Annotated in this window: 53 protein-coding genes and 1 other annotated feature; of the genes, 47 read left to right on the top strand and 6 right to left on the bottom strand. The window is 38.9% G+C overall.

The window, feature by feature from the left end:
• The 4 genes from ACO5V7_RS07065 to gltX form a co-directional block, all read left to right on the top strand.
• Positions 1-185, top strand: a 185-nt coding sequence (locus ACO5V7_RS07065; RefSeq protein WP_485485607.1) for a hypothetical protein, incomplete at its 5' end; no start/stop codon positions are given.
• A gap of 301 nt (positions 186-486) precedes the next feature.
• On the top strand, positions 487-2,313 hold the full coding sequence (locus ACO5V7_RS07060; RefSeq protein WP_485485606.1) for a DUF2207 domain-containing protein: 1,827 nt from the start codon (positions 487-489) through the stop codon (positions 2,311-2,313).
• Between the two features lie 13 nt (positions 2,314-2,326).
• Positions 2,327-3,031 (top strand): O-methyltransferase, encoded by a 705-nt coding sequence (locus ACO5V7_RS07055; RefSeq protein WP_485485613.1) that lies wholly within the window; start codon positions 2,327-2,329, stop codon positions 3,029-3,031.
• A 65-nt stretch (positions 3,032-3,096) separates the two neighbouring features.
• A complete protein-coding gene (gene gltX, locus ACO5V7_RS07050; protein ID WP_485485605.1) occupies positions 3,097-4,572 on the top strand; it encodes a glutamate--tRNA ligase in 1,476 nt (491 codons plus the stop codon).
• Positions 4,573-4,971: 399 nt separating this feature from the next.
• Here the strand turns inward: gltX and citG are convergent, their stop codons facing one another.
• The 3 genes from citG to ACO5V7_RS07035 all read right to left on the bottom strand — a co-directional run bounded on the left by citG (position 4,972) and on the right by ACO5V7_RS07035 (position 7,994).
• A complete protein-coding gene (gene citG / locus ACO5V7_RS07045) occupies positions 4,972-5,802 on the bottom strand; it encodes a triphosphoribosyl-dephospho-CoA synthase CitG (RefSeq protein WP_485485604.1) in 831 nt (276 codons plus the stop codon).
• A complete protein-coding gene (locus tag ACO5V7_RS07040) occupies positions 5,795-6,490 on the bottom strand; it encodes a GntR family transcriptional regulator (protein WP_485485603.1) in 696 nt (231 codons plus the stop codon). Before ACO5V7_RS07040 ends, citG begins: the two co-directional genes overlap by 8 nt.
• 121 nt (positions 6,491-6,611) lie before the next feature.
• Complete coding sequence (locus ACO5V7_RS07035; RefSeq protein ID WP_485485612.1) at positions 6,612-7,994, bottom strand: CitMHS family transporter; 1,383 nt, start codon at positions 7,992-7,994, stop codon at positions 6,612-6,614.
• A 330-nt stretch (positions 7,995-8,324) separates the two neighbouring features.
• On the opposite strand from ACO5V7_RS07035, the gene ACO5V7_RS07030 reads away from it, so the two are divergent.
• From ACO5V7_RS07030 to ACO5V7_RS06905, 26 genes are all read left to right on the top strand, one after another.
• Positions 8,325-8,648 carry a hypothetical protein gene (locus ACO5V7_RS07030; protein WP_485485602.1) on the top strand — a complete coding sequence of 108 codons (324 nt, stop codon included), beginning with the start codon at positions 8,325-8,327 and terminating at the stop codon, positions 8,646-8,648.
• Positions 8,649-8,673: 25 nt separating this feature from the next.
• Positions 8,674-9,066 (top strand): acetyl-CoA carboxylase biotin carboxyl carrier protein subunit, encoded by a 393-nt coding sequence (locus tag ACO5V7_RS07025; protein WP_485485601.1) that lies wholly within the window; start codon positions 8,674-8,676, stop codon positions 9,064-9,066.
• Between the two features lie 51 nt (positions 9,067-9,117).
• Positions 9,118-10,215, top strand: coding sequence for a sodium ion-translocating decarboxylase subunit beta (locus ACO5V7_RS07020; RefSeq protein ID WP_485485611.1), 1,098 nt, complete (start codon positions 9,118-9,120; stop codon positions 10,213-10,215).
• Positions 10,216-10,242: 27 nt separating this feature from the next.
• Positions 10,243-10,374, top strand: coding sequence for an OadG-related small transporter subunit (locus ACO5V7_RS07015; RefSeq protein ID WP_485485600.1), 132 nt, complete (start codon positions 10,243-10,245; stop codon positions 10,372-10,374).
• A gap of 12 nt (positions 10,375-10,386) precedes the next feature.
• Positions 10,387-11,397: a [citrate (pro-3S)-lyase] ligase gene (gene citC / locus ACO5V7_RS07010; protein WP_485485599.1), complete on the top strand. Its 1,011-nt coding sequence runs from the start codon at positions 10,387-10,389 to the stop codon at positions 11,395-11,397.
• A gap of 27 nt (positions 11,398-11,424) precedes the next feature.
• Entirely contained in the window at positions 11,425-11,733 is a 309-nt protein-coding gene (gene citD, locus ACO5V7_RS07005; RefSeq protein ID WP_070439556.1) for a citrate lyase acyl carrier protein, read from the top strand.
• Complete coding sequence (citE, locus tag ACO5V7_RS07000) at positions 11,721-12,608, top strand: citrate (pro-3S)-lyase subunit beta (protein WP_485485598.1); 888 nt, start codon at positions 11,721-11,723, stop codon at positions 12,606-12,608. The genes citD and citE overlap by 13 nt, the downstream gene beginning before the upstream one ends.
• 1 nt (position 12,609) lies before the next feature.
• On the top strand, positions 12,610-14,142 hold the full coding sequence (gene citF / locus ACO5V7_RS06995) for a citrate lyase subunit alpha (RefSeq protein ID WP_485485597.1): 1,533 nt from the start codon (positions 12,610-12,612) through the stop codon (positions 14,140-14,142).
• Positions 14,135-14,686, top strand: coding sequence for a citrate lyase holo-[acyl-carrier protein] synthase (gene citX / locus ACO5V7_RS06990; protein ID WP_485485596.1), 552 nt, complete (start codon positions 14,135-14,137; stop codon positions 14,684-14,686). The genes citF and citX overlap by 8 nt, the downstream gene beginning before the upstream one ends.
• 14 nt (positions 14,687-14,700) lie before the next feature.
• Positions 14,701-16,095: an oxaloacetate decarboxylase subunit alpha gene (locus ACO5V7_RS06985; protein WP_005607848.1), complete on the top strand. Its 1,395-nt coding sequence runs from the start codon at positions 14,701-14,703 to the stop codon at positions 16,093-16,095.
• A 109-nt stretch (positions 16,096-16,204) separates the two neighbouring features.
• Complete coding sequence (gene epsC / locus ACO5V7_RS06980; protein ID WP_485485595.1) at positions 16,205-16,765, top strand: serine O-acetyltransferase EpsC; 561 nt, start codon at positions 16,205-16,207, stop codon at positions 16,763-16,765.
• Positions 16,762-18,171 carry a cysteine--tRNA ligase gene (gene cysS / locus ACO5V7_RS06975; RefSeq protein WP_485485594.1) on the top strand — a complete coding sequence of 470 codons (1,410 nt, stop codon included), beginning with the start codon at positions 16,762-16,764 and terminating at the stop codon, positions 18,169-18,171. The genes epsC and cysS overlap by 4 nt, the downstream gene beginning before the upstream one ends.
• On the top strand, positions 18,168-18,569 hold the full coding sequence (locus ACO5V7_RS06970; protein WP_298730205.1) for a Mini-ribonuclease 3: 402 nt from the start codon (positions 18,168-18,170) through the stop codon (positions 18,567-18,569). Before cysS ends, ACO5V7_RS06970 begins: the two co-directional genes overlap by 4 nt.
• Position 18,570: 1 nt before the next feature.
• Positions 18,571-19,434: a 23S rRNA (guanosine(2251)-2'-O)-methyltransferase RlmB gene (rlmB, locus tag ACO5V7_RS06965; RefSeq protein ID WP_485485593.1), complete on the top strand. Its 864-nt coding sequence runs from the start codon at positions 18,571-18,573 to the stop codon at positions 19,432-19,434.
• Between the two features lie 17 nt (positions 19,435-19,451).
• Complete coding sequence (locus ACO5V7_RS06960; RefSeq protein WP_485485592.1) at positions 19,452-19,988, top strand: NYN domain-containing protein; 537 nt, start codon at positions 19,452-19,454, stop codon at positions 19,986-19,988.
• A gap of 124 nt (positions 19,989-20,112) precedes the next feature.
• A complete protein-coding gene (locus ACO5V7_RS06955) occupies positions 20,113-20,820 on the top strand; it encodes a winged helix-turn-helix domain-containing protein (protein WP_485485610.1) in 708 nt (235 codons plus the stop codon).
• 3 nt (positions 20,821-20,823) lie between these two features.
• On the top strand, positions 20,824-22,233 hold the full coding sequence (locus tag ACO5V7_RS06950; protein WP_485485591.1) for an ATP-binding protein: 1,410 nt from the start codon (positions 20,824-20,826) through the stop codon (positions 22,231-22,233).
• A 27-nt stretch (positions 22,234-22,260) separates the two neighbouring features.
• Positions 22,261-22,872 carry a VanZ family protein gene (locus ACO5V7_RS06945; RefSeq protein ID WP_485485590.1) on the top strand — a complete coding sequence of 204 codons (612 nt, stop codon included), beginning with the start codon at positions 22,261-22,263 and terminating at the stop codon, positions 22,870-22,872.
• A complete protein-coding gene (locus ACO5V7_RS06940) occupies positions 22,872-24,065 on the top strand; it encodes a class I SAM-dependent rRNA methyltransferase (RefSeq protein ID WP_485485589.1) in 1,194 nt (397 codons plus the stop codon). The genes ACO5V7_RS06945 and ACO5V7_RS06940 overlap by 1 nt, the downstream gene beginning before the upstream one ends.
• A gap of 567 nt (positions 24,066-24,632) precedes the next feature.
• Positions 24,633-25,058, top strand: coding sequence for a 50S ribosomal protein L11 (gene rplK / locus ACO5V7_RS06935; protein ID WP_005607816.1), 426 nt, complete (start codon positions 24,633-24,635; stop codon positions 25,056-25,058).
• A 101-nt stretch (positions 25,059-25,159) separates the two neighbouring features.
• On the top strand, positions 25,160-25,849 hold the full coding sequence (rplA, locus tag ACO5V7_RS06930; protein ID WP_485485588.1) for a 50S ribosomal protein L1: 690 nt from the start codon (positions 25,160-25,162) through the stop codon (positions 25,847-25,849).
• A gap of 85 nt (positions 25,850-25,934) precedes the next feature.
• Positions 25,935-26,055, top strand: a sequence feature (ribosomal protein L10 leader region).
• Between the two features lie 28 nt (positions 26,056-26,083).
• Positions 26,084-26,587, top strand: coding sequence for a 50S ribosomal protein L10 (gene rplJ / locus ACO5V7_RS06925; protein ID WP_263090466.1), 504 nt, complete (start codon positions 26,084-26,086; stop codon positions 26,585-26,587).
• A gap of 74 nt (positions 26,588-26,661) precedes the next feature.
• Positions 26,662-27,030 carry a 50S ribosomal protein L7/L12 gene (gene rplL, locus ACO5V7_RS06920; RefSeq protein WP_298650215.1) on the top strand — a complete coding sequence of 123 codons (369 nt, stop codon included), beginning with the start codon at positions 26,662-26,664 and terminating at the stop codon, positions 27,028-27,030.
• A gap of 91 nt (positions 27,031-27,121) precedes the next feature.
• Complete coding sequence (locus ACO5V7_RS06915) at positions 27,122-27,898, top strand: alpha/beta hydrolase (protein WP_485485587.1); 777 nt, start codon at positions 27,122-27,124, stop codon at positions 27,896-27,898.
• Between the two features lie 105 nt (positions 27,899-28,003).
• Positions 28,004-29,551, top strand: a complete 1,548-nt coding sequence (locus ACO5V7_RS06910) for an ATP-binding cassette domain-containing protein (RefSeq protein ID WP_485485586.1) — start codon at positions 28,004-28,006, stop codon at positions 29,549-29,551.
• Positions 29,552-29,562: 11 nt separating this feature from the next.
• A complete protein-coding gene (locus ACO5V7_RS06905; RefSeq protein WP_485485609.1) occupies positions 29,563-29,805 on the top strand; it encodes a type IIL restriction-modification enzyme MmeI in 243 nt (80 codons plus the stop codon).
• 222 nt (positions 29,806-30,027) lie between these two features.
• Here the strand turns inward: ACO5V7_RS06905 and ACO5V7_RS06900 are convergent, their stop codons facing one another.
• A complete protein-coding gene (locus tag ACO5V7_RS06900) occupies positions 30,028-30,231 on the bottom strand; it encodes a hypothetical protein (protein WP_485485585.1) in 204 nt (67 codons plus the stop codon).
• A gap of 281 nt (positions 30,232-30,512) precedes the next feature.
• On the opposite strand from ACO5V7_RS06900, the gene murQ (ACO5V7_RS06895) reads away from it, so the two are divergent.
• The 9 genes from murQ (ACO5V7_RS06895) to anmK all read left to right on the top strand — a co-directional run bounded on the left by murQ (ACO5V7_RS06895) (position 30,513) and on the right by anmK (position 38,500).
• Positions 30,513-31,427, top strand: coding sequence for an N-acetylmuramic acid 6-phosphate etherase (murQ, locus tag ACO5V7_RS06895; RefSeq protein ID WP_485485584.1), 915 nt, complete (start codon positions 30,513-30,515; stop codon positions 31,425-31,427).
• Positions 31,427-31,753: a PTS lactose/cellobiose transporter subunit IIA gene (locus ACO5V7_RS06890; protein WP_485485583.1), complete on the top strand. Its 327-nt coding sequence runs from the start codon at positions 31,427-31,429 to the stop codon at positions 31,751-31,753. Before murQ (ACO5V7_RS06895) ends, ACO5V7_RS06890 begins: the two co-directional genes overlap by 1 nt.
• Before the next feature lie 10 nt (positions 31,754-31,763).
• A complete protein-coding gene (locus ACO5V7_RS06885) occupies positions 31,764-32,126 on the top strand; it encodes a hypothetical protein (protein WP_298650221.1) in 363 nt (120 codons plus the stop codon).
• 19 nt (positions 32,127-32,145) lie between these two features.
• Positions 32,146-32,454: a PTS sugar transporter subunit IIB gene (locus ACO5V7_RS06880; RefSeq protein WP_298650223.1), complete on the top strand. Its 309-nt coding sequence runs from the start codon at positions 32,146-32,148 to the stop codon at positions 32,452-32,454.
• Positions 32,455-32,473: 19 nt separating this feature from the next.
• Positions 32,474-33,811, top strand: coding sequence for a PTS sugar transporter subunit IIC (locus ACO5V7_RS06875; RefSeq protein ID WP_485485582.1), 1,338 nt, complete (start codon positions 32,474-32,476; stop codon positions 33,809-33,811).
• Between the two features lie 66 nt (positions 33,812-33,877).
• Entirely contained in the window at positions 33,878-34,969 is a 1,092-nt protein-coding gene (locus ACO5V7_RS06870) for a DUF871 domain-containing protein (protein ID WP_485485581.1), read from the top strand.
• Between the two features lie 5 nt (positions 34,970-34,974).
• Positions 34,975-36,435: a glycoside hydrolase family 1 protein gene (locus tag ACO5V7_RS06865; protein WP_485485580.1), complete on the top strand. Its 1,461-nt coding sequence runs from the start codon at positions 34,975-34,977 to the stop codon at positions 36,433-36,435.
• A gap of 86 nt (positions 36,436-36,521) precedes the next feature.
• Complete coding sequence (locus ACO5V7_RS06860) at positions 36,522-37,358, top strand: MurR/RpiR family transcriptional regulator (protein WP_485485579.1); 837 nt, start codon at positions 36,522-36,524, stop codon at positions 37,356-37,358.
• Positions 37,358-38,500, top strand: coding sequence for an anhydro-N-acetylmuramic acid kinase AnmK (gene anmK, locus ACO5V7_RS06855; RefSeq protein WP_485485578.1), 1,143 nt, complete (start codon positions 37,358-37,360; stop codon positions 38,498-38,500). The genes ACO5V7_RS06860 and anmK overlap by 1 nt, the downstream gene beginning before the upstream one ends.
• A 57-nt stretch (positions 38,501-38,557) precedes the next feature.
• Here the strand turns inward: anmK and ACO5V7_RS06850 are convergent, their stop codons facing one another.
• Both ACO5V7_RS06850 and ACO5V7_RS06845 read right to left on the bottom strand, forming a co-directional pair.
• A complete protein-coding gene (locus ACO5V7_RS06850) occupies positions 38,558-39,409 on the bottom strand; it encodes an N-acetylglucosamine kinase (protein WP_485485577.1) in 852 nt (283 codons plus the stop codon).
• Between the two features lie 57 nt (positions 39,410-39,466).
• Positions 39,467-40,270, bottom strand: a complete 804-nt coding sequence (locus ACO5V7_RS06845; protein ID WP_485485576.1) for a MurR/RpiR family transcriptional regulator — start codon at positions 40,268-40,270, stop codon at positions 39,467-39,469.
• A gap of 138 nt (positions 40,271-40,408) precedes the next feature.
• Between ACO5V7_RS06845 and murQ (ACO5V7_RS06840) the strand changes: the two genes are divergently transcribed.
• From murQ (ACO5V7_RS06840) to ACO5V7_RS06805, 8 genes are all read left to right on the top strand, one after another.
• A complete protein-coding gene (gene murQ, locus ACO5V7_RS06840; RefSeq protein WP_485485575.1) occupies positions 40,409-41,314 on the top strand; it encodes an N-acetylmuramic acid 6-phosphate etherase in 906 nt (301 codons plus the stop codon).
• 4 nt (positions 41,315-41,318) lie between these two features.
• On the top strand, positions 41,319-42,746 hold the full coding sequence (locus ACO5V7_RS06835; RefSeq protein ID WP_485485574.1) for a PTS transporter subunit EIIC: 1,428 nt from the start codon (positions 41,319-41,321) through the stop codon (positions 42,744-42,746).
• A complete protein-coding gene (locus ACO5V7_RS06830; RefSeq protein WP_485485573.1) occupies positions 42,733-43,764 on the top strand; it encodes a MupG family TIM beta-alpha barrel fold protein in 1,032 nt (343 codons plus the stop codon). The genes ACO5V7_RS06835 and ACO5V7_RS06830 overlap by 14 nt, the downstream gene beginning before the upstream one ends.
• Positions 43,765-43,893: 129 nt before the next feature.
• Entirely contained in the window at positions 43,894-44,814 is a 921-nt protein-coding gene (locus ACO5V7_RS06825) for a peptidase U32 family protein (RefSeq protein WP_485485572.1), read from the top strand.
• A gap of 11 nt (positions 44,815-44,825) precedes the next feature.
• On the top strand, positions 44,826-46,067 hold the full coding sequence (locus ACO5V7_RS06820) for a peptidase U32 family protein (protein WP_485485571.1): 1,242 nt from the start codon (positions 44,826-44,828) through the stop codon (positions 46,065-46,067).
• 31 nt (positions 46,068-46,098) lie between these two features.
• Positions 46,099-46,428 (top strand): zinc ribbon domain-containing protein YjdM, encoded by a 330-nt coding sequence (locus ACO5V7_RS06815; protein ID WP_485485570.1) that lies wholly within the window; start codon positions 46,099-46,101, stop codon positions 46,426-46,428.
• Between the two features lie 764 nt (positions 46,429-47,192).
• Positions 47,193-47,756: a TMEM175 family protein gene (locus ACO5V7_RS06810; protein WP_485485608.1), complete on the top strand. Its 564-nt coding sequence runs from the start codon at positions 47,193-47,195 to the stop codon at positions 47,754-47,756.
• Between the two features lie 159 nt (positions 47,757-47,915).
• A partial coding sequence (locus ACO5V7_RS06805; RefSeq protein WP_485485569.1) for an FAD:protein FMN transferase occupies positions 47,916-48,546 on the top strand: 631 nt, incomplete at its 3' end.

The following is a 48,546-nucleotide window of genomic DNA, read 5'->3' as shown; positions in this document are numbered from 1 at the left end:
TCTATTCAAGTCAAACAGGAACGATTTATTATCCTATTGCGGACTTTAATAGTGCCTTCTCAAGCTCATACAACAGTTCTAGCTCTTATGTGAATGGAGGTAGCAACTCTGGCGGGTTCGGCGGAGGATTCTCTGGAGGCTCTAGCGGTGGTAGTGGTGGCGGATCCGGCGGTGGCGGATTCTAACAAAGGAGAAATTATGTTAAACGAAATGATGCACAGACCCGTTGTCAAACCAGAACTGGTCGAGTACATGCGCACAAGTCAACGCTTCATTCCAAGTTTTATCAATCTTGTAATGAGTTATGAATGGTACTGACTTATTGGGGAAGCAGCTTTAGCAACTAAATTCTACTTGAAGAAAAAATTAAATATTGTTGGTTCAGTAATGTAATAGAGTACAGGCGAGTATGAGAAGATAGCGAAGTTCCTTCGTGGACAATCCCCCAACGTTTTGACACTTTTTTGACATGATAGAGGTGAGAACATGAATCGAAAAATACGTTACATCATTACGTTTTTATTAGGATTAGTAGCCTTTTTTGGACTGAGTTCGAGTGTTGATGCTCGTAGCTTAAAGATAGACAAGTACGATATCACTGTGAATATTTTAGAAAACGGAGACGTTCAGTTTAAAGAAAAAATTACGTTCAATGCAGCCGGGTCTTATAATGGGGTATTCTATAATCTGGAATATAAAGGATTCTTACATCCAACAGATGTTGCGGCTTTTATAGAAAGTGCACAGGGTGACATCGAAATTCCTCGAAACACTTCTGGTCAAAATGGTAGTTATCAGCTTAGTAATGATGGAAATAAAATGAAATTTAAAGTTTTTATGCCATTTTCAAATACGACTCGAACCGTTACTTTTCAATATACGATTCCTAAATTGATTACCAATTATGAGGATACGGCTGAGCTCAACCGTAAAGTAGTCGGAAAAGAATGGGAAATAAACCAAGAAAATATTACCGTGACTGTCAATCTTCCAGGGAACGCTTCAAGAGAGACCTTGCGTGCATGGGGACATGGAGCTGGTAAGAATGGAGAAGTCAAAATCGCTGAGGACTATAAATCAGTTACTTTTAAAGCACCGTCTAATGAAAGTGGCGATTTTGTTGAAGTACATGTGCTTTTCCCGCAAACCTTGACTCCATTCAATACCAATATTGTTTCTGAAAAAGCTTTTGATCGTATTGTTGCAGAGGAAGAGGAATTAATTCTTAGAGATGAGCGTCTGAAAAGTAGGGGAGCCATGGGTATTTATGTGACATGGGGACTAATGGTTTTGAATTTGATTTTTGCTTGGATTAAAGGTTTCTTTGCCAATCGTAAGAGACTCAGTCAAGTGCCACATATCCCTGATCACCATTATGAACTTCCTGAAGATATTAGCCCCGCTATTATGAATCAAGCCGTTTATCAAGAATGTTCAATGCTTGATTTAAGTGCAACGATTATGGATTTAATCCGTAAAAAAGTATTGACAATAACAGATACGAAACCTTATATTTTAAAACTAGTTAGGGAAGTATCTGGATTACTCCCTCATGAAAAGATTGCGATTGAATTTTTATTCGAAGATGTTGGTGAAGGGCGCCATTATATTTATTTAATGGAAGATATTCAACGTTTTGCAAAGAAAGAACCGGAAAAGTACCTAAAATCGACTGCTGCTTGGATGGCTTCTGTTGAAACTTCTTCTAGGAAATACCGAGTGGATTGTTTTAAAAAAGGAGAAGCAGAGGCAAGGAATATATTTTCCGGTTGTGCGATTTTCTTGCTGGTTTTTGTAGGCATTATGATTGGAATCTTCACCGACAATGGTTCCTTATCGATGTATACACTTCTGATGTCACTCTTGTTCATTCCTCTTACATGGATTGGGTCAGGAGTTACGGCTCCAAGGCGTTCACTAGAAGGAGAGTATCGATATAGAAAATGGCAAGCTTTCAAACAGATGTTGTGGGATATTTCTCCGATGTCTCGTGTAGAAGATCTACCTAGTATTCAAATATGGGACCACTTCCTTGTTTATGCGATTTCATTAGGGGTAGCAGAAAATCTGATTAAAATATTAAAAAAAATTATACCAAACCAACTAACCCAAAGCGTGTTTTATTCTGAACATATGGGAACTTTGTATAATCCAGTGACTAAATTGGATGAAGTCTTGTCTACTTCGTTTCATTTAGCGGGAACAAGAGTACCGTCTTCAAGTTCTTCTAGTAATTCAGGCGGGTTCGGCGGAGGTTTCTCTGGTGGATCGAGCGGAGGTAGTGGTGGAGGATCCGGCGGTGGCGGATTCTAACAAAGGAGAATTTATGTTAAATGAAATGATGCACAGACCTGTTGTCAAACCGGAACTGGTCGAGTACATGCGCACAAGTCAACGCCGTTTTCCGGGGGGCTTAGGCGAATTAGAAAATATGGCTAATGAATTAGGAATTCCCATTATTCCTCATGAAACAGCTGTTTTCCTAGATTTTATAGTGGGACTAACCCAACCGAAAAATGTTTTAGAAATTGGGACAGCCGTTGGATTCTCAGCGAGTCTAATGGCTACAGCTTCACCACAGGCAAAAGTAACGACCATTGACCGCTATGAGTTAATGTATAGCCGTGCCAAAGCAAACTTTGAAAAATTAGGCTTATCCGACCGAATCACCCAATTGGAAGGCGATGCAGCCGATATCTTACCAACGCTAGAACAAGCAAAATATGACTTCCTCTTTATGGATAGTGCTAAAGCAAAATATATTGAGTTCTTCCCATATTGCATGGACGTGCTAGAAGTTGGCGGCGTGCTGGTCGTGGATGATATTTTCCAAGGAGGAACGATTTTAGAAGATGTGATGGATCGCCCAAGACGTGTGCGTAAAATTCATCGTCGCCTCAACATGTTCCTTGATTTAGTACAAAGTGACCCAACCTTAAGATCAACATTACTTCCTTTAGGGGATGGGATTATTATGATTCAAAAAATGGAAGAAAAAGATTTTAAATATATTTTAGAAGACTTGTTATAAATCATGGAAATATGGCTTGAAAAGTTTTACAATAAGTAAGAATGACAAAGAAAGGAAGTTTTACAATGACAGATAAAGTGCGTGTACGTTATGCACCAAGTCCAACAGGGCACTTACATATCGGGAATGCTCGTACAGCCCTATTTAACTATTTATTCGCGAGACATTATGGTGGAGAGTTCATCATCCGTATCGAGGATACTGACCGCAAGAGAAATCTTGAGCACGGAGAAGAAAGCCAGTTAGAAAACTTAACTTGGCTTGGAATGGATTGGGATGAAGGTCCAGATAAACCAGGGAAATACGGTCCTTACCGTCAATCAGAACGTGAACATATTTATAATCCACTTATCGAGCAATTAATTGCTGAGGATAAAGCGTATAAATGCTATATGACAGAGGAAGAATTGGAAGCAGAACGTGAATCGCAACGTGCTCATGGTGAAATGCCGCACTACAGCGGGCAACATGCTCACTTAACACAAGAGCAACGTGACGCTTTTGAAGCAGAAGGACGCACTCCTGTTGTTCGTTTCCGTGTTCCAAAGACTGGCACCTATGCTTTTGATGATATCGTTAAAGGCGAAATCTCATTCGAGTCTACAAGCGTCGGTGGCGACTTCGTTATCTTAAAACGTGACGGAATGCCAACGTATAACTTCGCAGTAGCAGTGGATGACCACTTCATGGAAATCACTCACGTTTTACGTGGAGATGACCATATTGCCAACACTCCAAAACAATTAATGATTTACGAAGCGTTTGGTTGGGAACCACCACGTTTTGGACATATGACATTAATTATTAATACTGAAACAGGTAAGAAATTATCAAAACGTGATGAATCAATCCTACAATTCATCGAACAATATAAAGACTTAGGGTACTTGCCAGAAGCGATGTTCAACTTTATCGCGCTTCTAGGATGGTCTCCTCAAGGCGAACACGAAATCTTCAGCCGTGAAGAATTCATCGAAATCTTCGACGAAAAACGTCTTGGTAAATCACCAGCAGCTTTCGATCCGAAGAAATTAGAATGGATTAACAACACATACGTGAAGAAAACTCCATTAGAAGAAGTGGCTGAAATGGCGATTGCGCAATTAAAAAAAGCGGGAATCGTAGCAGAAGAAGTTTCTCCTGAAGAACATACATGGTTAGTGAAATTAGTGGCGTTGTACCACGACCAAATGAGCTACATGAATGAAATCGTTGCTTTATCAACATTATTCTTCAGAAAAGATTTCGAAGTGGAAAATGACGAAGCAAAAGAAGTGCTTCAAGGTGAAACTGTTCCAACGGTATTGAATGCTTTTATGTCGAAACTAGAAGCGATGGAAACATTCGATGAGCCAAGTATTTTAGCAGCCATTAAAGAGGTTCAAAAAGAAACTGGCGTAAAGGGTAAAAACTTGTTTATGCCAATTCGTGTGGCAACAAGCGGACAAACACACGGGCCGGAGATTGGTAAGACGATTGAGTTGCTTGGAAGAGAACGCAGCATTGCACACATCCAAGCCGCACTTGCTCTTATTAAATAAAAGCTAACAGAAAGGGTTAATGCAAACTGCGTTAACTCTTTTTTGTTTATAGATAGAGAAGGAGGACCTAACGGTCCGATATACTCGAGATTCCCTCAGATGTCTTCATAATAGCTATAAAGGGGTAACGGTTCGAGCCTATGGTCTTTCTCCCTCGCATTTAATACGATTTCCCATTACTGCTATTATAGAATCTGAGATTTTTCCGAATATCAGTCCTGAGTGCAAAGGGGTTAAATAAAAAGGTTAATCCTTCTTGAATAAGAGAGTGCAACAGGTGTGTGCATGCCACGTTCTCTGGCGCGGGGAAGGAGAAACATAAGGTGTGTGCTCGTAAAAGACACAAACATGGAAGCGCTGGAAGGGAAGAAAAAGGGCAAAGAAAAAACGGATGAGGGTTCATCCGTTTTTTTGTATTTTGTGACAAAAGAAGGTGAGCGAGAGTAGGTCTGCACTGCCTCCTGGGCTGAGGTTACGCTCGATAAGGACGTTGTCGTAGTCTTCTAATTTGGAGACAAGCTCTTCTTCTGAGAGCGTTTGGGCTTCGTCAAAGAGGAGTTTGGCTTCTTGTTGGATCTTCTTATACGCATCGATTCCGCCTCGGTGAATGAGATTTCCGTCTTCTACGAATGTCATGAGGTAGAGGAGCAGGAGTAAGTCACGGTGACGAGGAGTATGCGTGTTTAGTGTGTTGTAATAGTCGAGGGCTTTGGAAAGGCTAGGGTAGCCACTTGCAGCTTCGCCTCGAATGCCTGTGATGCCATGTTCGACGTAAAGTTTTTCTCCATATGAAAGATGTTCTTTCTGGTCGAGGTCGGCAAAATCCACTTCAATCAGGTGACGTGTCATTAGATGACAGTAGTGCAGGGCTTCTGGAATGTTGCCTTTTGTATGAGCGGTGGCACCTAAAACCAGGGCAAAGGAGAAATTAGCTCCTTTATGGGTGTTGATATGGTTTGTGGCAGCCATCATGGCGTCTTCTGCCTGTTTTCCAAGGGCGCGGAGCTCGTTAAATAAGTCGAGTGGGGTGCCGTTATGGTTCTCTCCTGCTTTGGCGTAGGCGAGTAAATAAGGACGTAGCGCGTCGATGCTTTTGTAGAAGGTGTCCTTTGTCATATCTTGATGCGCGCCAGTAGAAATTGGGTCTACGAGGCCTGGTTTTGGCGCAAGATTCACTTCTTGTAGAAGGGCATCTGTTGCCACTTTTGCTAAAAACTCAGGATTAATCAATGTGTAATTTCTCCATTTGTTTCAATATAAATTTCAATGAACGGTCTAAGTGTTCATGAGTAATGAGCGTGATTTGTTCCACATCATTATTGAGCATTCCACGATAAATCAGCTTATGTTCATCAAGTGCTTTGGTTCGACGTTCAGAAGAACGAATCGATAGATCTCTAAAATAAATGACATACGTACGAAGCTCATTTACGATTTCTTTTAGACGAGTCATTTGACATTTTTCATAAATGAAATCATTGAAGGTAGTGAAGTTAGCAAGCACTTCATCTACTTTGTCTTCAGCATTCAGTTTGTCGCATTCTTCTAAAATGGCTTGTAGCTCTTTGAAGTCTTCTTTCGTCATGAGTTTCATGGCGTTAATGGTTGCTAAGGTATCGAGGGACTTTCTAATTTCAAAAATCTCATGGGCGTCCTTGATGGAAATCCCTTTTACGATAACGCCAATTTTAGGAATGTGTTCTACTAACATCTCTTTGGTTAATTCATTTAAGGCGTAGCGAATGGGAGTTCGGCTGATATTTAATTCTGTAGAGAATTCCTTTTCGTTAATTCTTGTGCCGGCAGGAATCTCCCCCAAAATAATCGTTTTACGAAACGCTTCATAAAGCGATATTTTTAGAGGTTTGTTTTGAGAGATGTCTAAATTCTTTTTAACTGCTTGAATGACTGCTGACATAATGGCCTCCTTGAATTTGTTCTATGTATCAGAAATAGTATAAACGAAAATAGTGAAAAATGCACAAAAAAGACTTGTTAGGCTGGGCCTGAACAAGTCTTTTTCACAAATTCGTTTTGAATTATTGAGCTAAGTATAATGGCATGTGACCCATTAATACGATTGTTACAACGAAGATTACGAAGACAACAGCAGCATATTTAGCTGATTCTTTTTGCCATTCACCCATGTCTAATCCTGTTAGACGTAATAGTAAGTAGATGAACGCTACTAATGGGCTTAATAAGTGGAATGCTTGACCCATTAATGAAGCTAATGCCATTTGCATATCAGTGAATCCGTATTGACGTCCAACTTCAGCGAATGGAATTAATACTCCATAGTAGAATCCGTCGTTTGTTAAGAAGAATGTACCAGGTACTGAGATAATTGCGATAATTAATGACCAGAAGCCTGCTAATTGTTCAGGGATAATTTTAACGATGCTGTTTGTTAAAGCAGTCGCCATTCCAGTTCCTTGGAATAATCCCATGAATACTCCGGCAGCAAATACAAGTAATACTACTTGTACAGCGTCCCCAGCGTTGTCCCCAATACGTTTTGCTTGAGCTTTTAAGTCTGGATAGTTGATCATTAAGGCTAAACCTGTACCAACTAAGAATAATACAACTGGTTTCACTTCGATTGCATCGATGAATGAACCTGCAACTAACCAACCGATTAACACGATTGTCATGATAGCGTTGATTAAGAAGTTTTGTGGACGACGTTTTTCTAATACTTCAGGATCAGAAATTGTAGTTAATTCGTTTAATTCTTCTTCAGATAATTCTTGGACACCTAAACGAGCACGTTCTTTTTTACCCATTGAGCGAGCAACGAAGAAGATTACGTAAAGAATTGAAAGAACCATCCCCGGTGCTAAGTAACCTAGAATATCTGCTTCTACACCAAGAACTGACATCGCACGAGCAGTAGGTCCGCCCCATGGTAATAAGTTCATGATTGTGTTTTGTAAGATTACAAGAACCCCTAAGTTCATTAATTTCATGTCTAATTTTTTGTAAATTGGCACGAAAGCTGAGCAGCAGATTAATGTAGTTGTAGTTCCGTCACCGTTTAATGATACGGCAGCAGCTACGATAGAAGTAGCCATCAATACTTTCATTGGATCGCCTTTAGCGAAGCGAATCATTTTGTTAGTAATTGGATCGAATAATCCAGCGTCTAACATTGTAGAGAAGTAAAGGATCGCGAATAGAAGCATAACCCCTGTTTCAGCAGTTCCTTTCATCGCTGTTAATTTATCTTTTGAGTTATTTCCGAATAACCCTTGGCGAATTAATGTACCGATGTTTACGTCTTGGACTTGACCTGTAGCAACTAAAATAATTGCGAAAATTAATGGAATTAATACTAAAGCTGTGAATGGTGACATTTTTTTCTTCATGATAATGTACATGAAAATAGCCATCATTACATAAGCTGCAACTGTGATAACCATCATATCTTCCTTTCTTTTTTGAAAAAATTTTTATAATAGCAGGAGAATCATTCAGTCGCTAAAACCTGAAGGGCTCTCCACGAAGTCATTTCAAGAATGAATTCGTTTACTTATAGCGATATCTTAAACAATATTTAATAAAAAAGATAGTGTTTTCATATCGAAAAACATTAAAAAAACAGTTTGATGTGACAAAATGAACATAATGCTTATATCCTATTTATAATAAAACACCAAAAGAACAGGGGAAGTCCCGTTTTATGTTTCGGGAATGATAGTGTTTTCTGTATAATAATTCTATGCAGATTATGTTGGGAAGGGAGTGAAGGAATGGGAATTCTCCAACGATTATTTGGCAAAAAGAGTTCTGAAGCAACGGAACACGCATCAACGCAGCCTGCATCCCCTCAATTGGAATGGGAAAAATTAGAAGCTTTTGTACCGGTAGAAGCAGAAGAAGCTAAGTACGTCTCAATCATTGCGGCAGCGATTGCGGCCTCAGATTACCCAGAAAGCCAATTTGTGGTTAAACGCGTCCTTAAACGCAACCCAGAAACCAAGATTATCTCGGTTATCGCTTCGGCAATTGCTGCAGGCGAATCAAATGACAGTCAGTGGACTGTTAAAGAAATCTACCAAAAACGCAAATCATAATTTATTTTAGGAGGAATGTTACGAAATGTTACGTAAATTCAAAATCAAAGTAGACGGTCAAGAGTACCAAGTAGAAATGGAAGAAATCGGCGCAGTTGCACCTGCAGCTCCTGTCGCACCAGTTGCTTCCCCAGCAGCTCCAGCAGCACCTGCAGTAGAAGCAGCACCTGCTCCAGCAGCTCCTGTAGCATCAACACCAGCAGGCGCAGACGCAATGCCATCTCCAATGCCTGGAAATATCTTACGTGTACTTGTAAACGTAGGGGATACAGTTAGCGAAAACCAACCATTAATGATTTTAGAAGCGATGAAAATGGAAAATGAAATCGTTGCTGCTAAAGCAGGGGTTGTAGCAGGAATTCACGTTAAAGAAGGTCAAGTGGTAAACCCAGGAGACGCTTTAATTACAATTAACTAATTATATTGAAATTCAAGGAGTGAAACAGTGGAAACATTAGTTCAAAATGTAATGTCTATTACTGGCGGCCAAATCTTCATGATGCTTGTCGGTGCCCTATTAATGTACTTAGGGATTAAAAAAGAGTACGAACCAACATTATTAGTACCAATGGGATTAGGTACAATTTTAGTAAACTTCCCAGGGACTGGGGTTCTTGACCAAGTCGTTGGCGGACAACAACAACACGGGGTTCTACAAATCTTATTCGAGATTGGTATCGAAACTGAATTATTCCCATTATTAATCTTCATCGGTATCGGTGCGATGATCGATTTCGGTCCATTGTTACAAAACCCATTCATGTTATTATTCGGTGCGGCAGCTCAATTCGGTATTTTCTTCGTAGTAGTTATGGCAGTATTATTTGGATTCGATATTCGTGAAGCTGCTTCAATCGGTATTATCGGTGCGGCTGACGGTCCTACATCCATCTTCGTTGCAAACCAATTAGCACCACAATTACTTGGAGCGATTACGGTTGCGGCCTACTCATACATGGCGCTTGTTCCAATTATCCAACCAATCGCAATTAAGATGGTTACAACTAAAGCTGAACGTCGTATTCGTATGACATACCATGCTTCAGGTGTATCTAAATTAACGAAGATATTATTCCCAATCATTATCACAATTGTGGCAGGTTTCATTGCTCCAATTTCATTACCACTTGTTGGTTTCTTAATGTTCGGTAACTTATTACGCGAATGTGGCGTTTTAGATAACTTATCTCAAGCCGCTCAAAACGAATTAGTAAACATTGTTTCTATTTTATTAGGGATTACCATCTCAGTTAAAATGCAAGCTGATTTATTCTTAAATGTTCAAACATTAATGATCATCTTATTCGGTTTAGTAGCCTTCATCATGGACTCAATCGGTGGTGTTGTGTTTGCTAAAATCTTGAACTTATTCCGTAGAGAAAAAATCAACCCAATGATCGGAGCTGCAGGTATTTCTGCATTCCCAATGTCAAGTCGTGTTATCCAAAAAATGGCGACAGACGAAGATCCTCAAAACTTCATCTTAATGTACGCTGTTGGAGCTAACGTTTCTGGACAAATCGCTTCTGTTATTGCTGGTGGATTATTATTATCATTCTTCATGTAATAATATAGAAGGAAAAGGAGGAAAACGATGACTTTCAACGCAGAACATTTAACACAAGCTTTTGAATTAATGGCTTTAGGGATGGGTGGAGTTTTCCTAGTATTAGGAATTCTATATGCCGTATCTGCTGTTCTATTAAAAGCATTCCCGCCAAAATAAGGAGGCCGTTCCATGGAAAATTTCATTCTCAAACGATTATGGCTTGATCGTGATCAAAAAGCTCGTCAAGATTGGGAATGGGTAATGGATCAAGCGAACCTTGGCAAGACGGAACAAGTCGATTACACAATTGCAATCTATCATCATTCTGGTGACATTGCAGCGACAGGTTCCCTAGACCGCAACATTTTGAAATGTTTAGTGGTTTGTAAAAAGTATCAATCAGAAAATCTGTTGACGCATCTCGTGATGGCGCTCTTAGATGAATTAAGAGAACGTTCTTATACCAATAGTTTTGTCTACACGAAACCAAAGAACATTGTCTTCTTTAAATCTCTGGGTTATCGGGTAGTTGCCGAAACAGAAAACCTTGCCTTTTTAGAACAAGGCATCCCATCTTTTAGTGATTACTTAAAATTACTCAAAGAACATTTCGTAGAAGGAAGTAGCAATAGTGCCATCGTCATGAATGCAAATCCTTTTACACTGGGACATCAATACTTGGTAGAAACGGCTGCAAGTCAGTCTAGCCACCTCTACGTGTTCGTTGTTTCCGAGGATCGTTCGTTCTTTAATACGAATGACCGCATGGAAATGGTGAAACAAGGCGTGAGTCACCTGCCGAATGTAACGGTGCTCCCGACGAGAGACTACATGGTCTCAAGCGCTACTTTCCCATCGTACTTCTTGAAAGAGAAGGCGGATTTGGAAGTGGCAAAAGTTCAAGCAACATTGGATGCAACACTCTTCTTAGAAAACATTGTTCCAACGTTACAATTGACCAAACGTTTTGTTGGTCAAGAACCACTCTCCCCAGTCACCTCCGTTTATAATGACGCACTAAGCGCTGCTTTTGGCAAGGACTTAGAATTAATCATTATAGATAGACTTTCTGTCCGGGAGGAAGTGGTGAGTGCGACGCGGGTACGCGCTGCCATTCAAGACAAAAACGTAGACGAGTTGAAACAGCTCGTTCCAGCAACTACGTATCATTATTTAGAAGAAAAACATTTCATTGGATAAAATCCAAAAGAAAAGGTGGAAACTATAATGGAAATTAAAAAAAGTGCAGTAGTCGGCACTTTGGAATCAAGTGACATTATGATTACTTTAAATCCAAGTACCGCTGGTCGAATCGACATTCAATTAGAAAGTAGTGTCGAAAAACAATTCGGAAATCAAATCCGTCGTGTTATCGAAGAAACTTTAAAACAATTAGGCGTTACTTCAGCAGAAGTGATTGCGGTTGATAAAGGAGCTCTAGATTGCACAATCCAAGCTCGTACAGTGACAGTGGTTCACCGTGCATCAGAAGTTGAAAACTACGACTGGAAGGAGATTGACTCATGGAACGCTTAAGAAGAACAATGATGTTCGTACCTGGTTCAAACGCAGCAATGTTGCGTGATGCTCCACTTTACGGCGCAGACTCAATTATGTTTGACTTAGAAGATGCTGTATCTTTAAAAGAAAAAGACTCAGCTCGTGTATTAGTACACTTCGCATTAAAAACTTTTGACTACAGCAATGTAGAAACAGTTGTACGTATCAATGGTTTAGATACAACAGGTGCTTTAGATATTGAAGCAGTTGTTCTTGCTGGAGTAAACGTGGTTCGTTTACCAAAAACTGAAACAGCGCAAGATATCGTAGACGTGGATGAAATCATCACTCGCGTTGAACGTGAAAACAACATCCCAGTAGGTCGCACTAAAATGATGGCTGCGATTGAATCTGCTGAAGGTGTGTTAAACGCTCGCGAAATCGCTAAAGCAAGTGACCGTTTAATCGGGATCGCTTTAGGGGCTGAAGACTACGTAACAAACATGAAAACTCGTCGTTATCCTGATGGACAAGAGTTATTCTTCGCTCGTAGCATGATTTTACATGCGGCTCGTGCTGCAGGAATCGCTGCTATTGATACTGTTTACTCTAACGTAGACAACATGGAAGGATTCCGTGAAGAAGTAGAACGCATCAAACAATTAGGTTTCGATGGGAAATCTGTTATTAATCCTCGTCAAATTCCTGTGGTTAATAAAGTTTATGCACCAACAGAAAAAGAAATTCAAAACGCTAAAGAAGTTATTTGGGGAATTCGTGAAGCTGAAGCAAAAGGTTCAGGTGTTATCTCAGTTAACGGTAAAATGGTCGATAAACCAATCGTGGAACGTGCCGAGCGCGTAATCGCATTGGCGAAAGCGGCTGGATTGATTAGCGAGGAGGAAATTTAAGATGGTATTAAATAAAGCTGGACGTGACATTCCACAAGAATATGCAGATCAATATGGGGTATACGAAGGTGAGTTAGCTCGCATTAAACCTTATGAAGCAGCTAGCCGTAAAATCAAACCTGTTGAACCTCGTCAAGAAAAATTATTAGGTAGCATTCGTGAAGCTATTGAAAAAACTGGCTTAAAAGATGGCATGACAATTTCATTCCACCACCACTTCCGTGAAGGAGACTATGTGATTAACATGGTTATGGATGAAATTGCGAAAATGGGGATTAAAAACCTATCTATCGCGCCTTCTTCAATCGCGAACGTACACGAACCATTAATTGAACACATCAAAAATGGTGTCATTACAAATATCACTTCATCTGGGTTACGTGATAAATTAGGGGCTGCAATCTCTAGCGGTATCATGGAAAACCCAGTTGTGATTCGTTCACACGGTGGACGTGCTCGTGCGATTACTGCAGGAGACATCCACATCGACGTTGCCTTCCTTGGAGCTCCAAGTTCTGACGAGTACGGTAACATCAATGGTACAAAAGGAAAAGCAACTTGCGGTTCTTTAGGATATGCAATGATCGACGCTAAATACGCTGACCAAGTAGTTGCGATTACAGATAGCCTTGTACCTTATCCAAACACTCCAATCAGCATTCCACAAACAGACGTGGACTACGTGGTTGTTGTAGATGAAATCGGAGATCCTAAAGGAATTGCCAAAGGGGCAACTCGTTTCACGAAAAACCCTAAAGAATTATTAATCGCAGAATACGCTTCTAAAGTAATCACTGGTTCTCCATATTACAAAGAAGGGTTCTCATTCCAAACGGGTACAGGTGGAGCTTCTCTTGCTGCAACTCGTTTCATCCGTGAAGCAATGATTAAAGACGGCATCAAAGCAAGCTTTGTACTTGGTGGGATTACAAACTCAATGTGCGAATTGTTAGAAGAAGGTTTAGTTGAGAAAGTCATCGACGTTCAAGACTTTGACCACCCATCAGCAATCTCACTAGCAAATAACGCAGACCACTATGAAATCGACGCAAGCATGTACGCAAACCCATTATCTAAAGGTTCTGTTATCAACCGTCTAGACGTTGCAATTCTTTCTGCTTTAGAAGTAGATACAGACTTCAACGTAAACGTAATGACAGGTTCTGACGGTGTTATCCGTGGAGCTTCAGGTGGTCACTGTGATACAGCCTTTGCTTCAAAAATGTCAATGGTAATCAGCCCATTAGTACGTGGACGCATCCCTACATTCGTAGAATCAGTAAATACTGTGATTACTCCTGGTACAAGTGTGGACGTGGTGGTTACTGAAATCGGTATTGCCATCAACCCTAACCGTCAAGACTTAATTGAACACTTCAAAGGGTTAGACGTACCTCAATACACAATCAAAGAATTACAAGAAAAAGCATACAGCATCGTTGGAAACCCAGAACCAATTCAATATGGTGACAAAGTGGTTGCGGTTATCGAATACCGTGATGGAAGCATCATCGACGTTGTTCGCAATGTTTAATTCTTTGTTTGACGGAGCACCGGTAGACATCATGCAAATGCTTGATGCCAGAGAAAGACGTGCTCATATCCAACAACAATTATTAGAACAATTGAACCCGTGTGTACTCGTGTCTATTACACTTAATATTCCAGGTCCTGTTAAAAATTCAGAGGCGATTACAACCGTCTTCGCCTCTGTGATTTCTGAATTGGACGCCGCATTAGCGTCTTTTGAGAGATTTCATCAAGAAGATTTCTCACTTTCAACAGGACTGGAATATTACCGTGTATTCAGTGGCGACGCTCTTGAAGTAAAGCGTGTCGTTGCTCAGTTTGAAGAAGGACACCCACTCGGACGATTGCTGGATATCGATGTCGTGGAAATGGCCGGAGATACACCAACTCCAATTTCCAGGACAGCGCTTGGAATGCCTCCAAGACGTTGTTTCATCTGCAATGAGGAAGCAAAAGTGTGCGCTCGTTCTAGACAGCACACGGTTCAAGAGATGCAAGAGCATATCGCTCGTATGATTGCAGAATACACATCGACCCAAAGACCTTAAGAAAGGAAGATATTATGAGCAAAATTATCCGTTTAACTGAAACGGTTTTGCGTGACGGACAACAAAGTCAAATCGCGACTCGTATGTCAACTGAAGATATGTTACCGATCTTGGAAACATTAGACCAAGCTGGCTTCCATGCGTTAGAAGTATGGGGAGGAGCAACTTTTGACTCTTGTATTCGTTTCTTGAATGAAGACCCATGGGAACGTCTACGTCAAATTCGCGCAGCAGTGAAAGATACAAAGTTGCAAATGTTATTACGTGGACAAAACCTATTAGGATACCGTAACTATGCTGATGATGTAGTTCGTTTATTCGTAGAAAAATCTGTACAAAACGGAATCGACATTATTCGTGTATTCGATGCTTTAAACGATGTTCGTAACATGAAGACATCCATCGAAGCAACAAAATTAGCAGGCGGACACTGCCAAACAGCAATCTCTTACACAACAAGTCCAGTTCACACGGTGGACTACTATGTTGATTTAGTAGGACGCATGGCAGAATTCGGTGCAGATTCAATCTGTATTAAAGACATGGCTGGGGTATTAACACCTCAAACAGGTTACGAATTAGTAAGCCGTATTAAAGAAAAAACTGATCTTCCTTTAGAAGTTCACACGCACGCTACAAGTGGTATTTCTGAAATGACTTACTTAAAAGTAGCTGAAGCGGGCGCAGATATTATCGATACTTGCTTATCATCATTCTCTGGTGGTACAAGTCAACCTGCAACTGAATCAATGGTCTTATCTTTAGAAGAATTAGGATTTAATACTGGCGTGGACATGAAGAAAGTAGAAGAAGCAACCGCTCACTTCAACGGCATTCGTGATAAATTCCGTGCAGAAGGCATTTTAAACCCTAAAGTAAAAGATACAGAACCAAAAACATTAATTTACCAAGTACCTGGTGGAATGTTATCAAACCTTTTAAGTCAATTAACAGAACAAGGCTTAGCGGACAAATACGACGAAGTATTAGCTGAAGTGCCTAAAGTTCGTGCAGACTTAGGATACCCACCACTTGTAACACCATTATCACAAATGGTTGGGACACAAGCGGTAATGAACGTGATTTCAGGCGAACGTTTCAAACTCGTTCCAAAAGAAATCAAAGACTACGTTTTAGGATTATATGGACAAGCTCCAGCAGAAATTAATCCTGAAGTGAAAGAAAAAATTATCGGCGATGCAGAAGTTGTGACCGTTCGTCCAGCTGACTTAATCGAAGATCAATTACCAGAAATTCGCGAAGAGATTAAAGAATACGCTAAATCTGACGAAGATGTGTTAATGTACGCACTCTTCCCACAACAAGCAAAAGACTTCTTAGGTCGCCGCGAAGATCCATTCTACGATGTACCATTACAAACAGTAGATGTGACTTTAGACTTACAATAATTTCTAGGAAAGCTGAAAAGCTAGGCCCTGTAGCCCTGCTTTTCAGCTTTTTGTGTGCTTTAAACTGTGCTATAATTGAGAAGAAAGTCAATGTAAAGGAAGTGAAGGAATGGGACGTTTTAAAGAAGACATGACAACGTATAAAAAGAATGATCCAGCTGCAAGAAGTAGCTTAGAAATCGTATTGACGTACCCAGGATATCACGCAACGGTCTTGCACCGTGTGGCACATTGGTTACATAAAAAGGTAAAAATGAAACTCCTTGCACGAATGGTTAGCGGCTTTAGTAGGTTCCTCACAGGAATTGAGATTCATCCAGGGGCTACGATTGGAAGACGGTTCTTTATCGACCATGGCATGGGCATCGTGATTGGAGAAACGTCCATTATCGGAGACGATGTGAAGATGTTCCATGCGGTAACTTTAGGTGGAACTGGGAAAGACACTGGTAAACGCCATCCGACGATTGAAAACGGCGTGCTTTTATCAGCTCATTCACAAGTCATTGGGCCTGTAACAGTTGGAGAATATGCGAAGATTGGAGCCGCAGCGGTGGTTCTAGAGGATATTCCACCACATACGACTGCAGTTGGATTGCCTGCACGAGTGGTTCGTGTACATACAATAGAAGAGATTGAAAGAGATACTACTATCGGAGGAAAATTATGATTCAAATCTACAATACTTTAACAAGACAAAAAGAAGCATTCAAACCGATTGAAGAAGGTAAAGTGAGCATGTATGTGTGCGGTCCAACGGTTTATAACTATATTCATATCGGGAATGCTCGTAGTACAGTTTCCTTTGATACGATTCGTCGTTACTTTGAATACCGTGGTTATGACGTGAATTTCGTTTCGAACTTTACAGATGTCGACGATAAAATCATTCGAGTGGCAAACGAAACAGGAATGACGGCTGAAGAAGTCTCAAAAAAATATATCGAAGCGTTCTTTGAAGATACAAACGCCCTAAATGTGAAGAAGGCGACTTTGAATCCAACGGTTATGAATACCATGGATGATATTATTGCCTTTGTAGCAGATTTAATCGATAAAGGGATGGCCTACGAATCAGAAGGCGACGTGTATTTCATCACTGAAAAATTCGAAGGCTACGGCAAGCTCAGCGACCAACGTATCGAAGACTTACAAATGGGGGCAAGTAATCGCACGGCTTCTGAAGATGATGCGAAGAAACGCAATCCATTAGACTTTGCGTTATGGAAGAGCGCGAAACCGAATGAAATTAGCTGGAACTCTCCATGGGGCAAGGGTCGTCCAGGATGGCATATCGAATGTTCTGTTATGGCGACAAAACACTTAGGGGATACCATCGATATTCATGGGGGTGGACAAGACTTAGCGTTCCCTCACCACGAAAACGAAATCGCGCAAAGTGAATCCAAAACAGGTAAGAAATTTGCGAACTACTGGATGCATAATGCGTTTGTGACGATGGGCGAAGAGAAGATGAGTAAATCTCTTGGAAACTTTGTGCTTGTTCACGACTTAATCCAACAACTCGACCCACAAGTGCTTCGTTTCTTCTTAGCGAGTGCGCACTACCGTCGTCCATTGAAATTTAGTGAAGCGGCTCTTCAAGAAGCAGCCGTGAACCTTGAAAAGGTACAAACGACCTTCAAAAATGCACGCTATCGCCTAGAAACAGCGGTAGATGCATTGCCAGAAGACGCAGAACGTCTAGCGAAATTCGAAGCGATTGAAGCAGATTTCCAAAAAGAAATGGATGATGACTTCAATGCAGCAAATGGGATGACTGTGTTGTATCAGTGGTTAAAAGAGTGGAATGTGTATTTAGAACAAGAAGTGGTTTCTAAAGCAGTACTGGAAGCACTTCTTGAAAAAGCAACGGTTTTATTTGGAATTTTTGGAATCGTGGAAAAACAAGAGGCACTGCTCGATGATGCTATTCAAGCGTTAATCGATGAACGTCTTGAAGCGCGTAAAGCAAAAAACTTTGCTCGCAGTGACGAGATTCGTGATTTACTAAAAGAACAAGGGATTGTATTAGAAGACACTCCACAAGGAACAAGATGGAGAAGAGAAGCATGACAGAAAAAAACTGGAAGCTGCTAAACGGTTTGGCACTCGCCTATATGGGGGACGGGATTTATGAAGTGTATGTCAGAAATCACGTGATGCAAAAAGGGTTAACAAAGCCAAATCAATTACATGCGACCGCAACAAAATTTGTTTCGGCAAAGGCACAAGCACGCTTGATGCAACAAATGTTGGAACAAGAAAACTTCTTAACGGAAGAAGAATTAGAAATATACAAACGAGGACGCAATAGTAAGAGTCATACGGTGGCTAAAAATGCCGATGTTGGAACTTATCGTATTGCGACTGGTTTTGAAGCATTAATGGGGTACTTATACTTATCTGGCCAACAAGCGAGATTGGAAGAACTCATCAACTGGTGCTTACAACAAGTGGAAGGTGAACAGTAACATGGCACGAAATGAATATGCACCAAAGAAAAAATCAAGAAACGGAAATCGTTCAGACCGCCTACAATCTAAGCGAGATGAAAGGAGACAATACCTTACTCGTGAACACGTAGAACGTACAGAAGTACAAGAAGTGGTGGACTTTGTGTTTGGACGCCATGCAGTGGTAGAAGCCTTGCAAACGCCGGACCGTGTCAACCGCGTCTTTATCCAAGAAGGAACTTCTGGTCGAGATGCCACAAAAGTCATTGAACTGGCACGTGAAAAAGGCATTCAAGTTCAAACCGTTCCAAAAACAAAGATTGAAGACCTTGTCGGAAATGCCGTTCACCAAGGACTCGTGGCTTCGATTGCGGCGTATGAATATGCTGACTTAGAAGACGTCTTTAAGAAGGCCGAAGAAAAAGGCGAAGATCCATTTATCGTCATTTTAGACGGAGTGGAAGATCCACATAACTTAGGAAGTATTTTACGAACAGCTGACGCAACAGGCGTTCACGGGATTATTATTCCAAAACGCCGTTCCGCTTCACTGACAGCGACCGTTGCCAAAGCTTCAACGGGTGCCATTGAGCATGTGCCGGTTGTTCGCGTGACGAATTTAACGCAAACGATTGAACAATTGAAGGCGCGTGGCATTTGGGTGTTTGGGACCGATATGAATGGAACGGACTACCGCAAATGGAATACAAGTGGTCCTCTTGCGATTGTGATGGGGAACGAAGGGAAAGGCGTCTCACGTATCGTGAAGGAAAGCGTGGACGAAATGGTGACGATTCCGATGGTGGGACATGTCCAAAGTCTGAACGCGAGTGTGGCGAGTGCCTTAATGATGTACGAAGTCTTCCGTAACCGTTCGTTATAGGAAATGGGGGCTGCACATTGAAAAAGCAACTCTATATTATCGATGGATACAATATGATTGGTGCTTGGCCGGAATTGGTGGCATTGAAGAAGCAAGACGACTTAGAGAGCGCGAGGGATTTACTCATTCAACGGTGCTCGAATTTTCAGAAATTTGAAAATATTGAAGTCTGGATTGTTTTCGATGCCCAATTTGTACCAGGGATCACCCAGTCGTTTGACCAAGCGCAAGTGAAAGTGATTTTTACTTCTGAAGGAGAAACCGCCGATAGCTATATTGAACGCACGGTTTCTGAAATGAACACGCGACTAATTCAAGTCTCCGTTGCGACTAGCGACTTGGCAGAGCAGTGGCTCATCTTTCAAAAAGGAGCGCTTCGAAAGTCCGCGCGTGATTTCTATAAGGAATTAGAGAGCAGTCGAGATAAGCAGATGGAACTCACTCGTCATTTCCATCAAAAAGGAAATGGCAGAAGAAATCCGTGGAGTGATGCACAGTTATCCTTATTAAATCACTTGCGATTCAGTTTGGGGTCCCAAAAAAAGAAGGAATAGTTCGTGGACAAAGGCTTCTTCATATTTTTTTCACATTTAGTCGTCTATGATTTCATATTAATAGTGTATAATTTGTGAAGAAACTTTTAATGAATAAGATTTACGTGAAAAGGGAGTATAAATGATGCATGTTTTAATGATTGAAGATACAGAAGCAGTTTGCGAAATGATGGGCATGTTTTTTGAAAATGAAGGATGGAAGGCAAGTTTCTATCATGATGGAAAAGAAGGCTTCGATGCTTTTATGGAAAACCAATCCAAATGGGGCATTGTGATTTTGGATGTAAACTTACCAAGCATGGATGGCATGCAAATTTGCCGTCAAATTCGTCACGTAAATCAGGCTGTTCCAATCGTGATGCTTACGGCGCGCGATTCAGAAAGTGACCAAGTCATCGGTCTTGAAATCGGAGCGGACGATTATGTGGCAAAACCATTTAGTGCCGTGACTATTATGGCGCGTATTAAAGCTCTTTTACGTCGTACACAAAGAGCATCAGCATCCGGTAGTGGGGTAATTTCAATGTTCGATGTAGAAACCGACCATGTCAAAATCAATACGAAAACTCATGAAGCGTTTATCGATGGGAAACAAATCGAAAACTTAACACCAAAAGAGTTTGACTTATTAATGGTGATGGCGAAACATCAACGCCAAGTATTCACCCGTGAACACCTATTAACAAAAATCTGGGAAGAGCCATTCTACGGAGATGAACGTACAGTAGATGCTCATATTAAGAAACTCCGCCAAAAGATTGAAGCTGTAGGACCACACGTGATTCATACAGTTTGGGGCGTAGGGTATAAATTTGATGATAGTGAGTTGTAATCAATGAAGTACTTTTATCAGCAACTATTGGGGTTCTTATCCGTTGTATTGATAACCATTGTTGCTTGTGGGATTCTTTTTTATAATGTAATGAGCAATAATATCTACACCCAAAGGTCGCAGCAATTGCAATCTTATGCCAAAGGGATTATTGATTCTGAGATGAGCTATACGGATATTCAAAAAATAGGAACGACTTTAAAAGAAGAAAATGTAACTATTGCGATTTTTGACGAAAAAAACAACATGACTTTTCCGTCGAAACATCCTGCTAGTGAAAATTCGTTAACGGAAGAGGAGTTAACTCACCTAAAAAATGGCTCTGCCATTAACTTAAAAGAGGTTCAAATGGATTTCACAGGAGATTCTGTAGAAAATTTATTGACCGTTTATTATCCGATTATTAAAGGAAAGCAATATAAAGGATATGTCGCATTAGCGAGTCCTCTCAGTCGTATCCAAACAGAGGTAAGAGAGCTCAGAAATTCGATGTTTATCGCGTTTAGTGCCGCAGGAATTATAGGGATATTGATGAGCTTTATTTTTGCAAACTATCAAAACAGACGCATTAATAAACTACGTCAAGCCACTAATAAAATTGCTGAAGGGGACTTTGATGTCCAACTGAAAGTCGATAGTCAAGATGAGTTTGACGAATTGATGCTAGACTTTAATAACATGGCGCGTTCCTTACGTGAAATGGAACAAGAAGTCGAGCGACAAGAAAATGTTCGTAGGCAATTTATGATGGACGTAGCTCATGAAATGAGAACACCCCTAACAACGATGAACGGCTTATTAGATGGCTTGAAATACAATATGGTTCCAGAATCTAGAAGAGGACGTTCGCTCGAACTCATTTCAAGTGAAACGCAACGATTGATTCGACTGGTTAATGAAAATCTGGACTATGAGAAAATTCGTTCGAACCAAATTGTACTGGTGCAACATCGTTTTGCAGGCCTTGGAGCTATCCGAGCGGTTGTGGAACAAATGCAAGCACTGACTAAAGTGAAAAATAATGAAATCTCTTATGAATGTGATTCTGAGTTCAGTGTATATGCGGATTATGACCGCTTTGTACAAATTTTGGTGAATATTACGAAAAATGCGAACCAATTTACCGATGATGGACAAATCGTGGTGAAAGCTTGGAACGATGGTAAAAAAGCTATTGTTGAAATTTCAGATACGGGAATTGGGATTGATAAGAGAGAAATTAATGAAATCTGGGAACGATTCTATAAAGCTGATGTCTCCAGAAAGAGCACGAAATATGGAGAAAGCGGACTAGGGCTGGCCATTGTCAAATCGCTAGTGGATAGTCACCGTGGTAAAATCTCTGTACGTAGTGAAATTGGTCAAGGAACCACATTTAGAGTGGTGTTCCCTGGAGAACCGGAATTATCATAGATTGAAAAACGAACAAGGAGGAAGACCATGTATTTATTAGGTCCATTCTATCGATGGATAGTAGAGATTTTTGCGGACCGAGTGAACCATCTTCCACTTGTTCGTTTGTTTATTTTTAGCTTAGACCACGCTATCGTCTTATTTATAGGATGGTTGATCGTTTGGTCTATTTCTTTATTATTTAGAAAAAGAAAACGAATTGTGTGGAAATGGGAACTCTATCGTAATTTATTTATCTTCTATTTAATCCTACTTTCGCAGGTGACGATTTTTAGAAACTTGGACGAATCTTTTGCTGTGAAAATTGTCGTCCATCCACTATCGGATATTATGTGGGTTCCGTTTGTGGATAGTATCAAACTCTTTATGCAAGGGTCTATATTTGCGGCGTATTATAATGTAGTAGGAAATATTGTCTGGTTTATGCCGCTAGGATTCTTCTGCGGGATGCTGTATGGAAGTAAAAAAGGAGAATCACGCGCGCTGAAATACGGGTTCTTGACCTCGTTTTTCATCGAGTTTGCACAGTTTATATTTTATACAGGAGTTAGCCATATTGATGACATTATTTGTAATGTACTTGGAAGTTGGCTAGGCTTCCTCTTGTATCGGATGGTTAAGAAGCGGAGGAAAAAATAATGACGGGAATGATTGTAGTAAAAAGCAAAGCGGCATCCAGCATCAAAAAAGGAAGCCCACTGATTAGTCAGATGGACCTTGCGCAAGAACTTCGCGCAGATGAAGGCGAAGTAGTAAAAGTTGTTGACCAACAACATCGATTCTTAGGAATGGCGTATGTCGGATTCCAAAATAAGGGAGTTGCGTGGGTATATAGCCGCGAGGAAGACGAAGCGTTGGATGATGCGTTCTTTAATGGCATCTTCAAAACCGCCTTCGAGAATCGCCATTCCCTCCTGCATTCTGAGGATACGACAGCATTTCGTCTCTTTAATGGGGAAGGCGATGGCTTTGGCGGAGTGACGATGGATTGGTATGACGGTTTTATCGTCGTATCATGGTACAGCGAAGGCGTGTATCATTTCCGTGACCAGATTTTAACGCAGGCGCTTGGGGCCTTTGAAGGTGTCAAAGGTGTCTACGAAAAGATTCGTTTTAAAAATGAAGCGTATTTACCAGAAAGTAGGTTTGTCGGTGGGACAGAATCGCCAGAACCACTGATTGTATTAGAAAATGGCGTGAAATACGCGACTTATATGAACGAAGGACTAATGACCGGTATCTTTTTGGACCAAAGAGAAGTCCGAGAAACAATTCGTCAGCGCTACAGTGCCGGCTGTACCGTGTTAAATACATTTAGTTATACGGGTGCTTTTTCTGTAGCCGCAGCGATGGGAGGAGCGACTAAAACAACGAGTGTGGATGTCGCAAATCGTAGCCTGGAGAAAACAAAAGAACAATTCGCAGTAAACGGTATTGACCCTGAGACACAACAAATCTACGTCATGGACGTTTTTGATTATTTCAAATACGCATTGAAGAAACAGTTGAAGTTTGATACGGTCGTCGTGGATCCGCCAAGCTTTGCACGTACGAAGAAGCGTACCTTCTCTGTAGCAAAAGACTATGGGAAACTAGTAGCGCAAATCACCCCATTAGTCGCACCAAAAGGAATACTCGTGTTATCTACAAATGCAGCGAATGTGAGTGAATCTCAATTCCAACAAATGATTGAACAGGGGATTCGTGAAGCAGACGGCAATCGTCGCTATCGTATTGTCTTGAAGAAAGGCTTACCAAGTGATTTTGCAGTTCCAGCGGCTACACCTCTAAGCGATTACCTCAAAGTTTTCTTTATTGAATTTAACAACTAGCACAACTGCCCGAAATTCACTTATAAGTGAATTTCGGGCAGTTTTCATAAGCACCTCACATTCTCTGCACAAACCCCGCCCTCATCGCATTTCCACAGCATGGGAGGCCGTTAGAGGCACCGACATGTCATTTTCATCTTTTGGCACAAATCCCATTGCACCGCGATTTCTAGCAGTTCACTTTTTTGCAAAAAAATCTCATTTTCTTACAAGCCTGAAGAACGTTGTGGTTCTATAGCAACAGTAATGGGGGATAGCAACCAATGTGAATTACTGACTCTAGGGTGAAACCTGTAGAGTCAGTTTGAAGCTTGGTAGGAATTGAGACGATAGGCTCAATCCGGTGCCCCATTACAGTAGCTATGAAGCAACCGCAACCGTTCGAAAAGGCTTGTAAGAAAAACGAAAGTTTTATTTACAAAAATAGTAGACTATAAATATTGCATTGCAAATTAAGTTTTGATATAATACCAAAGTGCATGAAAATGCACATGTCGGAACACCGTGGGAGGAGAAATCTTCATCTCCATTAAACCACGCACGAAACAATCAAGGAGGTAATGTCTCGTGGCTAAAAAAGTTGTAAAACTAGTTAAATTACAAATTCCTGCAGGTAAAGCAACTCCAGCTCCACCAGTAGGTCCGGCTTTAGGTCAAGCACAAGTGAACATCATGGGATTCTGTAAAGAATTCAATGCTCGTACAGCTGACCAAGCAGGTTTAATCATTCCGGTTGTGATTTCAGTTTATGAAGACCGTTCATTCGACTTCATCTGTAAAACACCACCAGCAGCAGTATTATTAAAGAAAGCTGCTAAAGTTGAAAAAGGTTCAGGCGAACCAAACAAGAAAAAAGTTGCTACTGTAACTCGTGATCAAGTTAGAGAAATTGCTGAATTAAAAGCACCTGACTTAAATGCAGCAGACGTAGAAGCTGCTATGCGCATGGTCGAAGGTACAGCCCGTTCAATGGGATTTGTAGTAGAAGGCTAAAAACAAATGCAGCTTCCAAAAGTCCCTAGCACGAGTGTTTCACTCATGGACTTTGTGGGAGGTAAAACCGTTAAAACCACACAATAGGAGGAAATTATACAATGGCAAAGAAAAGCAAAAAATATTTAGAAGCCGCTAAAAAAATCGATTCTTCTAAAGCTTACTCAGTTCAAGAAGCAATCGCATTAGCAAAAGAAACAGATTTCGCTAAATTTGATGCATCTGTAGAAGTTGCATACCGTTTAGGTTTAGATCCAAAGAAAGCTGACCAACAATTACGTGGAGCAGTTGTACTTCCAAACGGAACTGGTAAAACTCAACGCGTATTAGTATTCGCAAAAGGTGAAAAAGCTAAAGAAGCTGAAGCAGCTGGTGCAGACTACGTTGGTGACAGCGAATTAGCTCAAAAAATCCAAGGCGGATGGTTTGAGTTCGACGTTATCGTTGCAACACCTGACATGATGGGTGAAGTTGGTCGTTTAGGTCGTGTATTAGGACCTAAAGGCTTAATGCCAAACCCTAAAACAGGTACTGTTACAATGGACGTAACGAAAGCTGTTGAAGAAATCAAAGCTGGTAAAGTAACTTACCGTGTTGACAAAGCTGGTAACATCCACGTTCCAATCGGTAAAGTTTCATTCTCAGATGAAAAATTAGTAGAAAACTTCAAAACAATTCACGAAACATTATTACGTATCAAACCTGCTACAGTTAAAGGTCAATACGTACGTAACGTTGCTGTGACAACTACTTTCGGCCCTGGGGTTAAAGTAGACGTAGCTTCTCTATAATTTAAAAATGAATGAACCAGGCCAAGTGCTTGGTTCTTTTTTATTAGTGTTTTTTGTTGACAATGAAGAGTTAATCATGTAAACTAATAAAAGTTGAATGCGACCGAAGACAGTAGGGGGCGCTAGCCTTAATATCCTACCGAGGGAGAACAAGTTGATCTTATTTCTCTGTGTCTTTGTGGGCATAGAGATTTTTTTGTGCCCTACCTAAATTTCAGGAGGTGAAAAACGAAGATGAGTGAAGCAATCATTGCTAAAAAAGCACAACAAGTTGCAGAAGTTGCTGAACAGTTCAAAAACGCATCGTCAGTTGTTGTTGTTGACTATTTAGGGATTACTGTAGAACAAGCTACAAATCTACGTTCAGAATTACGTAACGCTGGAGTACAATTTGCCGTTGTTAAAAACAGCATTTTATCACGTGCAGCTAAAGAAGCTGGTTTAGAAGGAATGGATGACGTTTTCAAAGGACCATCAGCTGTAGCTTTCAGTAACGAAGATGTAGTAGCTCCTGCTAAAATCTTAGCTGACTTTGCTAAAAAAGTTGAAGCTTTAGAAATTAAAGCAGGTGTGGTTGAGGGTAAAGTTTCTTCAAAAGAAGAAATCGAAGCTCTTGCAAAACTACCAAGCCGCGAAGGGTTACTTTCAATGCTATTATCAGTATTACAAGCACCAGTTCGCAACACTGCATTGGCAATCAAAGCCGTTGCAGAACAAAAAGATGGCGCAGCAGCTTAATAAAGCAAGCTAGCTAACTTTAAAAATACAAAACAAAAATTATTAAAACAACCAAAAAATGGAGGAAAATAAAAATGGCATTAAACATTGAACAAATCATTGCTGACATTAAAGAAGCAACTGTATTAGAATTAAACGACTTAGTAAAAGCTATCGAAGAAGAATTTGGCGTAACAGCAGCAGCTCCTGTAGCTGTAGTAGCAGGTGGCGCTAGCGAAGCTGCAGAAGAAAAAACTGACTTCACTGTAGAATTAACTTCTGCTGGAGACCAAAAAATTAAAGTAATCAAAGTTGTTCGTGAAGCAACTGGATTAGGATTAAAAGAAGCTAAAGCATTAGTTGATGGCGCTCCTGGCGTATTAAAAGAAGGCGTAGCTAAAGAAGAAGCTGAAGCATTAAAAGCTCAATTAGAAGAAGTTGGCGCTTCAGTAACATTAAAATAATTTTTAATGACATGTTTAAAGGTCGGACTATTCAGTCCGACCTTTTTTGTGTAGAATAAAAGAGATTTGATGGTGGAAAGGGAGCTTTTTGATGAGATTTCATGAATTTGGAGATAATCATAATCCTCATATCATATTAATTCATGGTGGAGGGAATTCGTGGTGGAATTATTTGAGGCAAGCGCGTCTTCTGTCAGATAAATACCATGTGATTTTACCAGTTTTAGATGAACACGGAGAAGAGTTCCAAAAGGAGTATGTATCTACTGAACAATCTGCACAAGAGATTTTGGAGTATATAAAAGACCAATGCGATGGGCATGTATTTGCTTTAGGCGGAGTCTCTCTTGGTGGACAAATTGTCATAGAGTTACTTTCGTTAGATGCTCATATAGCTGACAAAGTAATTATTGACGGAAGTCTATGTATACCACAACCTAAACTAGCAAAAATGAGCATCGCCTTTGTAAAATGTTTTGGGAAGTTGATGTTCGGTAAGGCTGCATGTAAAATGCAATTAAAACTCATGAGAAAGATGTATCCTAAGATGGCGTATCCAGAAGAATTAGAAAGGTACTATTTGGAAGATATGCCACGATTGCCGATGAAGACATTAGTAACGATTTATAACACCTATATGGCCAGTTATCAATTGAAACCAGCGATTTCAGATAGTTCAGCAGAGGTTCTCTATATTTATGGAGAAAAGGAAATGAAATGCGTGAAGGAATCGGCAAAACTATTTCAGAAAATGCATTCCAATTGTATTTTATATGAAGCAAGGGGATATAATCACGGATATTTGTCCACTTATCTTCCATTGGAGTGGATGGGATTGGTAACGCCGTTCTTAGAAGGAACAATGTAATCAAAAAGGCATTGTAATAAAGGGAATAATTCTTTTTAAGACAAATTGCCAAAAAATATAAACCACTTGACTTTGAGTTTTTGAGTTCTTTGGAGGAGGATAGAAATGATTAAATATTTAAGAAAAGAGATGTTGGGAATTATATTAAATATAGTAGGGCTATTTACTGTATCGGGTTTACAAGTATATGCTGCATTACGTATGACGAAGGTTGCTGAATATATTATCCAACAAAATGTAAAAGTATTTATGTATGAAGTATTCCTTATTTTGGGATTATGGATTGTTAGTCTAATCATTTCATATTATCAGACAGTCTATCAAGAAATCGTTATTCAAAACATATCTAATGATATGCGTAGTGATATGTCATATGCTTCATGGAATATAAAGGCTAATTATATTGATAATCAAGAACAAAAGGAAATCGAGTCCTTTCTTCAAAACGATGTAAATATGATTGAAAATAAAGTGCTGAGAAGTATCTTTGGTATGATACGATTTATGTTGCGTGCTATTTTATCTTTAATTGCTTTATTCTACATCCATTACTTGTTATTCTTAGTTAGTCTGATTTTGTCGATTATATTATATTTTATTCCTTTGCTGACAAAGAAAATGGTGTCCAATGCTGGAAATCAAGTTTCTGAGGCGAATAAAAGTTACTTGAATAAAATTAATAACATGATGAAAGGGATTGATGTTCTAAAAGAATTTGGAGGATTAAATTTTTATCAGGATACATTTAGTCAAGAGTTATTGAAAATTAAGAATAGTCGAGTGCTACTTGCTAAAGAAACGAGCAAGGTCACATTTATTATTTTTCTACTAAATGTAATTAGTCAACTATCTGTCATTTTTGTAACAGGTTTATTGATACTAAATAAGTTGATTTTAGTGGGTGCAATCTTGTCTACAACCGATTTAGCAATGAAGTTATTTGATTCAATTTCTGCGATTAATCAATATATGACTATTATCCATTCTTCAGTCCAACTGTTAGATAAAATTGATAAATTTGAAGGAAGTAATGATAAAACTGTTGAAAAACCTGTTTTATTATCGTGGAATAGTGTATCTATTTCAGATTTAGAATTCGGGTATACAACGGATCGCATGTTATTTAGCAACGTTAACTTACAGTTAGATAAAGGAAAATGGTACGTACTGAGCGGTGCTTCCGGTACAGGAAAGTCCACACTATTTAAGCTGTTATTACAACAACTAGAGCCCCAAAAAGGTGTCATTTTGATTGATGGTATTAATATGACAGAATATAACACAGACAAATTGTTTAGTTATTTAAGGCAACAAGGATATATGTTTGACACAAGTATCAAGGAAAATATTTTACTAGGAAAAGATGAGTCTGATAATTTTAAGGAGATTATTAAACAGTTAGATATTGACTTAACTAAATCTATAACTGATTTATCAGGTGGAGAAAAGCAAAAAGTTGCAATTGCTAGGTTACTGGTAAATCCCAATCCGATTATTTTATTAGATGAAAGTTTTTCAAGTATCGATATTGCCAGCTCAAAAATGATTTTAGAAAATTTATCTAAATTAGATAATACAACGGTTATTATGATAACTCATCGCATGCAAGAACTAGAAGATATAGAGTATGAGACAATAGATATACTTAACTGAAGTAAGGAGAAATTATCTTATCTCAATACAAAGATTATAAAAATACACCAATAATAGTAATTCCAAAAAGTTCATTTGAAAACAAAAGATATATATCAATTGGGATTGTTAATCCGGATATAATTGTAAGTAGAAATCCGATAATAATTGCCAATGTAAATTTATGGATGCTTGGAAATTTCACTTCTAATGTTCTTAAGATTAAAAAGAGCTTGATAATAGCTTTTCTAATGGGAAAGTTTCCATTACTTTAAAATAATTTTTAATGACATGTTTAAAGGTCGGACTATTCAGTCCGACCTTTTTTACATAGTTAGGAAGGTATCGTATCTGGAATAAGTTACGTTAAAAGAAACTCCCCCTTTACTAGATTCTTTAGTAAAGGGGGCAAATGAGATTTGCAGTGATTATTTATACAAAACTTTCAAAAAAAGTAACCCTATAAAATGAACCGATGACTATTCTTAAAACTTTTATCACCAATCATCAAATATATCTCTTGGATTTTTCCATAAAAAGAAATATAAAAAATCTCCTACCAACATAGCTAAAAAACCCATACGAAAATGATAATCATTAAAAATCGAAGAATCGTAAAAAGAATAGACTAAAAACACAGACAATAAAATTCCCATAAGTTTTGTTGCTTTTTTAAAGGCATAAACTGCATTGTTGAACATTATTACCACCTCATTTTCTATATTCTTATGTATACTTATATTGTACTACACTAAACTTTTACTATTTAAAACATCTTTTTTTAAAGCAACATCATTAATATAAATATAATAAGGATGCTTTCTATGATTTTATAGAAGCATCTTTTTTTAGAGAACAGTAGAAACAGTATGACGGTAAAAAAATAAAAATTGAAATTATTTTTCAAAAAATAAAACAATTTTATAAAATACTATTTCATTGTTAGCGGTTTTATGGTAAACTGTTTTCAGAAGGAAGTGGAATGATGACAGAAATTATAAAATTAGACACTGAGAAAAATAATCAACGAACAATGGATATTGATGTCTTATCGACAGAAAAAATCCTTCAAAAAATTAATGATGAGGATCAGCTGGTAGCCTCCATTGTTGCTAAAAACATTCCTCAAATAGCTCCTTTAGTCAATCAAATTGTTGATCGAATGCAACAGGGTGGGCGCTTATTTTATATTGGAGCGGGTACTTCGGGAAGGCTTGGTGTATTAGATGCTGCAGAATGTCCTCCAACCTATGGAGTAGATCCAGGGCTAGTGATTGGACTCATTGCTGGTGGTGAAAAAGCGATGTTTATTGCACAAGAAGGTGCGGAAGATTCACTGGATCTTGCTAAAAAGGACTTAACTGATTATCAACTAGGGGATAAAGATACGGTGATAGGCTTAGCCGCAAGCGGACGCACACCTTATGTGATTGGTGGATTACAATTTGCAAGGGAAATAGGAGCTTTAACAGGAGCCATTTCATGTGTACAAGGTGCCGAAATTTCTAAATTTGCACAGTATCCTATTGAAGCAGTTACCGGTGCAGAAGCAATCATGGGGTCTACAAGAATGAAAGCCGGAACAGCACAAAAACTCATTCTCAATATGATTTCCACTAGTGTTATGATTAAGCTGGGGAAAGTGTATAAAAATTATATGGTGGACTTAAAACCAAGTAATAAAAAACTCGTCATTCGTTCAAAAAATATGATTCGGACATTAACGAGAGTTAGCGAAGACAGAGCGGAACAACTGTATGAAGAGAGTGGACACAGTGTAAAGAAAGCACTCATTATGGAAATCATGAATGTGGATAAAGAAGTAGCAGAAAATGCTTTGAGAAATGGAAGTGGGCATATCAAGCGGGCTATCCAATTTTTAGGGGGTGATATTTAATGCAAGATATGGAGCTAATTATTTTTGAAATCATCAGCAATGGTGGGAATGCAAAAGCTTTAGTCTATGAGGCTATGGAAGAATCTGAAAAGGGAAATTTTGAAGAAGCTAGAAGCTTATTAAAAGAAGCAGATACTTTTTTAAATAAGGCTCATCAAGTTCAAACAGATTTAATTCAAAAAGAAGCAGCGGGAGAAAAAAATGAGGTATCGGTGCTTTTTGTACACGCTCAAGACCACTTAATGACTTCTATTGAAGTAAGAACTTTGGCGGAAAACATCATTCGTATGAATGAAAGACTTTGGAAGTTAGAGCATAAAGAATAAGGAGATTAAGATGTCTAAATTTAGAAAATGGAACGTAAAGAATTTGGAGCAAAGTAAAAATTATAAAACAGCTTTAGGAACAACGGATTATGATATCCCAATGTTTGGTTATAAAAGTGTTCTTTTGATTATTTTGTCGATTGTGCTTTCAATGTTTTTGATTCCAGCAATTTGTAATATTATTCAAATTGATTTTAAGTGGCCATTTGTCATTTTTGGATCATTGATTGCAGGATTTACAGTTTCTTTTTCGCAGTATTTCGTAAACTCCAAAATAGGGATAACGAAATCCTTTTGGTGGGTTGGAAGTATTTGGAGCATTTTAATTGGAATTATATACTATTTCCTTGTAATGACCGGAGTAATTTTATAATTGACAGGAGGTGAAAAAGATGAAGATTTTATTAGTTTGTTCAGGGGGTATGTCTAGTGCGATTGTCGCTAAAGCATTACAAGATGCAGGAACGAAAGAAGGATTAGACATTCAAGTGGATGAATGCGGAACGCAAGCTTTTGCTGAAAAGGTGAAAGAGGATTATCAAATTTCACTAGTGGCTCCTCAAATCAGACATCGCTATGATGTGTTAAAAGTGAGTGCAGATGAAGCAGGTGTCCCATGTTTATTAATTAAGCCACAAGGATACACTCCTTTAGGAGGGCCAAAATTACTTCAGCAAATAAAAGAAGAATTAAATATTTAATCAGAAAGAGGGAATATTCATGTTTGATAAAATCACAGAATTCATGGATACAAAATTATCAACTCCTATGGCGAAACTTGCTGAGCAGCGCCATTTAAGAGCTATCCGTGATGGTATTATTGCAACTCTACCAATTATTGTTGTTGCGTCAATGTTTTTAGTAATTGCCTTTCTTCCAAACTCAATGCCAAAAGATTGGGAAATTACACAATTTATTCAAGCAAACCAAGCTAAAATCTTATTGCCTTACCGTGTTTCAATGTACATTATGACACTATACGCAGTTTTCGGAATTGGATTTTCTCTAGCATCTTCTTATGATCTAGATGGATTATCTGGGGGTATTTTAGCGGAATTAGCTTACTTACTCACTATTATTCCTAAAGCAATTCCAGCTGCTTCAGTAGAAGTGAAAGCTTTAGCAGAATCTAGCGAACCTTTGAAAAATTATTTATCTTCATTGCCTTCGGGATTTGTTCTTCCTATGAGTAATTTGGGATCTGCAGGGATGTTTATCGGGATTCTATCTGCCTTTATTGCCGTTGAAATTTATCGTTTCACGCAAAAGAGCGGATTCAAGATTTCAATGCCACCTCAAGTTCCAGCGTCAGTTGCGCGTTCTTTTGAAGCTTTAACACCAACAGTAATTGTATTATTACTCGTTTCAACAGTTACCATGTTTATTGGTATCGATGTTCATAAAATTGTAGGCAGTATCGTTGCTCCATTAGTACAAGCGACAGATTCAATCTTTTCAGTTATTATCGTGATTTTCTTATCTCAATTCTTCTGGTCATTTGGTATCCACGGTTGGTCAATCGTTGGTTCTCTTGCACGACCATTATGGTTAGTATTGTTAGAAGAAAATACTTCAGCATTTGCGAGCGGTTCTGCAATCCCTAATATTGCAGCTGAACCATTCTATCAATGGTTTGTAATGATTGGTGGTTCTGGGGCTACTATCGGATTAGCTATCTTACTAATCTGGCGTTCTAAATCTGCATATGGTAAATCTCTTGGTAAGACAGCATTTATCCCTGCAGTATGTAACATCAATGAGCCTTTAATCTTCGGTACACCAATTGTATTAAATCCACAATTAATCATTCCATTTATTTTAGCTCCATTAGCAAATGGGGTATTAACTTGGATTGCAATGTCTGCTGGATTAGTAAATAAAGTTGTAGCTAGTGCGCCTTGGACACTTCCTGGACCAATTGGAGCATTCCTAGCTACAGGTAGTGACTGGAGAGCAATTGTATTAAACGTAGTATTAATCTTATTATCAATTTTAATTTACTATCCATTCTTTGCAATGTACGACAAAGCATTACTAGCTCAAGAGCAAGAGCAATAAAAATGAAACTTTGAGCCCTGTTCGAGTAGCAGGGCTTTTCTATACTAAATTTTAAGGAGAAAATGAATGAGAAGATTAGGAGTATCTATATATCCAGAAAAAAGTACGGTAGAAGAAATCAAGAACTATCTTGAAGAAACGAGTCGTTTAGGATTTTCTAGAGTTTTCTCTTGTCTATTATCTGTGAATAAGCCTGCAGAAGAAATAAAAAAAGAATTTAAAGAATTGAATGCATACGCCCACGAACTTGGCTTTGAAGTTATCGTGGATGTATCTCCAAGGGTTTTTGGAGAATTAAATATTTCTTATAAAGACTTATCCTTCTTCAAAGAAATAGGGGCAGATGGCATCCGCTTAGATGCTGGCTTTTCTGGTTTAGAAGAATCAATTATGACGTATAATCCACAAGGTTTAATTGTTGAAATCAATATGAGCAACAATGTTCACACCCTGGATACGATTATGGATTACAGACCAAATAAATATAAATTATATGGATGTCACAATTTTTATCCACATCGTTATTCTGGTTTGAATCTTGATTTTTATAAAGAATGTACGAAACGTTTTAATGACTATGGACTGAAAACGGCCGCTTTTGTGACTTCTCAAGATAAAAAAGCATTTGGACCTTGGCCGACAACAGAAGGACTACCGACACTTGAACTTCATCGCGAATTGCCATTAGCGGTTCAAATTAAACATCATATTGCAATGGAATTAGTGGATGATATTTTAATCTCAAATTGCTATCCAACGGAAGAAGAGTTAGCTTCTCTGAAAGGTCTGGATTTGGATTTGGTCACATTTGACGTTGAGTTAGTCGAAGGTCTTCCAGAAGTCGAAAGAAAAATAGTATTAGAAGAATTCCACTTTAATAGAGGAGATCAAAATGATTATTTCATCCGCTCTACTCAAAGTCGTGTGAAGTATAAGGGGCACTGTTTTGAAGTATTTAACGCTCCTGCTCAAATTAAACGAGGTGATATTTTAATCGAAAGTAGTGAATATGGTCATTATGCTGGAGAATTACAAATCGCCTTGAAGGATATGGAAAACTCAGGAAAAACAAACGTGGTTGGAAAAATTGTAGATGTAGAGCAATTTATTTTAGATGAAATGAAACCATGGCAAAAATTTAAATTTAGAATAGGATAATCAAGATGGAACAACGAAAGAAAATTTTATGGGGTGGAGCAACCGCGTCTAGCCAATATGAAGGCGGCTTTTCAAACGGAAAGGGTTTAGATACACAAGACTGTAGAGCTTATTTGCCTCGTACTTCTAATGCAACAGAAGAAACAAGATTATTGACTAAAGAAAAAATCGAGGAAGCTAAAAGTGCTCACTCGGACAAATATTATCCATTTAGAAATGGAACAAAGGGATTTAAGCACCTTGAAGAAGATATCAACTATTTGGCGGAACTTGGGTTAGATTTATACCGATTCTCGATTAGTTGGGCAAGATTATTCCCTAATGGAGTGGAAGAAGTTCCAAATCCTGAAGGTGTTGCATATTATGATAAGGTTTTTCAATTATTAGCTGAAAAGAATATCAAAATATTCCTTACGTTAAATCACTATGCAATGCCTATTTACTTGGTGGAAAATTATGGAGGATGGAAAGGTAGAGAATGTATCGAACACTTCCTACGTTTTGCTCATTTTGTGTTTGAACGATGGGGAAGACAGGTAGACTATTGGTTGCCATTTAACGAGATTAACGCAGGATATTTTAGCCCCTACAATGGTGTTGGTTTATTAAAAGGCGAAAACGGATTTGATTTATCTGATGTTTTTCAAGCCTTACATCATCAGTTTGTAGCGAGTGCAAAAACAATAAAACTAGCTAGAGAGATGAAACTCCCAGGGCGCTTTGGCTCTATGATTGCCTGCTTCTGTTATTATCCATTAACTAGTAGACCAGAAGACAATCTTAAGCTTGTCTTTGAAGAGCAGATGAATCAATGGTACTGCATGGATATTTTATCCAAAGGAGTTTATCCGTATTATGCAGAAACATTCTTTAAACAAAAGGGTATTCATTTAACGATTACAGATGAGGACAGAAGATTATTAAAAGAAAATACTTGCGATTTTGTTTCGATTTCATTTTATACTTCATCGGTGATTACGGTAGAAGAGGCGGATAAAACAGCAGGAAACTTAGTGGTTTCTACGAAAAATCCTTACTTAAAAGCAAGTGAATGGGGATGGCAAATCGATCCAGTTGGTTTGAGAACATCCTTACATAAGGTGTATGAAAGATACGAGAAACCGATTATTGTTTCAGAAAATGGCCTAGGAGCTAGAGATGTACTGACAGACACTGGGGAAGTTCATGACCCTTATCGAATCGAGTATATGAAAGATTATTATGAACAAGCTCAATTAGCTTTGGAAGATGGTGTGCCACTAGAAGCCTATATCGCTTGGGGGATTATTGATATTGTATCGGCTGGAAGCTGCGAAATGGATAAACGCTATGGTGTAATCTATGTAGATGCAGATAATTTGGGAAATGGTAGCTACAAACGCTATAAAAAAGATAGTTTCTATTGGTATAAAGAGTTCATTAAGAATTACAAAAAAGAAAATAGTAATGAACTGTTGAGTGTATGATTATAAAGAATAAGGAATAAAGTTCGTAGCGTCTAGAAGAGAACCATAGAAAAAAAGTATTAAAGAGAGTGTGTATCATGAGTGTGTTGTATAAAATTAAAAGCTCAATGAGTGCTTTTACAGAAACCGATCGTTCGATTGCAGAGTTTGTTTTTGCCAATAGACAAATTGTTCTAGAGTCTAATGCTAAAGAATTAGGAGACATGACGAAAACATCGGCAGCTGCATGGGTACGATTTTCTAAAAAGATGGGATATAAAGGCTTACCTGCTTTTAAAGTAGCTCTTGCCAAAGAAACTCAATCGTATACAAACGAAGATGACATTGAAACTTTTTTAAACCCTCAAGATTCCTTAATGGGATTGCTTCAAAAAACGGAAAACATGTTAACACAAAATATAAGAGAAACTTTTTCTTTACTCGATTATTATGCACTAGAAAAAGCCATTGAATTTATCCATGAAGCCAAAACCGTCTTCTTGTTAGGTGTAGGAGGAAGCAGTATTGTTTGTTTGGATTTCTATCATAAAATGACTCGAATTCATCGAAATATCATGTACGATCGTGACTTGCATACTTTAATGCCTCGTATTGCGCAGTTAGATAAGAACGATGTTGTTATTGTGATTAGTTATAATGGTGAAACTGAATCGGTTAATTCCATTGCAAAAGTTGCTAAAACAATGGGAGCCAGAATTGTTGGAGTGACAAAGTACAATTTAAAATCAACACTCTCGACATTGTCAGATATTCGACTGTTTGTTCCTGTAGAAGAAAAAGAGATTCGTTTAGGATCGATTACTTCTAGGAATAGTTTATTAACGATTACAGATTTATTGTATTATGGAATTGCAAAGACAGATTTTAATGTCACGAAAGATTTGCTGGTTCGAACAAGACAGTTCATTAAGGAGGTTGAATAATGCTTGCAGTAGGGTTAATGTCTGGAACATCTTTAGATGGTGTGGATACCGTGCTTTGTGAAATAAGCGGTCAAGATGAGTCCACCAAAGTAAAACAATTATATTTTAAAACATATGATATCCCAGAAAGTTTGAGAACAAAAATAAGAAAATGCTGTAGCAGAGAATTAATTCCGGTGGATTTAATTTGTTCGTTGAATTTTGAATTAGGATATCTTTTCGCAGACGCTGTAAAGAGCCTGTGTAAAGATGCGAATGTGAAGTTGGAAGATCTTTCTTTTATAGCAAGTCATGGACAAACCATTTTCCATATTCCAAAAGCCTATGACGATTATGTGCCGAGCACCTTACAAATTGGAGAGGCAGCGATTATAGCGAATGAATGCAAAAGTAAAGTTATTTCCAATTTTAGAGTCATGGATATGGCTGTCGGTGGTGAAGGAGCTCCATTGGTACCTTATAGTGAGACTTTATTATACGGTGAAGAAAATCAAGCGGTTGCTTTGCAAAATATTGGAGGTATTGGAAATGTAACTGTCCTTCCCAAAAAAGGGGACACTAAAAAAGTCATCGCTTTTGATACAGGCCCAGGAAACATGATGATTGACGAAGCTGTACGAACTTTTTACGGCAAAAAATATGATACGGATGGCTATTATGCACGACAAGGAAATCTGATTCCATCGTTAGCAGCAGAATTAAAGGAACATCCTTATTTCAATTTGGAGATTCCAAAAACAACGGGTAGAGAGATGTTTGGAGAGCATTTTACAAAATCCATTCTTGAAAAATATCATTCCTGTGAACCCAATGATTTGATTCATACATTTACTTGGTTTACGGCCTACTCGATTGCCTATCATTATAAAAAATATTTAATTTCTGAATATGGTTTAAAGAAATGTATTATTGGTGGTGGGGGAGCCTATAATTCTTATTTACTAGAACTTATCAGAAATGAGATTCCGGAAGTAACGGTAATGACACAGGAAGAGCATGGTTTTTCTTCTGAAGCAAAAGAAGCTTTAGCGTTTGTGATTCTTGGAAATCAGACTTACCATAGAAGCCCTTCTAATGTTCCTTCTGCAACTGGAGCGAAGAAGAGTGTTATTTTAGGGCAAATCACTTACCCTACGCTATAAACCAAAAAAACTATTGTGACTTTTGGACTAGTCCCATTGGCACAATAGTTTTTTTATTTACAAATAGAACACACTCTCGGTAGCAGGACGAGAAGGAATCATTTGAAGCTCTTTGTGAAAAGTTTGCAATGCTGAAATACAACTGTTGAGTATAGTCACATTGTTTTTGATGACACTTCCCTCAAAAGCAACTGGAATAATGCTGTCATTATTGCAAGATAGTAAAGTATTTGCAATATCTTTTCCAGCCTGCTCAGCAAGGGTATGTAAAAAGTAATTTGCATCAAAAGTGGTACAGAAGGTGGCGAGTTTTGCGACTTCTGTTTTAGGTTTGGAGTACACAGTTTGTATAATGGAAGTTCGGTCAGGGAATCGCTCTTCTAGAGTAGGAATCAGTTCGCTAAAGTCTAAAGGAGATTCTGAAAAATCAAGATAATGAATATAGGTAGTTAAAATTTTCTTGCCAATCCAATAGCCACTACCTTCATCCCCTAAAATATGACCCCATCCCCCTTTTTGAATAAATTCTCCATTCTTTCGTGAAAGAAGAGAGGAACCCGTTCCGGTAATGAATAAATTTCCGTCCTGATTCTCAAAAGTAGCGATATGACTCATTTTTAAATCGGAATCTACGACAAATTTGCAAGGGATTCTTTCTTTAAAAGCGCAGGTGAGTTCTTGAATTATTGTACCTGCTCCAGCCATTCCAATAGATATTATCGAAATATCCATGTAGTTGAGCTTATTTTGAGATAGTAACTTTTCAATGACTCGCAAAACATTTGAAACAGCGAGCTCAAAGTTGACAATGGGATTGCCCATTTCTCCAATTAATTCATCAATGATTTGATTATCTTTATATAAAACACCTTTGGTCTTTGTTCCTCCAGCATCTATGCCAATTTTCATAATAACGGTCCTCTCAATTTTTATCTGTTTAGTGAATAGGGGATTTTTTAGGGATGTTTACTTCCGTAATTGGTGAGTAAATTTATAACTGGTTTCTAAAATATCATTTTGGAGACTATCTTCCTTTTGAAGAAGCCCTAAATAGAGTAAGTCAACTAAAAATAATGAATCGTTTCGGCTAGTGATAGCGGCAGAACGAATCGTATTTTCGTGTCGGGGTATTTTTAAGCAATAAGTACTTAAAGAATCTAATTGTGTATTTCCAAGTCCTGTTATAGATACGGTTGGAATTCCACGTTCTTTAGCAATCACAAACGCGGTAGCAACTTCTTTTGTTTGTGCAGAGTAACTCACACCGATGATAAGATCTTCTTTAGTGGCACTACTAAGACTTGCCAGTTGAGTATGGGAATCTGTATGGTAGATAATATTTTTCCCAATTCTGCTTAGTTTAAAATAGAAATCATTACAGACCATTCCAGAAGCCCCCACGCCAAATGCATAAATCTTTTTTGCGTTTCTCATCAGACTAATGATGTTGTTTAGCGCCGAGTCGTCGAGTAGTTCTAAAGTCATTTCATAGGAACGAGTCACGGTACTAAAAAGTTTTGATTGAATGGTTTTAATAGAGTCGTCTTTTTCGATTTGTTCATCGATAGTTTTAGTATTTTTCTGTGCGAGATGCACTTTAAACCGTGAATACGAACGATATCCAATTTTCTTAATAAACTTACTAATGGATGATGGGGAAACACCAATTTTTTCAGATAAAGTATGAATACTAGATGAGAGTACTATATCTGAATTCTGTGCAATGAACGATTCGATTTTTTTGTCTGTAGTTGTTAAATAGTTCTTCATACAATCTCCTGCTTTCTGAAATTTTATTTCCAATTCAATTATATAGTATTGAAATAAAATTTACAACGATGTATAATAATCTTAAGAAAACGATTCCAATTCTTATTCTAGTGGAATTTTAAGGAGGAGGTGGAGAAAATGGATGACATTTCCAAGTTGATGACAGAACAAGTAAATGATAGAAGTGTGGATATTGAAACACAATCGATTGGTCAGATTTTACATTATATGAATGATGAGAATAGGACCGTTACAGATGCGATTGAACGATGCATTCCTTCGATTGAAAAAGTAACTGCAGCAGTCGTACAAGCGTTTGAGAAAGGAGGTCGATTGATTTATCTTGGTGCGGGAACTTCTGGTAGACTCGGTGTTTTGGATGCAAGTGAGTGTCCACCAACCTTTGGCGTTTCACCGGATATGGTAGTTGGCGTTATAGCAGGTGGAGATTATGCCCTTCGTCATGCAATAGAAGGAGCAGAAGATGATGAAACCATTGCGCAAGAACAGTTGAAAAAGCTTGGTCTAGTCAAAGAAGATGTCGTCGTTGGAATTAGTGCAAGTGGGCGAACACCGTATGTTGTGGCAGGATTAAGCTACGCAAAAGAGGTGGGATGTTATACAGGAGCGATTTCCAATTCTCCTAATGCCGTGATTTCCAATGTAGCTGATATCGGCATTGAAGCCATTACTGGCCCAGAAGTAGTCACGGGATCGACTCGAATGAAGGCAGGAACTGCTCAGAAACTCATTCTAAATATGATTACTACAGCTGCAATGATTCGAGTAGGAAAGATTTTTAAAGGATATATGGTAGATGTACAACCAACGAATCAAAAGTTGAAACAACGTGCTACGAATATTCTTTCTAAAATTACAGGTTTTTCTCAAGAAGAGGCTAGGGCACATCTGGAGAAAAATGATTTTGATTTAAAAGTTGCTATTATCTCTCAAATACATCATATTTCATCCAATGAAGCGAGAAAAATGCTTCGAGAGAATCAAATGAATATTGTTAAAGCAATGCAAAATAAGGAGGCTTAATAAAATGGATGCAAAAAAAGTAGCAAGTGAAATTTTAAGTAAAGTCGGACAGAAGGAAAACGTAATTGGTAATGCAACGTGTATGACACGCTTGCGACTCACATTAGCAGATTCTTCTAAAGCAGATGTTCCTGCGTTAAAAGATGTAGATTCTGTACTTGGAGTTGTTAAGACGGAACAAGGACTTCAAATTGTGTTAGGCCCTGGTAAAGTAACAGAAGTTGGTCGTGAATTTTCAGCTTTAACAGGAATTGATTTAGGTAGTGTGGATGAGATTAATGCAGCAGATTTAGCGAAGGAAAACAAAAAAGAAAATAAGGCCGCACATAGGGGTCCTATCCAACGATTCTTGGAACATATCGCTAATATTTTCGTGCCACTACTACCAGGGATTATTGCTGCTGGGTTAATTAATGGGATTTCTAACGTAATTAACGTGACAACGAAAAATGCATATAACTTTGAATGGTGGTACCAAGCGATTCGTACAATGGGATGGGGGCTATTTACGTTCTTACCTTTATATGTAGGTTATAATGCCGCTCGTGAATTTAAAGGGACTCCTATTCTTGGGGCAATTGCAGGTAGTATGTCTCTAGGGATTTCAACCATGCCACTTCTATTGAAATCAGATGCAGGACAAGTGTTAATGCCATTTACTGGTAAAGCATTTAACCCAGGTGCGGGAGGTTTATTAGCTGCATTAATGATGGGGATTTTGGTAGCTTATTTAGAACGTGCCGTTGATAAAGTAATACCACAAATGTTGAAAACATTCTTAACACCATTATTAACACTAATCATTGGTGCATTCTTATCAGTATTAATCATCCAACCTGCTGGTGCTGCGTTAACTCAGGGTATTTACACAGTATTAAACTTCGTATATGAACAATTAGGAGTCCTTGGTGGGTACATCTTAGCTGCTGGATTCTTGCCAATCGTGTCTGTTGGTCTACACCAAGCATTAACTCCAATCCATGTTCTATTAAACGATCCAAACGGACCAAGTGCGGGTATCAACTATCTATTACCAATCTTAATGATGGCCGGTGGTGGACAAGTCGGTGCAGGTTTAGCATTATACTTGAAGACTAAGAACAAAAAATTAAAACAATTAACAAGAGACTCATTACCAGTTGGTATCTTAGGTATCGGAGAACCAATGATGTATGCTGTAACACTTCCTTTAGGTAAGCCGTTCTTAACAGCTTGCTTAGGATCTGGTGTCGGCGGTGTGTTAGCAGTTCTATTCCACTTAGGTACAGTATCTCAAGGGGTTTCAGGGTTATTCGGGGCTTTAATCATGGTGCCAGGAACTCAAGCACTCTTCTTAACGGCAATGGTGGGAGCTTACATCGGTGGATTTGTCATCACATGGCTTTTCGGTGTAGATGAAGATCGTATTAACGAAGTATATGGAAACAAATAGACCAAAAATTTCTTTTGGGCGCTCCATCTATATCAATCTTGGTGAACAAGTCGTTACACAAGTATTAGAAGAAATGAAAGCCGCGCGTCAAACCGTGGCTTTTACTTCTTTTCAGTTGCCAGAACATCCGCTTGAAATATCGGATATGATACGCCTTGTGAAATTAGCTCGTTCATACGAGGTGGATTTAATTCCAGATATTGCCCATAAAGATCTTACTAAAGAAAATATTGCGCTTCTGAAAAATGCCGGGCTATCCTACTTACGTCTGGATGAATTTGGGGACGAAGAGTTTATTGAACGTTGCGGAAAATCGTTTACTTTGGTCGTAAATGCTTCAACGTTTACCCAGCGTGAATATAAATTATTGGAACGACTTGGTTTTTCCCGTCAAATCATCGCTTGCCATAACTATTATCCAAAAGTGTATTCAGGCATTTCACTTTCTAAGTTTGCGGACATCAATCAAAGGTTGAAAGCACTTGGTGTAAAAGTGCTTGCGTTTATTCCAGGGGATGAGCCTTTAAGAGGACCTCTTCATGAGGGGTTGCCTACGGTGGAGATGCACCGTAACATGGATACAAGACTAGCGATTTGTGAACTTATCGCTGCGAATACCGATATGATTTTGGTTGGGGATACGTATATTAACGAATCTACACAAAAAGTCATGAAGGATTTCCAAGAGGGCTTCGTGTCGTTAAAAGCAGAAGCGCCTGCAGAGTTAAGAGGTAAAGTGCTTCATGACCGTATCGATGCTAGCGATTTTGTGTATCGTGTGTTTGGTACTCGTGGTTCAGCATTGCTGGGTGGCGAGGTTTCTACAACAACTCGCGCTGTAGGAGAAATCAATCAAGCCAATGCTCAGTACGGACGTTACCAAGGTGAAATCGAAATCACCAAAGAAGAGTTGCCTTCAGATGTTCGTCAAAATGTGATCGGACATCTACACGAGTCTGAGTTTAGTGTATTTACTGCTTTACCAGAAGGATTTGGCATTCAATTAGAAGTCGAATAACAAACAGCAATCCATCCATCACTTTTGGTAGGGTGGATTGTTTATTTTTTATACAATATTAGAAAAATGAACCTTTTTATGATACTCTAGATAAGTATAAATTTTAAAGAAAGCAAAGGGGGCCTTTGGATGATAGAGCTGATTGCAACAGTTGAATCGATCCAACAAGCAAAAGATTTGCTTGAAGCAGGCGTGGATACGATTTATTTCGGGGAAGACCAATTTGGACTTCGCCTTCCGATGTCGTTTACACGTGAAGAACAAAAAGAATTAACCAAATTGGCACACCAATATGGAAAAAAAGCGAGTGTTGCGGTAAATGCGATTTTTCATAATGAAGGAATTGCGCTCGTTCCTGAATATTTAACCTTTTTAAAGGAAATTGGTGTGGATAACATTGCGGTAGGAGATCCAGGAGTGGTTCAAATTATGAAAAATCCTGAGTATTCGATTCCGTATCGTTATGATGCTGCCGTATTAGTGACAAGTAGTCGACAAGTTAATTTCTGGGGAAAACGTGGTGCCGTTGGTGCGGTCATTGCGCGTGAAATTCCTCGTGAAGAGATGAAAATTTTGGCAGCAGGTGTAGAAATTCCAATTGAGGTTCTTGTTTATGGAGCAACTTGTATCCATCATTCAAAACGCCCACTGTTAAATAACTATTTTAACTATATCGAGAAAAAAGAATCGGTTGAAAAACGCCGTGGTCTTTTTGTGTCAGAACCAGCAGATGATGATTCTCACTATTCCATCTACGAAGATGTGAATGGAACCCATATTTTCGCGAATAATGATGTGTCACTAGCACCGTATTTGTTAGAACTAACAGAAATGGGCATCCCGCAATGGAAGCTAGACGGAGTATTGGCTCCTGGGGAAAACTTTGTTGAAGTGGCAAAATTATTCGTGAATGCTCGTAATGAAATCGAAGCAGGAACATGGACTACTGAAAAGAGTGCCAGTCTTGAATTACAAGTTCGTGCCCTTCATCCAGAGGTTCGTGGTCTTGAAGCAGGATTTTACTTATTAAATCCAGAAGATGTGAAATAGGAGAGAGTCAAATGGGAAGAAAGATATTGAAAAAACCTGAAGTACTTGCTCCAGCGGGTACTCTTGAAAAATTAAAAACAGCTATTTTATACGGAGCGGACGCAGTTTTCCTTGGTGGGGAAGCGTACGGGCTTCGTAGCCGTGCTGGGAACTTTGACTTTGCGGAAATGAAAGAAGCCGTTGATTTTGCCCATGCACATAATGCAAAAGTATATATCGCAGCCAACATGGTGACACACGAAGGAGACGAAAAAGGAGCGGGAGAATTCTTCCGTACCGTTCGTGATATCGGAATCGATGCAGCCATTATTAGTGACATGGCCTTAATGGATATCTGTGCCTCAGAAGCGCCAGGATTACCTATCCATTTATCAACACAATCTTCAGCAGCCAACTACGAAACGCTCAACTTCTGGAAAGACGAAGGATTAGAACGTGTCGTACTAGCGCGTGAAGTTTCAATGGACGAAATCAAAGAAATGCAAGAAAAAGTGGATGTAGAAATCGAAGCGTTTATCCACGGTGCAATGTGTATTTCTTATTCAGGACGTTGTGTATTATCAAACCACATGGTGCATCGTGATGCTAACCGTGGTGGATGTGCGCAATCATGTCGCTGGAAATACGGTCTATTCGATATGCCATTTGCCGGCGAAAAGAATATGGTCGGTGCTGGCGAAGAAGGGATCGAAGAGAAATTCTCGATGAGTGCCGTTGACTTAGCAATGATTCAAAACTTACCAGACTTAATCGAAGCTGGTGTAGATAGCTTGAAGATTGAAGGACGGATGAAGTCCATTCACTATGTTTCTACGGTATCGAATGTTTATCGTGCAGCGGTGGATTCTTACTGCGAAGATCCAGATAACTATGTATGTAAACAAGAATGGATTGACGAGTTATGGAAAGCAGCGCAACGTGAGTTAGCAACTGGTTTCTACTACCAAATTCCAACTGAAGAAGAACAATTATTTGGCCCACGCCGTCAAATTCCTCAATATGCGTTCGTTGGACAAGTACTTGAATATGACCCTGAAACACAAATGGCTACCGTTCAACAACGGAACAACTTCAAAGTCGGAGACCAAATCGAGTTCTACGGACCTGGAATGCGTCACCACGAAGAAGCATTAACACAATTGTGGGATGAAAATGGTGAAGAAATCGAAGCAGCTCCTCATGCCATGATGATTTGTAAAATGAAAGTAACGGAACCAGTAAAACCGTTAGATATGATTCGTAAACGTCGTTAAGATGAATTTTGAATAGAAAGAAGGAATGTAAATGTCATTACCAAATTGCCCTAAATGTGGTTCAGAATACACATATGAAGATGGCGTATTATTAGTGTGTCCAGAATGTGCGTATGAATGGGAACCAGGTTCAGAAGTAGAAGAAGGTCCTGTAGCCATCGATTCAAACGGAAATAAATTACAAGACGGGGATACTGTAACAGTCATCAAAGACTTGAAAGTAAAAGGCGCTCCGAAAGATATTAAGCAAGGGACACGTGTGAAGAATATTCGTATCGTGGAAGGCGATCATAATATCGATTGTAAGATAGATGGCTTCGGCGCAATGAAACTTAAATCTGAGTTTGTTAAAAAGATTTAATGGGAGTCCCGTAGGGACTACATTCAAGCCCTTTGGATATCTTCATAATAACGACAACAGCTGTACCGGCGTAAGCCTAGGTCTTACGCCTACCAAGCCTCAAAGATTCTCTAGAAAATAAATTTTCAAGAGAATCTAATTCGCATCGGTTACTAGTCGCTATTGTTGTTATTATAGAATCCAAAGGGCTTTTTCTGTAGTCCCTCAAGAAAACCGTAACTTTATACATGCTCATATTAAGTTTCTTGCTTCTCAGTAAGAGAAGGGTTTCGGAGTATATTGATCCATGGTCTCAATCCTACCAAGCTTCAAACTGACTCTACGGGTTTCACCCTAGAGCCAGTAATTCACATTGGTTATGACCCCGCTATTATAACTACTATAAATCTAGGGAGCTTTTTTCGTCTTTCGACTTAGTGAACTTTAGCAAACTTAGTAATAAGTTTTATTGCTTCTCGTAAAGAGAACGGCTTCGGAGTGTGTTGAGCTTAGGTCTTACGCTTACCAAGCCTCAAAGATTCTCTAGAAAATCAATTTTCAAGAGAATCTAATTCGCATCGGTTACTAGTCGCTATTGTTGTTATTATAGAATCCAAAGGGCTTTTTCTGTAGTCCCTCGAGAAAACCGGAACTTTATACATGCTCATATTAAGTTTCTTGCTTCTCAGTAAGAGGACCGGATTCGGCTTTGTAGTGTTTTTTCGAGGTGGAATAGTTTAAAATGGAAGTTGCTAGTAAGGAGTGATGTTATGGAAAAAAGAACGATGGGGCAAGAACGTTTAAGTGCATTTATTGATGCGGTGATTGCCATTGTTATGACGATTCTAGTGCTAGAATTGGATAAGCCGAAGACGCTTGATTGGCAAGGTTTATGGGAACTGCGTGAAAACTTTTTTGCGTATGCATTGTCCTTTTTATGGTTAGGGGCGATGTGGGTGAATCTGCATGCCTATTCTCATAGAACTGAGAAAATTACTCAAAAGACTGTGTGGGCTGCGATGATTATGCTATTTTTTGCTTCGCTATTCCCATATGCGACAAGTTTGATTGCGATGGATTTTTATAATGCGACCGTGCAGGTATTTTATGGAATCATCGTTTTATTCATTACTGCTGCAACATTAGTGTTCTTTAGAAGTATTTCTGAGGTGAATCCATCTGAAGAATTTCATGAAATGAGTGCAAACCGTAGCAGGTGGATCAAGTGGGATGTTTTATTTAAAGTAATCGGGCTTTTTTGTTCAGCAACTATTTTTCCAATTGGGTCGAGTTTGGCAGTGCTGATTACACTTTGTGTCCTAGTCATTCCTAATCAGTTCCGTAATTAAAATTTAATAAATAAGAACAATATGCATAGGAATAGTTTTCTTATGCATATTTTATTAGGGAAATAGACCTGCGTTCTTGAAATTTAATTTCTACTGTGTTACATTCAAAACAAGGAGTAGAAAACGCTTTTGTGTAGGAGTTTCTGTGCTTTTTTTCACATGTTTCAACTAGGAGAAGTGGCAGTTTTGGAACAGTATCATACAGGTACCATTCGATTGATGGGAACCGTCATCGAATTGAAAATTGCGCATCCAGAAGGTGAGCGTTTAGTGGCCGAAGTGTTCGAGCAATTGAAGCGATATGAGCATCGTTTTAGCGCGAATGACCCAACTTCAGAACTGATGGCTGTCAACTTGGCTGCTGGTAAACATGCAGTTAGTGTCCATCCAGAGATTTTTCATTTAGTGAAAATGGGACTGGAGAATAGTTTAGCTGCGGGGAGTCGGATGAATATTCTGATCGGTCCGGTGGTCCAAACTTGGCGAGTAGGTTTCAGCGATGCAAGAGTACCAACAGATGAAGAAATTCAAGCCAAACTTCAACTAACCGATGCAACAAAAGTCGTTTTAGATGAAGAGGATCAGACGATTTTTCTGCAAGAAGAAGGAATGCGGATTGACCTTGGTTGTATTGCAAAAGGTTATATTGCGGATCTGGTGATGCAACAGCTGAAAGAGCATGGAGTGACCTCTGCACTGATTAACCTGGGTGGGAATGTTCTCACGCTAGGTCCCGCTATTCATCATGAAGATGGGAATTGGTGGATTGGGATTCAAAACCCTAAACTCC

This window comes from Granulicatella sp., assembly GCF_057274575.1.
Note: the sequence above shows the minus strand (reverse complement) of the source record. Positions and strands in the feature narration are given on the sequence as shown.

What these genes read in the sequence shown, in the direction of transcription:
- ACO5V7_RS07060 (WP_485485606.1), top strand. Translation starts at nt 487, where the DNA reads ATGAATCGAAAAATACGTTACATCATTACGTTTTTATTAGGATTAGTA.
- ACO5V7_RS07055 (WP_485485613.1), top strand. Translation starts at nt 2,327, where the DNA reads ATGTTAAATGAAATGATGCACAGACCTGTTGTCAAACCGGAACTGGTC.
- gltX (WP_485485605.1), top strand. Translation starts at nt 3,097, where the DNA reads ATGACAGATAAAGTGCGTGTACGTTATGCACCAAGTCCAACAGGGCAC.
- ACO5V7_RS07040 (WP_485485603.1), bottom strand. Translation starts at nt 6,490, where the DNA reads ATGTCAGCAGTCATTCAAGCAGTTAAAAAGAATTTAGACATCTCTCAA.
- ACO5V7_RS07035 (WP_485485612.1), bottom strand. Translation starts at nt 7,994, where the DNA reads ATGGTTATCACAGTTGCAGCTTATGTAATGATGGCTATTTTCATGTAC.
- ACO5V7_RS07030 (WP_485485602.1), top strand. Translation starts at nt 8,325, where the DNA reads ATGGGAATTCTCCAACGATTATTTGGCAAAAAGAGTTCTGAAGCAACG.
- ACO5V7_RS07025 (WP_485485601.1), top strand. Translation starts at nt 8,674, where the DNA reads ATGTTACGTAAATTCAAAATCAAAGTAGACGGTCAAGAGTACCAAGTA.
- ACO5V7_RS07020 (WP_485485611.1), top strand. Translation starts at nt 9,118, where the DNA reads ATGTCTATTACTGGCGGCCAAATCTTCATGATGCTTGTCGGTGCCCTA.
- ACO5V7_RS07015 (WP_485485600.1), top strand. Translation starts at nt 10,243, where the DNA reads ATGACTTTCAACGCAGAACATTTAACACAAGCTTTTGAATTAATGGCT.
- citC (WP_485485599.1), top strand. Translation starts at nt 10,387, where the DNA reads ATGGAAAATTTCATTCTCAAACGATTATGGCTTGATCGTGATCAAAAA.
- citD (WP_070439556.1), top strand. Translation starts at nt 11,425, where the DNA reads ATGGAAATTAAAAAAAGTGCAGTAGTCGGCACTTTGGAATCAAGTGAC.
- citE (WP_485485598.1), top strand. Translation starts at nt 11,721, where the DNA reads ATGGAACGCTTAAGAAGAACAATGATGTTCGTACCTGGTTCAAACGCA.
- citF (WP_485485597.1), top strand. Translation starts at nt 12,610, where the DNA reads ATGGTATTAAATAAAGCTGGACGTGACATTCCACAAGAATATGCAGAT.
- citX (WP_485485596.1), top strand. Translation starts at nt 14,135, where the DNA reads ATGTTTAATTCTTTGTTTGACGGAGCACCGGTAGACATCATGCAAATG.
- ACO5V7_RS06985 (WP_005607848.1), top strand. Translation starts at nt 14,701, where the DNA reads ATGAGCAAAATTATCCGTTTAACTGAAACGGTTTTGCGTGACGGACAA.
- epsC (WP_485485595.1), top strand. Translation starts at nt 16,205, where the DNA reads ATGGGACGTTTTAAAGAAGACATGACAACGTATAAAAAGAATGATCCA.
- cysS (WP_485485594.1), top strand. Translation starts at nt 16,762, where the DNA reads ATGATTCAAATCTACAATACTTTAACAAGACAAAAAGAAGCATTCAAA.
- ACO5V7_RS06970 (WP_298730205.1), top strand. Translation starts at nt 18,168, where the DNA reads ATGACAGAAAAAAACTGGAAGCTGCTAAACGGTTTGGCACTCGCCTAT.
- rlmB (WP_485485593.1), top strand. Translation starts at nt 18,571, where the DNA reads ATGGCACGAAATGAATATGCACCAAAGAAAAAATCAAGAAACGGAAAT.
- ACO5V7_RS06955 (WP_485485610.1), top strand. Translation starts at nt 20,113, where the DNA reads ATGCATGTTTTAATGATTGAAGATACAGAAGCAGTTTGCGAAATGATG.
- ACO5V7_RS06950 (WP_485485591.1), top strand. Translation starts at nt 20,824, where the DNA reads ATGAAGTACTTTTATCAGCAACTATTGGGGTTCTTATCCGTTGTATTG.
- ACO5V7_RS06945 (WP_485485590.1), top strand. Translation starts at nt 22,261, where the DNA reads ATGTATTTATTAGGTCCATTCTATCGATGGATAGTAGAGATTTTTGCG.
- ACO5V7_RS06940 (WP_485485589.1), top strand. Translation starts at nt 22,872, where the DNA reads ATGACGGGAATGATTGTAGTAAAAAGCAAAGCGGCATCCAGCATCAAA.
- rplA (WP_485485588.1), top strand. Translation starts at nt 25,160, where the DNA reads ATGGCAAAGAAAAGCAAAAAATATTTAGAAGCCGCTAAAAAAATCGAT.
- rplJ (WP_263090466.1), top strand. Translation starts at nt 26,084, where the DNA reads ATGAGTGAAGCAATCATTGCTAAAAAAGCACAACAAGTTGCAGAAGTT.
- rplL (WP_298650215.1), top strand. Translation starts at nt 26,662, where the DNA reads ATGGCATTAAACATTGAACAAATCATTGCTGACATTAAAGAAGCAACT.
- ACO5V7_RS06915 (WP_485485587.1), top strand. Translation starts at nt 27,122, where the DNA reads ATGAGATTTCATGAATTTGGAGATAATCATAATCCTCATATCATATTA.
- ACO5V7_RS06910 (WP_485485586.1), top strand. Translation starts at nt 28,004, where the DNA reads ATGATTAAATATTTAAGAAAAGAGATGTTGGGAATTATATTAAATATA.
- ACO5V7_RS06900 (WP_485485585.1), bottom strand. Translation starts at nt 30,231, where the DNA reads ATGTTCAACAATGCAGTTTATGCCTTTAAAAAAGCAACAAAACTTATG.
- murQ (WP_485485584.1), top strand. Translation starts at nt 30,513, where the DNA reads ATGATGACAGAAATTATAAAATTAGACACTGAGAAAAATAATCAACGA.
- ACO5V7_RS06890 (WP_485485583.1), top strand. Translation starts at nt 31,427, where the DNA reads ATGCAAGATATGGAGCTAATTATTTTTGAAATCATCAGCAATGGTGGG.
- ACO5V7_RS06885 (WP_298650221.1), top strand. Translation starts at nt 31,764, where the DNA reads ATGTCTAAATTTAGAAAATGGAACGTAAAGAATTTGGAGCAAAGTAAA.
- ACO5V7_RS06880 (WP_298650223.1), top strand. Translation starts at nt 32,146, where the DNA reads ATGAAGATTTTATTAGTTTGTTCAGGGGGTATGTCTAGTGCGATTGTC.
- ACO5V7_RS06875 (WP_485485582.1), top strand. Translation starts at nt 32,474, where the DNA reads ATGTTTGATAAAATCACAGAATTCATGGATACAAAATTATCAACTCCT.
- ACO5V7_RS06870 (WP_485485581.1), top strand. Translation starts at nt 33,878, where the DNA reads ATGAGAAGATTAGGAGTATCTATATATCCAGAAAAAAGTACGGTAGAA.
- ACO5V7_RS06865 (WP_485485580.1), top strand. Translation starts at nt 34,975, where the DNA reads ATGGAACAACGAAAGAAAATTTTATGGGGTGGAGCAACCGCGTCTAGC.
- anmK (WP_485485578.1), top strand. Translation starts at nt 37,358, where the DNA reads ATGCTTGCAGTAGGGTTAATGTCTGGAACATCTTTAGATGGTGTGGAT.
- ACO5V7_RS06850 (WP_485485577.1), bottom strand. Translation starts at nt 39,409, where the DNA reads ATGAAAATTGGCATAGATGCTGGAGGAACAAAGACCAAAGGTGTTTTA.
- ACO5V7_RS06845 (WP_485485576.1), bottom strand. Translation starts at nt 40,270, where the DNA reads ATGAAGAACTATTTAACAACTACAGACAAAAAAATCGAATCGTTCATT.
- murQ (WP_485485575.1), top strand. Translation starts at nt 40,409, where the DNA reads ATGGATGACATTTCCAAGTTGATGACAGAACAAGTAAATGATAGAAGT.
- ACO5V7_RS06835 (WP_485485574.1), top strand. Translation starts at nt 41,319, where the DNA reads ATGGATGCAAAAAAAGTAGCAAGTGAAATTTTAAGTAAAGTCGGACAG.
- ACO5V7_RS06830 (WP_485485573.1), top strand. Translation starts at nt 42,733, where the DNA reads ATGGAAACAAATAGACCAAAAATTTCTTTTGGGCGCTCCATCTATATC.
- ACO5V7_RS06825 (WP_485485572.1), top strand. Translation starts at nt 43,894, where the DNA reads ATGATAGAGCTGATTGCAACAGTTGAATCGATCCAACAAGCAAAAGAT.
- ACO5V7_RS06820 (WP_485485571.1), top strand. Translation starts at nt 44,826, where the DNA reads ATGGGAAGAAAGATATTGAAAAAACCTGAAGTACTTGCTCCAGCGGGT.
- ACO5V7_RS06815 (WP_485485570.1), top strand. Translation starts at nt 46,099, where the DNA reads ATGTCATTACCAAATTGCCCTAAATGTGGTTCAGAATACACATATGAA.
- ACO5V7_RS06810 (WP_485485608.1), top strand. Translation starts at nt 47,193, where the DNA reads ATGGGGCAAGAACGTTTAAGTGCATTTATTGATGCGGTGATTGCCATT.